Here is a 57,671-nt window from a genome sequence, read left to right as displayed (position 1 = left end):
CGGCCAGCTGCTCCGGGTGCGTCAGCAGGGCCAGCGTGGCGTTGCCGATGAGGTTGACGGTGGTCTCGTGGCCCGCGAAGAGCAGGACGAACGCCGTGCCGCGCAGCTCCTCGTCGCTCAGCCGCCCGCCGTCCTCGTCGGTGACGTGGACGAGCGCGCTGAGGACGTCGTCCCCGGGCGCCCGCCGCTTCTCCGCGACCAGCTCGTCGAGGTACGCGTTCAGCCGCGTGGCGCTCTCGAAGTAGTCGGGCGTCGGGGCGTCCGAGGAGATCAGCTTGTTGGACGCCTCCTGGAAGCGGTCCTGGTCCAGGGCGGGCACCCCGAGGATCTCGCAGATCACGGCGATGGGCAGCGGATAGGCCAGCGCCTCCATGACATCGGCCCGGCCACCCCCCGGCAGGGCGCCGACCAGGTTCGCGGTGAGCTCCTCGATCCTCGGCCGCAGGGCCTCGATCCGGCGCGGGGTGAACGCCTTGGAGACCAGCTTCCGCAGCCGGCTGTGGTCCGGCGGGTCGGCGCTCAGCATGCTCCGGCCGAACAGCTGGGTGGTGTTCTCCTCGCTGCCGGTGCGCATCCTGCGCAGCTCGGGGGCGGCGAAGGACCAGTCCTTGCGCAGCCGCGCGTCGCCGAGCGCGGCCCGCGCCTCCTCGTAGCTGACGACGAGCCACGCCTCCAGGCCGCCGGGCAACCGCACCCGGTGCACGGGGCCTCTCGCCCGCAGCTCCCGATAAATCGGATAGGGATTCTCGGTAAACACTGGACCAAATTCCTCCAGGTCCACTATGTTGCCGCTCACTGAGGCTCCCTTCCGCGAGTTCGCATTTCCGGCCGACCTTTTCTGGGGCAGAGAAAGACAAGAGGCCACCGAGCGGGAAGCTAGCACCTGGTGGATGCATCGTAAATTGAACTTTCGATACATTGCGCGGGGCCGGGGCGTGTGCAGACTGTACTTTTGTCCAGTGTTCGGCCCGGACCGATGCGGGCCGGCCGGGTTTCGTGTTCGACTGGACGGCCATCGCAATGGACTGCCGATTCTTTTGCAACACCACGGCCTGCAGCGGATGCGGAGCGTAATTACACATGGGTGACGGGACGCTGCACGAGCGGATCGCCGAACTCCAGGAGCTGAAGTCCGGGGCACGGGCGGGCCAGGACCCCGCGGCCACCGAACGCCAGCACGCCAAGGGCAAGCTGACCGCCCACGAGCGCATCGACCTGCTGCTCGACAAGGGGTCGTTCACCGAGGTCGAGGGGTTACGCAGACACCGCGCCCGGGGCTTCGGGCTGGAGGACCGGCGGCCGCACTCCGATGGCGTGATCACCGGCTGGGGCACCGTCCACGGCCGTACCGTCTTCGTCTACGCGCATGACTTCCGGATCTTCGGCGGCGCGCTCGGCGAGGCGCACGCCCAGAAGATCCACAAGATCATGGACCTGGCCGCGGCGGCCGGCGCGCCCCTGGTCAGCCTGAACGACGGGGCCGGCGCCCGGATCCAGGAGGGCGTCTCGGCGCTCGCCGGCTACGGCGGCATCTTCCAGCGCAACGTCCGGGCCTCCGGCGTCATCCCGCAGATCAGCGTGATGCTCGGGCCCTGCGCGGGCGGCGCCGCCTACTCCCCCGCCCTCACCGACTTCGTGTTCATGGTGCGGGACATCTCCCAGATGTTCATCACCGGCCCGGACGTCGTCCGCGCCGTCACCGGCGAGGAGATCAGCCAGAACGGCCTCGGCGGCGCCGATGTGCACGCCACGGTCTCCGGGGTGGCCTCGCTCGCCTACGACGACGAGGAGAGCTGCCTGGAGGACGTCCGCTACCTCCTGTCGCTGCTGCCCGCCAACAACCGCGAGCTGCCGCCCCACGAGCTGCCCACCGACCGGGCCGACCGGTCGAACGACGCGCTCCTGGACCTCGTCCCCGCCGACCCCAATCGCTCGTACGACATGCGCGTCGTCGTCGAGGAGATCGTGGACGACGGCGAGGTCTTCGAGGTGCACGCCGGCTGGGCGACCAATGTGCTGTGCGTCCTGGCCCGGCTGGACGGCCACGTCGTCGGCATCGTCGCCAACCAGCCCGCCTCGTACGCCGGCGTGCTGGACATCCACGCCAGCGAGAAGGCCGCCCGCTTCGTCTCCACCTGCGACGCCTTCAACATCCCGCTGGTCACCCTCGTCGACGTGCCCGGCTTCCTGCCCGGCGTCGACCAGGAGCACGGCGGCATCATCCGGCACGGCGCCAAGCTGCTCTACGCCTACTGCAACGCCACGGTGCCCCGGGTCTCGGTCATCCTGCGCAAGGCGTACGGCGGCGCGTACATCGTCATGGACTCCCAGTCGATCGGCGCCGACCTCACCCTCGCCTGGCCGAGCAACGAGATCGCCGTCATGGGCGCCGAGGGCGCGGCCAACGTCATCTTCCGCCGCGAGATCGCCGCCGCCGAGGACCCGGACGCCGTACGGGCGCAGAAGATCGAGGAGTACAAGGCCGATCTGATGCACCCGTACTACGCCGCCGAGCGCGGCCTGGTGGACGACGTGATCGACCCCCGGGAGACCCGCTCCGCCCTGATCGACGGCCTGCGGATGCTGCGCGGCAAGCACGCCGACCTCCCCTCGCGCAAGCACGGCAACCCGCCGCAGTGAGCACCGCCCCACCGTCCCGCCGCCCCCGATGAAGCACCGTCAGGAGACTCCATGAAGTTCGGGTACCACTCCGGCTACTGGTCCGCGAAGCCCCCCACGGGCGTGGAGGGTCTCGTCGCGGAGGCCGAGCGGCTCGGATTCGACTCGCTGTGGACCGCCGAGGCGTACGGCTCGGACGCCGTGGCACCGCTGGCCTGGTGGGGGGCGCGGACCGAGCGGCTGCGGCTCGGCACCGGCATCATGCAGATGTCCGCGCGCACCCCCACCGCGACCGCCATGACGGCGCTCACCCTCGACCACCTCTCCGGCGGCCGGTTCGTCCTCGGCCTCGGCGCCTCCGGCCCCCAGGTGGTGGAGGGCTGGTACGGCCTGCCGTACCCCAAGCCGCTGGCCCGGACCCGGGAGTACGTCGACATCGTCCGCGCCGTCATCGCGCGGGAGCGCCCGGTGGAGTACGCCGGCGAGCACTACCGGCTGCCGTTCCCGGGCGGTACGGGCCTGGGCAAGCCGCTGAAGTCGACGCTGCACCCGCTGCGCCGCGAGATCCCGATCCTGCTGGCGGCCGAGGGGCCGAAGAACGTGGCGCTGGCCGGGGAGATCGCCGACGGCTGGCTGCCGTTCTTCTTCTCGCCGCGCAGCGACGCCTACTACCGGGAGCGGCTGGCGGAGGGCTTCCGGAAGCGGTCCGGCGAGCGCTCCCCGGCGGCGGACTTCGAGGTCCTCGTCAGCGCGCCCATCGTGCTCGACGACGACCTGGAGCGGGGCATCGACAAGCTCCGCCCGCTGATCGCCCTGTACGTCGGCGGCATGGGCGCCAAGGGCGCCAACTTCCACGCCGACGTGGTGGCCCGGATGGGCTACGAGGCCGACGTCGAGAAGATCCAGAACCTCTATCTGGCCGGGCACAAGAAGGACGCCGTCGCGGCGGTCCCGGCCGCCCTGGTGCAGGACGTGGCCCTCGTCGGCGGCAAGGACAAGATCCGTGACGATCTGGCCGCGTGGGACGAGACGGTGGTCACCACCATGCTCGTCCGGGACGAGGACCCGCGCGTCCTGCGCACGATCGCCGAGCTCATGGACTGAGCCCCGCGCACGCGTACGGCGGCGGGTGACCGGACCGGTCACCCGCCGCCGCCGTGTCTCCCGGGAGAGCCGCCCGGAGCGGCTCCCCGGAGCCTCAGCGGCCGAGCTCGGCGATGATGCTCTTGGTCTCCAGGTAGTTCTCCAGCACCGCGTGGCCCAGCTCCCGGCCCCAGCCGGACTGCTTGTAGCCGCCGAAGGGCAGCGCCGCGTCCACGGTGTTCCAGGTGTTCACGAACACCGTGCCCGCCTGCATCGCCGAGGCGGTGTGGAACGCCTTGTCGATGTCGCGGGTGAACACGCCGGCCGCCAGCCCGTACGGGTTGTCCTTCTCGATGGCGACGATCTCGTCGAGGCTGTCGAAGGGCAGCACGACCAGCACCGGGCCGAAGATCTCCTCGGCGACGATCCGCATGTGCGGCTTGGTGTCCGTGAAGATGGTCGGGGCCATGAAATAGCCCTTGTCACCGACGCGCCGGCCACCCGTGCACAGGGTCGCGCCCTCCGCCACACCGGACTCGACGTACTCCATGACGCGGTCGAAGTGCTCGGCGGAGACCAGCGGGCCCATCACGGTGGTCGGCTCGGTGCCGGCCCCCACGGTGATCTGCTCGGCGGCGGCCTTGAGCCCGGCCACCACCTCGTCGTGCACCGAGCGCTCCACATAGAGGCGCGAGCCGGCGAAGCAGGTCTCGCCCTGGTTGAAGAAGATCGCCTCGGCGGACTTGGCGATCGCCTTCTCCAGGTCGGCGTCGGCGTAGACGACGTTGGGGGACTTGCCGCCCAGCTCCAGCGTCACCTTCTTCACATTGTCGGCCGAGGCCCGGATGATCTCCTTGCCGACCTCGGTCGAGCCCGTGAACGCCACCTTGTTCACATCCGGGTGGGCGACCAGCGCGGCGCCGGTCGAGCCGTCACCGGTGATGATGTTGACGACACCGTCCGGGACGCCCGCCTCCTGGATCAGCTCGCCGAGGCGCAGCGCGGTGAGCGGGGTCTGCTCGGCGGGCTTGAGGACGATGGTGCAGCCGGCCGCCAGCGCCGGGGCCAGCTTCCAGGCGGCCATCAGCAGGGGGTAGTTCCAGGGCACGATCTGGGCGACGACGCCGAGCGGCTCGCGCTGGGTGAAGGAGAGGAAGCGGCCCGGCGACGCGGACGACATGGGGATGGTGTTCCCCTCGATCTTCGTCGCCCAGCCGGACATGTAGTGGAAGGTGTCCGCGGCCATCGGGACGTCGGCGAAGCCGGCGAAGGACACGGGCTTGCCGTTGTCCTTCGACTCCAGCAGGGCCAGCTCGTCGCGGTGCTCCAGGATCAGGTCACCGATCTTGTGGATGATCCGGCCGCGCGCCGACGGCGGCATCTTGCGCCACGCCGAGCCGGGCTCGAACGCCTCGCGGGCCGCGCGCACCGCGCGGTCGACGTCGGCGCCCCGGGCCCAGGGCACGGTGGCCAGCACCTTCTCGGTGGCCGGGTCCACGGTCTCGAAGGTCGCGCCGTCCGCGGCCTCGACCCACTGGCCGCCGATCAGCATCCTGCGCTCTTCCGGGCTGTTCGTCATCGCGAAATACCTCCCATGGCACCGGTTTCGGGTCCGGCCCAATAATTTGAAATCCTGGCGGCCGTCGAGTCCCGTACCAGCAAATACGGGCTTTTCAACGGCAATTACCTTCGCTATGTTGTCAACGGTGCGGCGGGCGCCGCCCCTTCACCTATCGAGAAAAGGAGAATCCCATGACCGGGAAACCCGTTTCCGTCGTCACCGGCGCGGCCCATGGAATCGGCCGGGAGACCGCGATCCGGCTGGCCGCGGAAGGCTTTTCCGTGGTCGCCGCGGACCGGGACGAGGCCGTCGCCGAGGTCGCCGAGCTGACCGGCGGCCGGGCCGTCCGGTGCGATGTGACCGACCCGGAGGCCGTGCAGGAGCTGGCCGACGGCCTCGACCGGCTGGATGTCCTGGTCAACAACGCGGGCGTCTGGGAATTCATCCCGCTCGCCGAGACGACCGTCGAGCGCTATCGGCGGGTCATGGACATCAATGTGCTCGGCAGCCTGTTGTGCCTGCAGACCCTGACCCCGGTCATGGCCCGCAGCGGCGGCGGCTCGGTCATCAATCTCACGTCCTTTCTCGCCGAGACCACCCGCGCCGAGTCCGGCATCTATCCCGCGGCGAAGGCGGCCGTCAACGCCCTCACCCGGCAGGCCGCCGTGGAATACGCGGAACTCGGAATACGGGTGAACGCGGTCGGCCCCGGAATGATCCAGACCGAGGGGGCCGGGGACATGTACGGGCCGACGCGGGAGGAGCGGGAGCGGCGTGGCAGCCATATCCCGCTCGGCCGCATCGGCCGCCCCCAGGACATCTCCGGGGTGATCGCGTTCCTCGCCTCGGACGAGGCCCGCTACATCACGGGCCAGGTCCTCTACGCGGACGGCGGCATCGGCCTCGGCACGATGAAGTACCTCCGCCAGGCGTGGGCCGGCTGACCCGGCCCGCCGCCGGCCGCTGCCCCGCGCGGGCAGTGGCCGTGCCACGCTCCCCGACCCCACTCGTCCGGGCCTCGTCCGGGCTCGTCCGGGCCGCTGTCAGCGCACCAGGCCGGCGTGGAACTGCCCGTGGAAGTCGTTGGGGATGTGGTGCGGCACATGGGCGCGCCCCAGCTCCTCGAACGACCGGGCGTCCAGCACGAGCATGAAGGACTTGCCGGTCTTGGCGTCGAGCACGCCCGACAGCAGGACGCCGTCGTCCTCCCCGGTGGCCCCGGGACGCTGGACGAAGACCCCCTCGCTGGGGAAGCAGCCCCGCTCGTACCAGGTCTTGTACGAGCCGTCGACGATGTCGATCTTGGAGAGCCGGTTCATCGCCATCAGGCTCTTGGGCGAAGAGCTGATGCCGTAGGCGTAGCGGTACGTCCGGCCGTTGTTGCCCCGGTAGTTGATCGTCGGCATCTCGATGCCGCGCGGGGAGAGGTGCTCCCAGCCGACCGTGTCGCTCGACCCGGCCATCGGCAGGGTGTAGCGGCGCAGCGCGTACCCGTAGGCGTCCAGGTCGAACTGGCCCTCGGTGGGCGGCAGGCCGAGCACGGACTCGTAGGGGGTGTGGGTGGCGGCGATGTCCACGACGATGTCGTTGCCGATCTCGGCGGCGTTGACGTGGTGGAAGGCGAAGAACGCCTCGCTCTCGAAGGTGCGGGTGACCTTGCCCTCGCGCTTGTCGACGACCAGGAAGCGGGCGGGCCTCTCGGGCTGCCAGCTCATACAGGCGACGAAGGGGTAGCCCGGGTCGCGGAACTTCTCCGTGTCGAGGACGACGGGGAACTCGACGAGGATCACATAGTTCTCGGTCACCGCGAAGCTGTGCATGTAGCACGGGTCGTCGATGTCGACGACGGCCAGCGGCTTCTGCACGGCCTCGTTCTCGGGGATGTAGAACACCTGGTAGGCGTTCCCGTCCGTCATCTTCGTCGTGTAGTTGATGACCGCGCGCTTGTGGAAGTCGAAGTGCGGGTGCGGGGTGGAGACCTCACCGAGGAACTGGTCCTTGAAGGTGTGCTCCCCGTGCGCCTCCAGCTTCAGCGGGTCGAACTCCATCCACATCGGCGACTCGTTGATCGCGTAGAACTTCTCCGCGACCTTCATCAGGTTGACGCTGGGGTTGTCGCTGATGTTGGGCGAGTACGCGGACATGTGGCGGCCGAACAGCTTCTGGCAGGGGTCGAGCTCCAGGCCGTACTGCTTGCCGTGGAACTCGCCCTTGTCCATCCACAGGTCGTACGCCTTGGTGCGCAGGTGCCGGTTGACGTACGAGACCTGGCCGTTGGAAAAGGAGTACGAGTGGAGCATGCCGAGCCCGTTGAACCAGTGCGTGAGGCGGTAGTCGCCGAGTTCGAACTTGGCGGGGCCGTTGCGGATCAGGGTGCCGGTCAGCCACTCCGGGATGCGCCCGGTGATCGGCAGCCGGTCGACGCTGACCTCCTGGTCCAGGCTCCGGTAGCCGGGGAACTCCTTGGGCAGCGGCGCGGGACCGGCCGGGATGGTCATCCTCTGCGGAAGGACCGGCAGATCCGAGCTGGTCTCGGGGCTCATGACTCTCCTTGTGTGCAGCACTGTGTGAGGTGTTCGGTGGCGCGGTCCGCGGGCGCCCAGGCCAGGCCGGTCACCCGGAGCAGGGTGCGGCCGTCCGCCGCGTCCGCGACCCGCCAGTCGCGGCCGTCCGGGCCGCCGTGGAGCCGCACCCGGGCGGCGGTCGCCTCGCCGTCCCGGGCCAGGTCCAGGCGGGCGACGGTCAGCAGGTCCACGGCCGGGGCGTGCCGGGCGGTGTGCCGCCAGATGTTCTCCAGGGCGGCCCACGGGAGCCGGGAGGCCGGTACGGAGGGCGCCGTCCAGAGGTCGCCGGCGACGCTCTCGCGGAGCTCGGCCAGGTGTCCGCCGACGGCGTCCCGGGACCAGCGCGCGAGGGGCAGGACCAGGCCCCGCCAGCGCAGCGGGCCGTTCCCGGGGGCCAGATGGCGGCTGTCCCCGGCCGCCGCGGCGGCCGTCCCCACCGCCGGTCCGGCCTCCTCGGCCCGCTCGGGGTCGTGGACCACCCGCAGCCGGGCCAGTACGTCGCCGGTGCCCGGGCCGCCGGTCGCGCGGTAGCGGACGTCGACGACCCAGCGGCCGTCCTCGTAGCGGCCCGCCGTCTCGCGCCGGACGAGGAAGCCGGGCCCGGCCAGCCGCAGGGCGCCGACGCGTACGGCCAGGTCCTCGACGGACAGCGGGCCGGGCGCGAGGCCCCCGTCGGGCTCCAGCCAGCTCGCCGCCCGTACCGCGTTCTCCAGCATCAGAGAGACGGGCACGGCCTCGTCGCCGCCGACGAGGAAGTCCCCGAGGACCGGGGAGACCGAGCGGTCGAGGGCCACGGTCGCCGTGAGGGAGCGGCCGGGCACCTGGGTGTGCGGCTCGCCCAGGTGGAAGATCCGCGGCAGCAGCTCGGCGAAGCCGGGCAGGTCCGGGGCGGCGGGGTAGCCGCGCGCCTGGAGCGGGCCGAGGGCCCGGCCGAGCGGCCCGACGAAGCCGATCTCCCCGGAGGCGCCGGTGACCAGCTCGGTCTGCCAGCACCGGATGCCCTCGTCGACGTCGAGGGCCGTCATGTAGCGCAGGGTCGCCTCGAAGTTGGCGATCATGCCGACGCGGTCCCAGGTGGGCCAGCAGAGCGTGGTCACCGGGAAGGGGACCTGGTGGCGGGCCCACAGGCCGAGCCGGGCCAGGCCGTCGTTGGCCGCGCCGTAGTCGAGCTGGCCCGTCATCCCGCCCAGCCGGCCGGTGAGCGAGCCGACGTTGCAGAAGAACTTCAGGGGCAGCCCGCGCACCTGCTGGAACAGGGTGACGAAGGAGTCGACCTTGGTGGAGACCGTCCGCAGGAACTCCTCGTCGGTCTTCTTGGGCAGCCGGACCGGGGTGTCGACCCCGGCGTTGTGGATCACGCCGGTGAGCGGCCGGCCGAGCCGGCCGAGGAGGTCGGCGACCTGTCCGGGCGCGGTGAAGTCGCAGCGCTCGTAGACCACGTCGAGCCCGGCGCCGGTCACCTCGGCCATGTTGCGGGCCAGGTCCCGGAGCGAGCGTACGCGCGCGAGGTCGGCCCGTACGTCCGCGAGGCCCTCGTCCGCCGCGCGGTGGACGAGGCGGTCCCGCTCGTAGCCCTTGAACTCCTGGTCGGTCAGCCCCGCCCAGGGCTCGGTGCCCTCGGGCAGCCGCTGCCGGCCGGTGACGACGACGCGGCAGCCGAACTCCTCGGCCAGGGACTTGGCGAACTCGAAGCCGATGCCGCGGCCGCCGCCGGAGACGAGCACCAGGTCCTCGGGGGTGAGCCGGACGGTCCGGGGGCCGGGCTCCTCGCGCTGGGCGAGCAGGCTGTAGCGCCGCCCCGCCCGGTGGCCGACCTCGTACAGGCCCCACCGGTAGAGCTCGCGGGCGAGCAGGGACGGGAGCGCGCCGGTCTCCTCCGGCGCCACGTCCAGGACCCGGGTGTTGCAGTTGGGGAGCTCCCGGTGGAGCGTCTTGGCGAGCCCCGCCCAGATGCCGCCGAGCGGCTGGGCGGGCGCCTCGCCGGCCGGGTCGCCGTAGCCCATGAGGCCGCCGAGGTAGGTGACCGCGACATAGAAGACCCGGTCCGCGTCCTCCGTCGCGGACCAGTGCGGGTAGCAGGCCCGGAGCGCGGCGACCGAGCGCAGCAGGGCGTCCCGGTAGCCGTGGTGCCCGCCGGGGACGAACGGCTCGGCGGTGGTGAGGTCCACCAGGCCGTCCGGCACCCGTCCGCCGACCGTCCAGGAGCCGTCGTCGTCCTTCTCCCCGTGCCCGGCCACGACGGCGGTCGCGCCCGCGGCCCGGAGCTCGCCGGCCACCCGGCCGGCGAGCTCCGGGGTGCCGCCGAGCACCACGATCCTGGCGCCGCGCAGCCGCGCGGACGGCTCCGGCGGCAGCCCGGCCTGGGCCACCGCCCGCCACACCATCCGGCGCACGGGCGCCACCGCCGCCTCGGTCATGCCGCGGCCGCCCGCTGTCCGTCGTTGTGCCTGACGGTCATCAGGACCTGGGGCTGCGGGCGGAGCGAGACCAGCGCGGCCGGGGTGACCGGGTGGCCGGCCACCAGGCTGAGCCGGTAGCGGCGGGTGATCATCGCGACGGCCAGCTGGATCTCCAGGAGCGCGAGGTCCATGCCGATGCACTTGCGCGCGCCGCCGCCGAAGGGGAAGTAGTCGTACCGGTCGCGGCCGCTCTTCTTCCCGGAGACCGGGCAGAACCGCTCCGGGTCGAACGCCTCCGGGTCCTCCCAGCTCTCCTTGTTGTGGTGGGCCGCGTAGGTGGGCACCAGGACCGTGCTGCCGGCCGGGACGTGGTAGCCGTTGACGTTGTCGTCGGCCACCGCGTCCCGGGGGAACAGCCAGATCGGCGGGTACATCCGCAGCGACTCGTCGACGACCTGCCGCAGATAGGTGAGCTGCGGCAGGTCCTCGGCGGTGGGCACCCGGTCGCCGAGCACGGTCTCCAGCTCGGCCTCCAGCTTGCGCCGGACCTCGATGTTCTTGGAGATGGCGTAGAGCGTCCAGGTCAGGGCGCAGCCCGTGGTCTCGTGCCCGGCCAGGAACAGGGTCTTGAGCTCGGCCCTGATCTGCTGCTGGGTGAACGGCTTGCCGGTGACCGCGTGGGTGGCGCCGAGCAGGGCGGCGACGACGCTCTCGTCGCTGCCCCCGCCCCGCCGGTGCAGGTCGATGATCTCGTCCATGACGCCGTTGAGCACGGCCTGGTACCGCTTGAGGTCGCGCTGGTACTTGGTGGGGATCCACTTCGGCAGCATCTGCTTGACCTCGCCGGTGAGGATCATCGCCTTGAGCGAGAACCGGACGGCGGGCATCAGGCGGTCGGCGTAGTCCCGGAGGTCGACGCCGTAGAACATACGGCCGAGGACGCCCATCGCCAGCCACATCATGTCGTCCGTGACGTCGATCTCCTCGCCCGTCTTCGCCGCGCCCTCCCACTTGGCGATGAGCTCGTCGACGGTCGTGGTGATGACGCCGGACTGGTTGCGCAGCTTGGTGCGGTTGAAGAACGGCTGGCTGACCGCGCGCCGCGTCTTCCACTCGGCGCCGTCGGTGGTGAGCATGCCGCGGCCGAAGAAGAGGTTGAAGCCCCGGTAGAACTTGCCGCGGGTGTAGTTGGAGCTGTTGTTCTGGAGCACGTGCTTGACGTGCTCGGGGCTGGTCAGCTGGTGGACGAGGTAGGGGCCCATCTTCATCCGGACGATGCCGCCGTACCGCCGCTGCATCTCCATCAGGAGCTTCAGGGTGTCCTTCTTGAAGCTGCTCAGGGCTCCGAACAGCACGCCGCCTTCGGGGCCGGGCGCCTGCCGGCCGGTTCCGGTCTCGGGCACGGACTTCTCCTTGGTCGTCATTCAACGCACCGCCGTCGCCGGCTCGGTGAGGGGTTCCTTCTCGGGCGAGTAGAACTGCCCGGTCAGGTGGTCGACGTAGCCGATGACCGTCGCCCGGACGTCCTTCATCTGGGCGACGACGCGGCCCTCGGAGGTGGCGGCCACGAACCGGTTGTCCGGGTCGCTGCCCGGCATGTTGAAGCCGGCCGGGGTGGCGTAGAGCTCCAGCGAGCCGTAGCGCTCGACCAGTTCGGCGTCGTTGGCCCGCTCGTAGAGGTCGATCCGGCGGATCGACAGCGGGGCCGCGATCGGCACGAGGTGCCCGTCGACGAGGTTGAGGACGCCGGTCCGGGCGAGCCCGTCGAGGAGGATCGACGGCGCGGTGAAGCGGGACCACACCGGGTCGCCCGCGGGCAGCTCCACCCGGTAGGTGGCCCGCTTGCCCTGGGAGGTCAGCCGGGTGTCGGTGGTGGAGACGAACGGCCCGGTGAGCGTCACCGGCGAGGCCGGCGCGTGGTACGGGTCGATGACCGGCTGGGCGTCGGACTCGTCCCACTTCTCCCAGCGCGGCGGGGTCGGGAACCCGGCCCGCAGCAGCACCCGGGCGGTGAAGTGCGTCTTGTCCTTGATCAGCAGCACCCCGCTGGGCGAGACGACGTCGGTGGAGATGCGCACCTCGACCGTGGTCACCTCTTCCGTGCGGTCGGTCACCCGGGCGGTGATCCGCTTCGGGGCGTCCTTGCGCCCGTCGTAGGCCCGCAGGAAGTGCTGGAACTCCAGGTCCTCGTAGGCGAAGACCTGCATGTCCGGGGCGAGGAAGCGGGCGGCCTCACCCGCGATCTCGGTGACGAAGGTGCCCGGCAGGGTGGGCGCCTCGCGCACCAGGTGGTGGTTCAGGTAGCCGTGCGTCTCCAGGTCGAAGGCGCACTCGAAGACGGCCTCGTCACGGTCGGCGGATATCACCTCCCGCAGGTAGAACCCTCGGTCGGCCGTACCGCCGGCCGCCGGGGACCCGGTGCCGCTGGGGTAGCCGGGGTAGAACCGCTCGACCGTGGCCTCCTCGGCGGTGCCCAGGTGCACCACGGAGGGGTGCCGGTAGGGGGCGTGCAGCTCCCGTACGAAGTGGTGGGTGCCCTCGGCCACCGCCATGTGGCTGTACGAGCCGGCGCGCTGGAAGTACGCCTTGGTCAGCTCGTTGGCGCCCATCCCGGTGCCGTCCCAGAGCGTCCACCCGATGGTGAACTCGCTCTGTCCCGCGCTCCGGGCGCCGTAGGTGGCGGCCGTCGCCAGGAAGTCGTTGCCGGAGGCGTAGTCGGGCTCCCCGACCTGGCCGAAGTAGCCGAGCAGCGAGCCGAAGTTGCACCACATACGGGGCTGGTCGGCCCCGAACGCCCGCTTGAGGTTGTGGTAGCTGCGCAGCTTCAGGTCGCGGATGGCGGTGAACTCCGCGAAGTTCTTGTCCTTGATGGACGCCGAGCGGTTCCGGCCCGCCGCGTTGATCAGCAGGTCCACCCCGGCGCCGTCGGCCAGGACCTTCGCCACGACCGCCTCGACGGCCTTGCCGTCCTGGCCGTCGCAGGCGAAGTAGGTGACCCGGCCGGCGCCGCTGTGCGCCTCCATGTCGGCGATGTTGCGGCGCGCCGCGCGGGCGTCCAGCATCCGGTCGAACTCGCGGTTGGCCTGGGCGACGTTCTTGCCCGCGCCGATGCTCCTGCGGATGTGGGCCTGGCGGGTGGCGGCGAACGTCTCGTCGTCGCCCTCGAAGACCTCGGCCGGGTAGCTGTCGAGCGGGTTGCTGCCGACCAGGTAGATGCGCGGGCCGAAGTGCTCGGCGAGGCTCTTGACGACCTCGGCGGTGATGCCGCGGGCGCCGCCCATGGCCAGCACCACGGAGTCGCGGTTCAGCCGGGCCTCGGTGGGGCCGCTGAGCTCGACCGGCTCGTCGACGAGCGTGTAGCCCTTACGGGTGCCGCCGTCCTCGTAGACGATCGGGAAGGTGCGGGCCAGCCGGGTCTCCGCCTCGGCGAGCAGGGCGCCCTTGCGGGGCCCGTCCTCGGCGGTGAACAGGGCGAACACCAGGGCCTTGGACAGCTCCAGGAAGGCGCCCTTGAACAGGCCGGAGAACAGGCCGGCGAAGGCGTGCGGCACCTCGTCGGCGACGGCGCCCAGCAGCAGGCCGACGACGGAGGAGCCCTCGGTGTCCAGGTCGTCGAAGCGCGCCTGGAGGGTGAGGAACAGCGCGTCGTGCAGCGCGGTCAGCGTGGAGCTGCCGGTGGCCAGCGACCGGGGCAGCGGGGCCGAGCGGTTCAGGTCGGTGACGACCCGGACGTGGCGTACGGGCAGGCCGTGCGCGTCCAGGGCGGCGCGGACCGTCTCCGGGGTGACCTCCGCCAGGTGGGTCCAGCCGGGCCGGGTCACGTCCACCTTGGCGGTGGACAGCACCAGCGAGTCCTTCGGCAGGTGCCGCAGGCTGGCGCCGAGGTCCGGCAGGTCGGTGAGGACCACCACGCCCTGGGGCAGGAACGGGATCCGCTCCCGGGTCTCCGCCGCGGGCAGCTCGGTGAGGACCGGCACCCGGCGGCGCACCTGGAGGGGGCTGCCCGGCGCGTACTCCGCGGAGTCGGCGAACTTCGAGGGGACGAGCGCCGGGGCGGCGTCGGCGGCGGGGGCCGCGGCCGCCGGGGCGTAGGCGCCGGTGACGGTCAGCTGGAGCCGGGTGGTCGCCTCGCCCTGGCCGCAGGTGATGGCCACCCGGCCGGCGGGCCGGTGCAGGGCGTCGAGCAGCGCGAGGCCGCCCGCGGCACCCAGGTAGCGGGACCGGTCGTAGGTCTCCGCGCCGCACTCGATGGTGTCGGCGCCGGCGGCCCGCCCGCCGTCGACGGTCAGCCCGTCCACGTAGCCGAGGATCGGCAGCCCGGCCTCGCGGGCCTTCGTCTCGGTGGCCAGGCCGAAGAGGAACGCGCCCTCGGCGAGGTCCTTGTCCTCCTCGAAGGACGGGCCGAACAGGTCGGCCAGCACCGTGCGGTACTCGCGCAGGCTGTTGCCGTTGATGCCGCCGGCGAGGGCGAAGTCCAGCTCACCGCTGCGCAGGTAGCGGCAGGCGGTCTCGACCGCGGTGAGCGCGGAGGAGAAGCCCGAGTCGAGCGTGATGTTCGGGCCCTTGAGGTCGAAGTAGTTGGCGACCCGGGCGGAGATGACGTTGGGCATCATGCCCGGGAAGGAGTCCTCGTTGGACGGGGGTATCTGGCCGCGCACCCGCTCCCGCAGCCGGTCGATCACCTCGTCCAGCGCGCCCGGGGCCGCCCCGTCCGCCTTCTGCCGGAGGGCGTGGGCGATGTCGTCGAGGTAGCAGCGGTTGGCGTAGAGCATGGCCGCGCGGGTCGGGCCCATGTTGCCGACGAACACACCCGTGGTGCGGCTGTGCTCCTCCCAGAAGTCCGTGAACTGGTCGCGCAGGTCGTGCGCGCACTCCAGGATCATCAGCTGGCAGCGGTCGATGGCGCGCACCGTCTTCGGAGGCAGCCGGACCTTGTTGAACGAAGGCGCCGGGTAGAACTCGCCGAAGCTGCTCTCCGCCGCCGCGCCGCCGTCGGTGAGCCAGCTGCGGACGGACTCGCGCGAGTCCAGCCCGGGGACGTGCGCGGACCAGGCCACGACGGCGATCCGCTCGTCGGTGGGCGGGGTGAGCGGGCCCGCCGCCCGGGCGCCCGGGGCCTCGTCGGCGCGGTGCTCCTGCACGATCAGATGGGCGTTGGTGCCGCCGAAGCCGAAGCCGGAGACCGCGGCGGAGCGGACCTTCCCTTCCTCGGCCGGCCAGGAGACCGACTCGGTGGGGATCTCCAGCTTGGAGTCCTCCAGGTGGAAGTCCGGGTTCGGGGCGTTGAAGCGGTACTGGTGCGGGATGGTCCCGTGCTCCATGCCCAGGATCGCCTCGATGACGGAGACGACGCCCGCCGCCCAGCCGGTGTGCCCGATCAGCGACTTGTTGGAGGTCACATAGCTGGTGCGCTCGGTGCCGAAGTGGCCCCGGAGGGTAGTGAACTCGGCGAGGTCGCCGGCGGGGGTGCCGGTGGCGTGGGCGATGATCCAGTCCACGTCCTGCGCGGAGACGTCGCCGTCCAGCGCCCGCTGCACGGCGAGGTCCTGACCTGCGGCGTTGGGGGCGTAGATGGCCTTGCCCTTGCCGTCCGAGGACGAACCGAACGCCTTGAGCACCGCGAGGACCTGGTCGCCGTCGCGCTGCGCCTGGCGCAGCCGCTTGAGGACGATCACGCTGGCGCCGTCGGCGAAGATCACACCGTCGGCGTCGGCGTCCAGGGAGTGCACGGCGCCGCGCTTGGAGAGGCCCTGGAGCTTGGAGAAGAGCACCGTGCCGCGCGGGGCCAGGGCGAAGGCGCCACCGCACACGGCGATGTCGTGCTTGCCCATCAGCAGGCCCTTGATGCCGATGTCGATGGCGTAGAGGGACGAGGAGCAGGCGGTGTCGACCATCTGGAGCTCGGTGGTGCCCGGCAGGACGCCGTCCATGGCGAGCTGGCCGACCCGGTGCGGCAGGAACCTGGAGGGCGCGTCGCCGCCCCGCCAGTAGCGCTCGTTCAGGGTCTCCTCGATCTGGGCGAGCACCTTGGCGCGGTCGGCCTCGGGGACGTCCAGGTCCTGGACGATCTCCTCGGCGCGCTGCCGGATGCCGGTGATGACGCCGGCCTCCTCCAGGTGCTGGCTGCCGTCGGGGGTGTAGCCGACGAGGAAGGAGTAGCGGTCGTCCGCGTCGTGCTTCACGCCGTCGAGCGCCTGCACCAGGGAGTGGCGCAGCCACATGGTGGTCAGCTCGTGGTCGGCGGCGTCGCCGAGGCCGTCGAGGGAGCCCTCCTCGGGCTCGAAGCCGGTGATGAAGACGCAGGTGTCCTGGTAGGACTTGTCCTCGGCCGCGGTGTCGGGCGAGAAGAAGGGGGCGCGCTCCCAGCGGTCCTCCGGGACGGGGACGAACAGCTCGTCGCCGGTGATGCGCAGCTGCCAGAACTCCGACGGGCTGTTGGCACCGGCGACGGCCATGCCCATGCCGACGACGGCGATGTCGTCCGGGCCCGCGTCGTCGAAGAGCTCTTCGACGGCCTCGGCGACCGCCCGGGCCCGCTCGTCGGCGGCCTCGGCCGGCTCGGCCTCGGGCGCGGCCTCGGGGGCGGTGGCCGGGGCGGCCTCCGGGGAAGTGACCGCCGCGTCGGCAGGATGGGCATCGGCGACCGACGCGGCGGGGTCTGTGAGGGCGGGGGGCGAGAGGAGCGTGGCGCCCAGGGTGAGGCCGCCGTCCGCGAGGACGGTCTGGCCGGTGATCCAGCGCGAGGCGTCGGAGGCGAGGAAGGTGACGACCTCGGCGAAGTCCTCGGCGGTGCCGAGCCGGCCCAGCGGGGTGGCGTCGACGATCGCCCGCTGCATCTCGTCGGCGCGCGGGAAGGCGTCGGCGACCTCGCTGACCAGCATCGCGGCGGAGGCGGTGTTCACCCGGATGTTGAGCGGCGCGAACTCCACGGCGAGATAGCGGGTGACCGCCTCGGCGGCCGCCTTGGCGGGGGCGCAGGCGAGGTAGTTGGCCATCACCATCTGGGAGCTGCCCAGCGCGGAGACCGTGACGATGGAGCCGCCGCCCCGGCGGGCCATCAGCGGCGCGGCCGCCCGGGAGACCCGGAGGCCGCCCTTGTAGTTGGTGTCGATGGCCCGGTCGAGGAGCTCGTCGGTGATCTCGTCCACCGGCACCAGGGCGCCGTTGGCGGCGTTGTTCACCAGGATGTCCAGACCGCCGAAGCGCTCGTCGATCTCGGCGAACATCCGGTCGACCTGCTCCTGGCGGGCGACGGAGGCGCGGATGAGCGTCACCTGACCGCCGGCGGCCTCCAGCTCGGCCTTGGTGCGCTTGGCCTCGTCGGCGGAATGGAAGTAGTTGATGATGACGTGTGCGCCGCGGGCGGCGAGTGCCTTCGACACTGCCTTGCCCACGTTCCTGGCACCACCGGTGACCAGCGCCAGCTTGCCCTTGAGATCTTGCACGAACGTACTCCTCGCCCTTCTACATGGCCTGCCGGGCCCCGGGGCGCCGCTGTGGGCGCCCCGGGCCGGCGGTGGGATGCGTGGTGGTCCGCGGGGTGGCTCAGGCGGCCACGGGGACCGCGCCGGATTCCAGGTTGGCGACGAAGAAGTCGACGACCTTGGCCATGGTGTCGATCTCCACAAGACGGAAACCCGTGTCACGCGGCGGCAGCCCGTAGTGCTCCGACACCCGCGTCAACAACTCCACCTGCTTCACCGAGTCCACACCCAACTCGGCCTCCAACAACACGTCCTCCGTGAAGACCTCTTCCGGGTACTCCAACGCGGCCGCGTAAATGGAACGAATCGCATCAGCGACGTCACCGCGCTCGACACCGGTCTGTTCGGCGGGAAGTTCCGGCACCGCCTTTTCCTCCGGAACGTCGAGTTCCGTGGCTCCGTCACCAAGGTTGGCGACGAAGAAGTCGACGACCTTGGCCATGGTGTCGATCTCCACAAGACGGAAACCCGTGTCACGCGGCGGCAGCCCGTAGTGCTCCGACACCCGCGTCAACAACTCCACCTGCTTCACCGAGTCCACACCCAACTCGGCCTCCAACAACACGTCCTCCGTGAAGACCTCTTCCGGGTACTCCAACGCGGCCGCGTAAATGGAACGAATCGCATCGGCGACGTCACCGCGCTCGACGCCGGCCCGAGGGGCCGCCGTGACCGCGGGCCGGTCCCCGCTCCCGGCGCGCCCGGCCCGGAACTCCGCCAGCCGCTCCTGGCCGAACCCGACGATCCGGCCGCCGAACGCGGCCCAGAACTCGGCGAACTCCGCCTGCCCGGCGTCGGGGGCGAAGACGGCGGCGAGGGTCTTCGCCTTGCCGTCGTCCAGCTTCGCGGGGGTGCCGAGCTCCGCGAGCGCGGTGGTGAGGCCCAGCTTCCCGGCGCCGTCCAGGCTCAGCGTGGACCAGGTGGCCGGCCGGGCGCCGGACCCGAGGACCTTGCCGACCAGCTTGGTCAGCACGGCCTTGCCGCCGACCTCGACGAAGCGCGGCTCGCGGCCCTCCCCGTGCAGGTGGCGCACGGCGGTGCTGAACCGCACGGGCTTGACGAAGTGCTCGGCCAGCAGCTCGCCGAGGGCGTCGTCGGGCTCGTAGTAGCGGCCGAGCACCGGGGAGTAGACCGGCGTCCGCAGCGGGCGCTGGTCGAGCCCGCCGACCAGGCCGGCGAAGACCGGCACGGCCGGCGCGAGGATCGGGGTGTGGAAGGGGAACGGCGAGTTGATGTTCGCCGTGGAGATGCCCAGCTGCTTGGAGACGGCCAGGGCCTTCTCCATGGCCTCCCGCGGGCCGCTCACCACGGTCTGGGTGTCGTGGTTCTCGGTGGCGACGCTCAGCAGCTCGTCGCCGATGAGGTCGATCAGGGCGCGCACCCGGTCGCCGTCGGCGCTCAGCGCGGCCATCCGGCCCGGCGCGAGGCCCTGGCGCTCGATGACCTGCACCCGGTGGGCGACGATGCGGGCGCCGTCCGCCACGGAGAACGCCTGCGCGGCGACGAGGGCCGCGATCTCCCCCAGGCTGTGACCGACCAGGACGTCGGCCTCCGCGCCGCCGTCGGTCAGCACCTGCCAGGCCGCGAGGCTGCTGCCGTAGATCGCGAGCTGCGACACCCAGGCGTCGTCCGCGAGCAGCTTCTCCATCTCCGGCGCGACATCGCCGAAAAGCACCTTGCTGAGGTCCCGGGAGAAGAATTCCCGGCTGACCGTGTCGATCTCCTCGAAAACCCGCTTGATCTGCGGGTGGTCCCGATAGGCGGCGGCAAGTGCCGCGCCGTCGAATGCACCCTGGCCCGGGAAAAGGGCAATAACCTTGGCGCGCTCAACCATCGTACCGTCGCTCCCTCTTGGCTACCATGGTGTATGGCGGAACTGAGTTCCAGGTTTCCGGAGGGCGGCACACGTATCCCACTGGCCGATATCTTGCCGATGGCGAAATGCCGGAGTAATTAAACCCCGCGCCTCGCCAACGCCCCCTCACGCAATCAGCTCGCCCGGGACGGAATACGAACGACCCATCCCGCAGCATCCAAAAACCTAGTCAGGGCGGCCCGGAGCGTCAATTGTCCTTTGGGACACCGCATTACCCCCGGGCGGCGGTGCGGAGGGGCCTCACGCGGGCCCGCCATGGGATCCGACAGTTCGTGACCGATCGAACGTCAGTCAGAAAAACACACTGGCGGACCGGTTTTTTGTTCGGCGAGCGGTGTGTTCCGGAGGCCGGGCCGGAGAACCGGCCGAAGACCTCGGGTGAACCGCCTCGCGGACGAGGTTGAATTTTTGAGGAGTACCCGGAGCCGGACTTGAACCGGCACGGCCCTAGGGCCAGCGAGGTTTAAGCTCGCCGTGTCTGCATTCCACCATCCGGGCAGGACTCTCAAGCGCACAGGCAGGAAGAGGCGCGCGAGCCTCCCTTGTAAGGAGAGCAGGACGAGCCTAGCCCGGGAACGCCCCCCAAACAGCGGAACGAGGACCCGAGGTTGTCTTATTTTATGGGCAGCTGAGGGAACATCAGTACATGTTCGGCGCCAAAGGCACATGCCACGGGCCGATACCGCCCGCTCATGGCCCCACCCCCGCCCCGGTGGGGAATTGTCGCAATCTCGCGCCTTCGGGGCGGCCGGGGCCCCTGGGGGCTCCCCTCATACCAAAGGAGGAGACGCCCGCACCCGGATACCTCCCGGGTCGCCCCCGGGAACGAGCACCAGGTCTGATCCCCGCGCCCTCCTGGCCAGCGACGATGGAAGACGTCCCCTCGAACGTCGTCCCGACAGGAGCGCTCCCCCGTGACCACCACCCCCTTCGGCGTGCAGACCGCCGCCCCCCGCACCACCGCGGTGGCCGCCCGTGCCACGGAGCTCTCCAAGGTCTACGGACAGGGCGAGACCCGGGTGGTCGCCCTGGACGCCGTCTCCGTGGAGTTCCGCCAGGCCGAGTTCACCGCGATCATGGGCCCCTCCGGCTCCGGCAAGTCCACCCTCATGCACTGCATGGCCGGCCTCGACAGCGTCTCCGGCGGCTCCGCCACCATCGGCGACACCGAGCTCACCACCCTGAACGACAAGAAGCTCACCCGGCTGCGCCGCGACAAGATCGGCTTCATCTTCCAGGCGTTCAACCTCCTCCCCACCCTGACCGCCCTGGAGAACATCACCCTGCCGATGGACATCGCCGGCCGGAAGCCCGATAAGAAGTGGCTCGACATGGTCGTCGACACCGTCGGCCTCTCCGGACGCCTCAAGCACCGCCCCAACCAGCTCTCCGGCGGACAGCAGCAGCGCGTCGCCGTCGCCCGCGCCCTCGCCGGCAAGCCCGAGATCATGTTCGCCGACGAACCCACCGGAAACCTCGACTCCCGCTCCGGCGCCGAGGTCCTCGGCTTCCTCCGCAACTCCGTCCGCGAACTCGGCCAGACCGTCGTCATGGTCACCCACGACCCCGTCGCCGCCTCCTACGCCGACCGCGTGATCTTCCTCGCCGACGGCCGCATCGTCGACGAACTCCGCCACCCCACCGCCGACGCCGTCCTCGACCGCATGAAGCGCTTCGACGCCAAGGGCCGTACGAGCTGACCTGCGCGGCCCCGCCCCGGGCCCGCCCCTCCCCCAGACTTCTCCTCGCCCCGCGCTCGGCGGCGCGGGAACCCCACCCAGGACTGACATGTTCCGTACCGCCTTGCGCAATGTGCTCGCGCACAAGGCCAGGCTGCTGATGACCGTCCTCGCCGTCATGCTCGGCGTGGCCTTCGTCTCCGGCACCCTGGTCTTCACCAACACCATCTCGGACGCGTACCAGAAGAGCTCCCAGAAGGGCTTCACCGGCGTCGACGTCGCCGTCCAGCCGCACAAGCAGGACAGCGGCAAGAGCAACCCGGGCGCGGCCGCCAGGCTCCCCCAGAGCCTGCTCGACCAGCTGGGCAAGGTCCCCGGCGCCGCGTCCGCCACCGGCTCGGTCAGCGGCTTCGCCGCCGTCGCCGACAAGAACGGCAAGCTCGCCGGCGAGGGCTTCAACTCCTCCGGCGCCAACTACTACCCCGGCGCCGACGGCAAGGACCCCCGCTACCCGCTCAAGAGCGGCCGCGCGCCGCACGGCGCGGGCGAGGTCGCGCTGGACGCGAAGACCGCCGAGCGCGCCGGGTACAAGGTCGGCGACACCGTCCGGATCTCCGTCGACGGCCCCGTCCTCCCGCAGAAGGTCACCGGCGTCTTCACCACCGAGGACGGCAACGTCGCCGCCGGCGGCAGCCTCGCCCTCTTCGACACCACCACGGCCCAGAAGCTCTACGGCAAGCCCGGCGAGTTCGACGAGATCGACGTCAAGGCCGCGGCCGGCACCTCGCAGGCCGCCCTGAAGTCCGCCGTCGAGAAGGTCCTGCCCAAGGACGCCGAAGCCACCACCGGCCGGCAGCTCGCCGACGACCAGGCCAAGGTCATCACGCAGAGCATGGACGGCATGCGGACCATCCTGCTGGTCTTCGCCGGCATCTCGCTGTTCGTCGGCATCTTCATCATCGCCAACACCTTCACCATGCTGGTGGCCCAGCGCACCAAGGAGCTGGCCCTGATGCGCGCGGTCGGCGCCAGCCGCCGCCAGGTCACCCGCTCCGTGCTCATCGAGGCGTTCGTCGTGGGCTCCGTCGCCGGAGTCACGGGCCTGCTCGCGGGCATCGGCATCGGCGCCGGGCTGCGCGTCCTGATCGGCAACACCGGGGCCACCGTCCCCGACGGCCCGCTCGTCGTCTCCCCCGGCACGATCGTCACCTCGCTGATCGTCGGCGTCGTCGTGACCATGCTCGCCGCCTGGCTGCCCGGCCGCCGCGCCGCGAAGATCCCGCCGGTCGCCGCGATGAACAGCGTGCACGCCGTGGCCACCACCAAGTCCCTGATGGTCCGCAACTCCATCGGCGGCGTCCTCACCGCCCTCGGCGCCGCGGTCGTGCTGACCGCCTCCGGCTCCACCACGATGGGCCTCGGCGCGGCCCTGGTCCTCATCGGCGTGTTCGTCCTGACCCCGCTGCTGTCCCGCCCGGTGATCGCCGCCGCGGCCCCGCTCCTGCGCCCGTTCGGCATGCCCGGCAAGCTGGCCCGGCAGAACGCGGTCCGCAACCCGCGCCGCACCGCCGCCACCGCCTCCGCGCTGATGATCGGCCTCACCCTGATCACCGGCCTGACCGTGATCGCGGGCAGTGTGCAGCAGGCCATCGACAAGATGGCCACGGGCTCCCTGAAGGCCGACTACGTCGTCTCCATGGCCGGCATGACCCCGCTGTCCACCGATGTGGAGAAGAAGCTCGCCGCCCACCCGGACGTCACCGCCACCAGCCCGCTGCGCAGCTCCCCGTCCCGCATCGACGGCGACCACCAGGAGCTCACGGGCGTCGACGGCCGGACCATCGGCAAGCTGACGAACCTCGAGTTCACCGCGGGCTCCTTCGGCGGGCTCACCGGCGACAAGGTCGTCGTCGACGACGCCACCGCCCGGACCAAGCACTGGAAGCCCGGCTCGTCCTTCCCCGTCACCTTCGAGGACGGCAAGCAGGGCAGGCTGACGGTCTCCGGCGTCTACAAGGGCAACGACCTGATGCGCGGCATCATGCTCGACGCGCGGACCCTGACCCCGCATCAGTCCCAGGTCGACGACCGGCAGGTCATGGTCAAGGTCAAGGGCGGCGCGAACGAGAACACCGAGGACTCCCTGCGCAAGGCCCTCGGCGACAACCCCGCCATCCAGATCCAGACCAAGCAGGATATCTCCGACGGCATCTCCAAGGCCATCGGCCTGCTCCTGAACATGCTCTACGGCCTGCTGGCCATGGCCGTGGTCGTCGCCGTCCTCGGCGTGATCAACACCCTGGCGATGTCGGTCTTCGAGCGCCAGCAGGAGATCGGCATGCTGCGCGCCATCGGCCTGGACCGCAAGGGCATCAAGCGGATGGTGCGCCTGGAGTCGCTGATCATCTCGCTCTTCGGCGGTGTGCTGGGCATCGGGCTGGGCGTCTTCTTCGGCTGGGCCGCGGGCGACCTCATCAAGAAGGGCATCAGCACCTACGAGCTGGTGCTCCCCTGGGGCCGGATGGGCGTCTTCCTGCTGCTGGCCGCCCTGGTCGGCGTGCTGGCCGCGCTGTGGCCGGCCCGCCGGGCGGCGAAGCTCAACATGCTCTCCGCGATCAAGGCCGAGTAGCCGGCGCTCCCCCCTCGGTACGGGTCCGGCCCCGCAGCGCGTGCTGCGGGGCCGGACCCTTCTTCCGTACCGGGAGCGGACCGCCGGCGTCAGCGCCAGTCGCGCGGGCGCAGCGGCAGGCCGGACTCCCCCGACACCGGGGTGCGCACCGCGAGGACCTGGTTGACGCCGATCCGGTTGCGCTCGAAGGACAGCGCGGACGCGGCCATGTAGAGCCGCCAGACCCGGGCCCGGCCGGGCGAGGTGAGCCCGGCGGCCTCGTCCCAGTGGGCCTCCAGGTTGGCCACCCAGCGGCGCAGGGTCAGCGCGTAGTGCTCGCGCAGCGCCTCCACGTCGCGGACCTCGAAGCCGGCCTCCTCCAGCTGGGCGGTGGTCCGGCCGACCGGGGCCAGCTCGCCGTCGGGGAAGACGTAGCGGTCGATGAACTCGTCGACCTCGTAGGCCGCCTCGTCCTTCAGCGGGCGGCGGGCGATCTGGTGGTTGAGCAGCCGGCCGCCGGGCTCCAGGAGGGCGTACAGGTCGGCGGCGTACTCGGCGTAGCGGGCGGAGCCGACGTGCTCGGCCATGCCGATCGAGGAGATGGCGTCGAAGGGCCCGTCGGCGATCTCGCGGTAGTCCTGGACCCGGATCTCGACACGGTCCGTCAGACCGGCCTCGGCGACGCGCTTACGGGCGTAGGCGGCCTGTTCCTCGGAGAGGGTGATACCGACGGCGCTGACGCCGTACTCGCGGGCCGCGTGGAGCACCATCGAGCCCCAGCCGCAGCCGACGTCCAGCAGCCGCCGGCCGGGTTCCAGCGCCAGCTTGCGGCAGACGAGGTCGAGCTTGGCGCGCTGGGCGTCCTCAAGAGTGCGCACGCCGTCCTCGGGGGTCCCCCAGTAGGCGCAGGAGTAGACCATCGACGGGCCGAGGACGCGCTCGTAGAAGGGGTTGCCGACGTCGTAGTGGTGGCTGATGGACGCCTTGTCGCGGCGCAGGGTGTGCAGCCGTCCGCCGGTCCTGCGGGCCTCTTCGCGCGGGGGCCGGGGGCGGAGTCCGGGCCCGGCCAGCTTGACCAGCTCGCGGGCCGCGCCGCGCAGCCGCGGGTCGCGCGCGGCGGTCAGCAGGGCCGCGAGGCCCGTGGGCCCTCCGGGGTCCTCGCCGCGCTCCCAGAGCGAGCCGGCGAGCAGGTCGAGCGCCTCGTAGAGGTCGCCCTCGACATCGAGGTCCCCCGCCACCCAGGCGCGGGCCAGGCCGAGTTCGCCGGGCTTCCACAGCAGCCGGCGCAGGGCACGACGGCGGCGGACGACCAGGACGGGTGTGCCCGGAGGGCCGTACTCGCTGCGGTCCCAGGCGCGGAGCCGGATCGGGAGCGGGGCTCCCAGCACCTGTTCCGCGAGCGCGGTGAGCCGTCGAGCGGCGTCGGCCATGTCGCACACCTCCATGATGCAAGGTCAGGAGAAACGTTCAACTGACACCTAAACACCCGGAGTCCGTCCGGTAGTCCCGTTCCGTGAGACTAGATCAACTCTGCGCTCTCCGAACACGCCGAAAGGCGCCCACCCCACGGATTGGTGGACGCCTTTCGGCTACGACGACCGCGGTAGTGCGAACTCCGCGGATCGGACCAGCTGATTCAGGAAGCCTTGGCCTTCTGCGAGGGCGCCGAGGCGTCCTGCGGCTTGGGGGCCGGCTTGGCCGCCTCGTAGAACTCGTCGCGCGGGTTCTCCATGGCGCCGAGCGAGACGACCTCGCGCTTGAGGAATATGCCGAGGGTCCAGTCCGCGAAGATGCGGATCTTGCGGTTCCAGGTCGGCATGGCCAGACCGTGGTAGCCACGGTGCATGTACCAGGCGAGACGGCCCTTGAGCTTGATCTTCATCTTGCCCATGACGATCATCGCGACGCCCTTGTGGAGGCCGAGGCCCGCCACCGCACCCTTGTTGGCGTGCTCGTACGTCTTCTGCGGGAAGCCGCGCATGCCCGAGATGACGTTGTCGCCGAGGACCTTGGCCTGCCGCAGCGCGTGCTGGGCGTTCGGCGGGCACCAGGCGTTGGGGTTGCCGGCCTTGCGGCCGACCATGTCCGGGACCTGGGCGTTGTCGCCCGCGGCCCAGATGTAGTCGGTGCCCTGGACCTGGAGGGTCTCGGAGGTGTCGACGTGGCCGCGCGGGCCCAGCGGCAGGCCGAAGCGGGCCAGCGCCGGGTTGGGCTTGACGCCCGCGGTCCACACGATCGTGTTGGAGTCGACCTCAAGGCCGTTCTTCAGCACGACGTGGCCGTCGATGCAGGAGTCCATCGAGGTGGAGAGGTGGATCTCGACCCCACGGCTCTCCAGGTGCTCCTTGCCGTACGTGCCGAGCTTCGGCCCGACCTCGGGAAGGATCTTGTCCGCGGCGTCGACCAGGACGAAGCGCATGTCCTCGCGCTTGACGTTCGGGTAGTACTTCGCGGCGTCGCGGGCCATGTCCTCGACCTCGCCGACCGTCTCGGCGCCGGCGAAGCCGCCACCGATGAAGACGAAGGTGAGCGCCTTGCGGCGGATCTCCTCGTCGGTCGTGGAGTCGGCCTTGTCGAGCTGCTCCAGGACGTGGTTGCGCAGGCCGATGGCCTCCTCGATGCCCTTCATGCCGATGCCGTTCTCGGCCAGGCCGGGGATCGGGAAGGTGCGGGAGACCGCGCCGAGCGCGATGACCAGGTAGTCGAAGGGCAGCTCGTAAGCCTCGCCGACGAGCGGCGCGACCGTGGCGACCTTGCGGTCCTGATCGATGGTGGTGACGCGGCCGGTGAGGACCTCCGCCTTGGGGAGCACGCGTCGCAGCGGCACCACGACGTGGCGGGGGGAGATGCTGCCGGCAGCTGCTTCGGGCAGGAAGGGCTGGTAGGTCATGTACGAGCGCGGGTCGACGACTGTGACGGTCGCCTCCGCGTACCGCATCTTCTTCAGGATGCGGCGCGCCGCGTACAGGCCGACGTACCCGCCGCCTACTACGAGGATCCGTGGACGCTCCGTGGTGCTCATGTTTCGAGTATCCAGCACTCCCGACAGGGGTGCTCGTGAGCCCCTTCACAAGGTATGGGGACCCGTCTGCTACACTCCGCCGCCCCCGTGACCCATGTCATGCCGCACAAAGGGAACCACTGCGTCCGGGCGCGCGTTGTGCACCCCCACTGAACTGGACTTGTGGCGCGTGAGACGACTGGACCACTGGTCCGCGACCGCCTGCATAAACGTTCCTTTATCCCGCCCGAAACCGGACCGTTTCCGACCGTGACGGCCCCCGGGACGGACAAAGGGGACCCAAAGGTCCCCTGCCGTGGCCCGCGGGCCATTTTTTCATGTGAAGGATTTCACGAACCTTTTTCCCCGGGGCCCGTCAGGCGACGCTCCAGGCGATCCCGTCGAGGATGTCGTGCTCGCTCACGACGACCTCCCGGGCCCCCGTCCGCTCCATGACGGCGCGCAGGACGAGCGCCCCGGCGGCGATCACGTCAACCCGGCCGGGGTGCATCACGGGGATCGCCGCACGCTGCTCATGGGTGGACGTCAGCAGCTCGTCGGTGATCTCTTGCACCCGTTCCAGCGAGATCCGGGAGTGGTGGATGACCGACCAGTCGTACTCCCGGAGGCCGAGGGCGATCGCCGCGACCGTGGTGACCGAGCCCGCCAGCCCCACGAGCGTCTTCGCCTCAGCCAGCGGAACGGTCTCCTCCGCGAGATCCAGCGCCGCCTCGATGTCGGCCTTCATGGCGGCGACCCGGTCGGCCGCCGGCGGGTCGGACACCTCGCCGTCCACCACCAGATGACGCTCCGTCATCCGGACACAGCCCACGTCCACGCTGCGCGCGGCCCGCACCCGGTCGTCGCCCACGACGAACTCCGTGGAGCCGCCGCCGATGTCGACCACCAGATACGGCTTCGCCAGGTCGTCGCGGCCGGTCAGCTCCTTGGTCGCGCCGGTGAAGGAGAACTCCGCCTCCTGGTCACCGCTGATCACCTCGGGCTCCACGCCCAGGATCTCCACGACCCCGCGCACGAAGTCCGCGCGGTTCTCCGCGTCCCGGGAGGCGGAGGTCGCCACGAAGCGGGTGCGCTCGGCCTTCAGGTCGCGGATGACCTCCGCGTACTCCCGGCAGGCGGCGAAGGTCCGCTCCAGGGCCTCGTCGGCCAGCCGCCCGGTGCGGTCCACGCCCTGGCCGAGCCGGACGATCGTCATCCGGCGGTCCAGCTCGGTGAGCTCCCCGGTGGCCGGGTCCAGGTCGGCGACCAGCAGCCGGATGGAGTTCGTGCCGCAGTCGACCGCGGCGACGCGGGTCACTTCTCGTCACCTCCGCAGGGGCTCACGCACGGGCCCTTCGCCCACCACTCGGGCAGCATCGCGATCGCCTCGTCGCCCAGCGGGTTCACACCCGGGCCCGCGGCCAGGGAGTGACCGACGAGGACGTGCAGGCACTTCACACGGTCCGGCATGCCGCCCGCGCTCGGGAAGCCCTCCAGCACCTCGATCGCGTCGCGCCGGGTGACGTAGTCGTCGTGCGCCGCCTGATAGGCGGCGGCCAGCTCCGGGTCGGTCTTGAGGCGCGCCGTCATCTCCTTCATGACGCCGTCCGCCTCCAGCGTGCCGATCGCGGACGCCGCGCGCGGGCACGTCAGGTAATAGAGCGTCGGGAACGGCGTACCGTCCTCCAGGCGCGGCTGGGTCTCGACGACATCGGGGTTGCCGCAGGGGCAGCGGTGGGCGATGGTCCGCAGCCCGCGCGGCGGGCGGCCCAGCTGCTCCTTGAACGCGGCGATGTCCGCCTCGGTGGGCTCGGTGGGCTCGGTCTTCGGAGGAGGGGTGTCCATGTGCTCGCTCGTGCTCGCTCGTGCTCGGTCTCGGATCGGGGTCGGGGGTGCGGCTCAGGGCGTGTCGGCGTCGGCGGTGTCCACGCCGTCCCAGAGATTGCTGTACCAGGGGCGGTCCGCGGCCCCCTGGTCCTCGGGCCGCTTGGCGTCGCCGCTGCCGTCGACCACGCTGAAGCCGGTCTCGCCCTCGCGCACGTAGTGCAGGTGTTCGCGCGCCTGCTGCTCCACGTAGGCCGGGTCCTCCAGGCGCGCCTTGCGGTCCAGCAGCCGCTGGACCTGCTCGCGCGCCTGCTCGGACTGGCGCCGCTGGTCGGCGATGTCCGAGCGCTGGGTCACCCACTGGCGCATGGGGTAGGCGAGGGCGACGACCAGGGAGCAGACGACGAGCGCGAGGAGCGCCGCGCGGCCGGTCAGCCGGCTGCGGCGGGGCGGCTTGGTGCGGTGGACCCGGGCCGAGGGCCCGTTGACGAGCACCGTGCCGAGCGCCTTGAGCTTGGTCGCGGTGGAGAACCGGTCAGCCACCACATCGCCTCCCCGTTACGAACGTACGTCCCCGGCCACGGTACGGGACCGTGGCCGGGGACGTAGTGAGGCTGTCGACTCTCCCGGGGGAGTTTTCTCAGCCCTTGCCGCCGTTCACTCAGTTCGCAGAGCGAAACCGCGGGAAGGCGCTGCGGCCCGCGTACACCGCGGCGTCGTCGAGGATCTCCTCGATGCGCAGCAGCTGGTTGTACTTGGCGACGCGCTCGGAGCGGGCCGGGGCGCCGGTCTTGATCTGGCCGCAGTTGGTAGCGACGGCCAGGTCGGCGATGGTGACGTCCTCGGTCTCGCCGGAGCGGTGCGACATCATGCACTTGAAGCCGCTGCGCTGGGCCAGCTCGACGGCGTCCAGGGTCTCGGTCAGCGAGCCGATCTGGTTGACCTTGACCAGCAGGGCGTTGGCGGCGCCCTCCTCGATGCCGCGGCCGAGGCGCTCCGGGTTGGTGACGAACAGGTCGTCGCCGACGATCTGCACCTTGTCGCCGAGGCGCTCGGTGAGGGTCTGCCAGCCGGCCCAGTCGTCCTCGAACAGCGGGTCCTCGATGGAGACCAGCGGGTACGCGGCGACGAGCTCCGCGTAGTAGTCGGTCATCTCGGCGGCCGAGCGGGACTGGCCCTCGAACTGGTAGGCGCCGTCCTTGTAGAACTCGGAGGCGGCGACGTCGAGCGCGAGCGCCACGTCCTGGCCGGGGGTGTAACCGGCCTCCTTGATGGCCTCGAGGATGAGGTCGAGGGCCTCGCGGTTGGAGCCCAGGTTCGGGGCGAAGCCGCCCTCGTCGCCGAGGCCGGTGGACAGGCCCTTGCGCTTCAGGACGGCCTTGAGGGTGTGGTAGACCTCGGTGCCCCAGCGCAGCGCCTCGGAGAAGGACTCCGCGCCGATCGGCGCGATCATGAACTCCTGGATGTCGACGTTGGAGTCGGCGTGCGACCCACCGTTGAGGATGTTCATCATCGGAACGGGCAGCAGGTGCGCGTTCGGGCCGCCGAGGTAGCGGAAGAGCGGCAGGTCGGAAGCCTCGGACGCGGCGTGCGCGACGGCGAGGGAGACGCCGAGGATGGCGTTGGCGCCGAGCGAGCCCTTGTTGTCGGTGGCGTCCAGGTCGAACATGGCCTGGTCGATCAGGCGCTGCTCGGTGGCGTCGTAACCGACGAGCTCCGGGCCGATCTGCTCGATGACGGCCAGGACGGCCTTCTCGACGCCCTTGCCCATGTAACGGTTCTTGTCACCGTCACGGAGCTCGATGGCCTCGAAGGCACCGGTCGAGGCACCGGACGGCACGGCGGCACGGCCCGTGGAGCCGTCGTCGAGGCCGACCTCGACCTCGACCGTGGGGTTGCCTCGCGAGTCGAGGATCTCGCGAGCTACGACGACGTCGATGGACGGCACGAGGGTCTCCTTCGTGTGTGTCTGGAGTTCTGCAGCACGAGCCTAACGGGCCGTGGAGGCTCCCCCTGCCGTTGGACCGCTTTCCCGGGCCGGGAAGCCGGAAAAAACAACACAAACGCCGAGATCAGCGGACGAATGTCAAGGGTGTTCGCTCAGCGGGGAAGGCGGCGGGGAACCCTCGGGGCGAGGCCGGGGACACCGTGAAGGGGGCGGGGCGCCATGGAGGGGGCGGGGCGGCGGCGCGCCGGGAAACGGCGGAAGCCCCGCTCCGGTACGCGCCCGGGGGCGCGTCGGAGCGGGGCGACCGCTGTGACGGTTGTGCGACCGCTCTCCGGCAGGCGTGCGACCGGCGGGGCGGTGGGGTGACCGACGGGTCAGCGGAGGTGCAGCTGCTGACCGACGTAGATCAGGTCGGCGTTCTCGACGACGTCCTTGTTCAGCTCGTGCAGCTTCTGCCAGCCGCCCTTGACCTTCTGGGTCTCGGCGATCTTGGCGAGGGTGTCGCCTTCCTTGACCTGGTACTCGCCGTCGCCCTTCTTGTAGGACTGCGGGGCGGTCTGCGGGGCGGCGTGCTTCGGCGCGGCCGGCTTCGGCGCGGGGGCCTCGTCCTCGTCGTCGGCCTGCGGGGCGGCGTGCTTCGGGGCGCTCTGCTTCGGGGCGGCCTGGCGCTCGCTGCGGTCGGCGTGCGACTTGGTGGAGGTGCCGCGGGAGGACTTGGCGGTGGAGCCGGAGTCGGACGTGTCCACGTCGGCCTTGGCGCCACCGGCGGTCAGGCCGCCCGCGCCGGCGCAGCCCCAGGCACCCGGGCCCTGCATGGCGAGCAGCTTCTCGGCGACGGCGATCTGCTGGCTCTTGGTGGCCTGGTGCGGGTACGAGGCGTACTGGCCGCCACCCGCGGCGTCCCAGGAGGACTTCGAGAACTGCAGGCCGCCGTAGTAGCCGTTGCCGGTGTTGATGGACCAGTTGCCGCTGGACTCGCACTGGGCGACCTTGTCCCAGGTGGAGACGGAGGCGGCGTTCGCGGAGGTGGCGATCATCAGCGGGGCCGCGACGGCCGCGCCGGTGACACCGGCGAGCGTGACGATGCGGACGGCCTTGGACGGACGACGGTGCTTGCCCTTGGACATGAGTCGTTTCCTCACCGACGCCTACGAGGTGAGCTGTCGGGTTCGGGCTAGTGAGTTCGCCCGGCCGGTCGTGCGAGCACTCCCGGCTTCACCCCAAGCCGTTCCGGTTCCCTCCGGTCGTCGACCGTCGGAATCCGTTCCGGCGCCTACCTTGGTTCCCCCGCTCCTGCCTACGGCGCTTAACGCGACGACTCCGCCGGCCGCCGGCAGGATTCGGCGTGGCGACCGTGGTGCTCGCGGTGGCGAGCGGTCACGACGGTAAACACAGTCGGCCGGAGGGTTCAAACCCCTCTTTCCAGCCACAGTTGCCTCTAGTTACCCATGGGAACCCGACATTTCCGCAGGTGAGAGCGGGTGCGGAAACGTCGGGAGGAAGCCGTTCCACCGAAAAGCAACGAGACCCATGTCTCACTTTCGATTGGGAACGGACATTCCCCCCGAACTGCCGCGCTATTTGCCCATCTCAAGCCTCTGACCAGGAAGGATCAGGTCCGGATCCTTGCCGACCACCTTCTCGTTGCGCTCGTAGAGCGAGTGCCAGCCACCCGTAACGGAGTGCTTCTCCGCTATCGCTGACAGATTGTCACCGGGGCGGACGGTGTAGTCGCCGGCCGCCGGCACTCCCGGGCGCGCCTCGTCGCCGCCCCGGGAGGGGTGCTGCCCGTCGTCCGAACGCGGGGGTTCCGCGCGGTGCTTGCCCGTGCCTTCCCCGGCGGGCGTCCCGGGGTCCGTGGCGCCGGGGGCCGTGCCGGGGGTGCCCGCCGGCGGGTCGGCGGGGGCCGTGGGGATCTCGGTGGGGTCGCCCGTGGGGGTGCCGCCGTGTCCGGCGTCCGGCCGCCCGTGCGCGGGATCCGAGGGCGTCTGCGGCGGGGAGCCGCCGTCCTTGCCGGGCTTCGCGGAGCCGGACGGGGTGCCGCCCGGGGCGGGGGCCGACGGCGAGGCGGGCGATGACGGGGACGCCGAGGAGGAGGGCGCGGAGGGCGCGGTGGACGGCGTGGACTTCGCGGGCTCCGACCGGTCCTTCGAGGGGTCCTTCGGTGCGTCCTTCGACGGGGAGGACGGCGAGTGCTCCGGCGTGCCCGGGGCGGAGGGCTCCTGCTTCGAGGGGTCCTTGGTGCTCCCGGGGTTCACCTCCGGAGCCCGGCCGCCCTTCGAGAGCCCGGCGGACGGGCCGCAGCTCTGCCAGGCGCCCGGCCCGCTGCCGTTGAGGATCGTCTCGGCCACGGCTATCTGCTGGGACCGGCTCGCGAGGTCGGGGCGCGGGGCGTACGTCCGGCCGCCGTTCTGCTCCCAGAGCTCCTGGGTGAGCTGCAGTCCGCCGTACGAGCCGTTGCCGGAGTTGGCGCTCCACATGCCCCCGCTCTCGCACTGCGCGACGCGGTCCCAGGTGGGGGCGTCGGCGGCGTGGGCGCCGGTGGCGGCGAGCAGCGGCATGGCGATCGCCGAGCCCGTCACCCCCGCGGCGACCACGATGGCGGGTGCCTGGCGGGGTCTGCGATGTCGACCGTTCCCGGAGCGCATGCGGTGGCCTCTCGTGTGGCGGCGGATATGGTCGTCGAAGATAGCGACGGCCCCCGGGAGTCACAAGCCGGTGTAGCGCAGGTCACGCGCAGATTACGTGTGGGGCGCGTGGTATGACATGGGGTCATTTTTCGTGCGCCGTGAACTCCACCGGCAGCGTGCGCAGTCCACGCATGATGAGCCCCCCGCGCCAGCGCAGATCCTCCGGTTCGGCGGCCAGCCGCAGGTCCGGGAGACGGCGCAGCAGCGTCGCGAGCGCCGCCTGTCCCTCCAGCCGTGCGAGCGGCGCGCCCAGGCAGTAGTGGATGCCGTGGCCGTAGCCCAGGTGCTGGTTGTCCCGGCGGGCGAGGTCGAGGGTGTCCGGGTCGGCGAACCGCTCGGGGTCGCGGTCGGCGGCGGCCAGGACGACGAGCACGGGGTCACCCTCGGCGATGCGCTGCCCGCCGATCGTCAGGTCCTGGGTGGCGAACCGCCAGGTGGCGAGCTCCACCGGCCCGTCGTAGCGGAGCAGCTCCTCGACACCGGTGGCGAGCAGACTCTCGTCGCCCTCCGCGAGGGCCCGCTGGAGGCGCGCGCGCTGCTCCGGATGGCGCAGCAGCGCGTAGGTTCCGTTACCGATCAGGTTCACAGTTGTTTCAAAACCGGCGAAGAGCAGGATGAAGGCCATGGCCGCGGCCTCGTTCTCCGTCAGGTGCTCGCCATGGTCGCTCGCCCGGATAAGACCGGAGATGAGGTCTTCTCCCGGGTTCTCCCGCTTACGGTGGATCAGTTCCGCGAGATAGGTGCGCATCCGCTTGACCGCGCGGGCGACGCCGCCGCGCGGCCCGCCGCCGTGGCGGATCATCATGCCCGCCCAGTCGCGGAAGTCGTCCTGGTCCTCGCGCGGCACACCGAGCAGGTCGCAGATCGCGTAGATGGGGAGGGGGAAGGCGAACTCGTGGATGAGGTCGGCCTCCCCCTTCGCCACGAAGCCGTCGATGAGCTGGTCGGTCAGCTCCTGCACGCGGGGCGCGAACTCCGCGACCCGGCGCGGGGTGAACGCCTTGGACACCAGCCGGCGCAGCCGGGTGTGGTCCGGCGGGTCGATGTTGAGCAGGTGCGTCATCAGATTGGCGCTGCGCTCGCCCGGGATGCCGACCTTGCCCTTGCCGTGCGCGGACTCGGAGTGGTGCACGGGGTTCTTCGAGAGCCGCTGGTCGGCGAGGGCCTGGCGGGCGTCGGCGTACCGGGTGACCAGCCATGCCTCGACACCGCTGGGCAGGGCGGTGCGGTGCACGGGGGCGTGCTCGCGCAGCCAGGCGTACGCGGGGTACGGGTCGGCGGCGAACTCCCAGGTGAAGAGGGGAGGGGCGGGCGAGGCGTTCTTGTCGTGCACGCTCCGACGCTACTAGGGAGCGCGGGCGGCGGCCCTTCCCGCCCTCGGGGCTCCGCCCGCGACCGCCCTCCGGAGCGGGGAGGGCCGGGAGGGGAGCGCGGGCCGGGGCGGGGCCCCGGCGGTGGCCTCAGTGGTGGCCGGGGCCGCCGCTGCCGAAGCCGCCGCTGCTGCCCGGGTTCCACTTCTTCCGTTCTTCCGACAGTTCCTCCGGATGGCTCCCCGGGTTCTGCACCTCATGCGGAAGCACCCGCTCCCCTTCCGCCTCCGGCTGCACCTTGTGCGACTCGCGGTGCTCGGTGACATAGCCGATCACACCCTCGTCGTCGTTGTGCCCCGGCCCGTGATCGGGCGACGTCGGTCCCGTCTCGTGCTCCTGCCGGGTCTGCCAGGCCCCCATCCTGCGCTGCGGCGCGGACGGCGGCGGGGGTTCCTGGTCCCGCTTCCGGAAGCCCTTGACGACGGCCATGATCAGCAGCGCGACCACGATGATGCCGACGATGAACTGGATGATGCCCCCCGCCCAGTGCGGGGCGGCGAGGACTGAGTACTCGATGCGCATGGGACTCGGGTACCCGGAGGCCGCCCGGACAAGTCGGTACCTAGGCCGAACGGGTGCCCGACCGGAGGCGACCCGACCCCGAGGCCATACTTACGTTCGATATTCGGGTCATTTGATGATCTCGGCGCCCGGCCCGCCTCCGGCCCGGCCGCCGGATCCGTTTCACTAAGGAAAAACCGTGCACGTTCACCCCCGCCGGATCGCGGTCGCCGCCCTGGCCGCCTCGACGCTGCTGCTGGCCACCGCCTGCGACAGCGGCTCCGGCAGCGGCTCCGGTTCCGGCACCGGCGCCACGTCGAGCCCCGGGAGCAAGGCGAAGCCGAGCAGCACCCCGGCCCCGCTCACCCCCGCCCGGGCGAAGGACGCCCTCCTCGCGGCCACGGACCTGCCCACCGGCTGGAAGCTGGAGGAGAACGCGGTCATCGACAAGACCATGGGCGCCGTCGACGAGATGCTCGACAAGGCCCGCGCCCAGTGCACACCCCTGGTGACCCTCCTCAACACCGGCCGCCCGGAGGCGGACTACAAGTCCAACCTCCAGCAGGTCTTCGTCAAGCAGGGCGACGAGACCAACATCAGCCAGGACGTCAGCGGCTACACCCGCGAGCAGGCCGAGAAGGCCATGGCCACGCTGCGCACGGCCGTCGGGAACTGCTCCTCCTTCACCGCCACCATGAACGGCAAGAAGGCCACCGTGACGGTGAAGAAGCTCGACGTGGCGAAGGCCGGCGACGACTCGTTGGGCTTCACGGTCACCATCCTCGTCGGCGAGTACGCCATGGACTTCGACTTCGGCACCGTGCGCAGCCGCGGCGCCGTCACGACGGTCCGCAACAACTGGGGCGCCCACGGCGACCGCGGCAAGGCGGCCTTCACCAAGGGCCTCGCCAAGGCCGCCGAGAAGCTGACGGCCGCCGCGGCCGGGACGGCCTGACCTCAGCCGGCGGCGCCGCCCCGCGCCGTCTCCGCGGCCACGATCGCGTCGCGGTAGGCACGGGCGGCGGCGCGCAGGGCGGTCTCCGGCTCGACGCCGGACGCCTCGGCCCGCGCCGCCAGGGCCAGCAGCTCGTAGCCGATGCCGGAGCCGTCCGGAAGGGCCACGTCCAGGCCCTCCGTACGGGCCCGGGAGGCCAGCTTCGCCGCGAGGGCGAGCGCCGGCTGGCCCAGCGGGACGCCCTCGGTCACCGAGGCGCGGCCCTTCTCGGCCGCCTTGGCCCGCAGCCAGTGCGCCTTGACCTCCTCCGGCGTGTCGGCGGTCTCCTCGCCGAAGACGTGCGGGTGGCGGTGGATGAGCTTGTCGACGATCGTGCCCGCCACGTCGTCGATCGCGAACGGCTCGTCCGGGTCTTCCTGGGCGATCCGGGCGTGGAAGACGACCTGGAGCAGTACGTCGCCGAGCTCCTCGCGCAGCTCCTCCCGGTCCCCGGTCTCAATGGCCTCGAGCATCTCGTACATCTCTTCGAGGCCGTACTTCGCCAGGTCCTCGTGGGTGCGGATGGCGCTCCACGGGCAGGCGCGGCGGATCCGGTCCATCACCTGCACAAGGTCCAGCAGCCGGGCGCCGGGCAGGTCGTACGAGCCGGGGAGCAGCTCCAGGGCGGGCATCGCCTCCCGGCCGGAGCCGGCCAGCCGGGCCAGCCCGTCGGTGAGGGCCGACTCGCCCTCGGCGGAGGTGAGCACGACCGCGCCACGGCCGGTCAGGCAGAAGTCGACCAGCTCGCGGGCGCTGGCCGAACCCTGCTCGACCTCGATCCCGGCCTCCCGCAGATACGGCAGCTGCGGGTGGTGGGGGTCGGCGCACAGCACCCGGTCGGCGGCGCGCAGCGCCTCCCAGGCGGGCCAGGACAGCAGGCCCGGGGCGACCCGGTGGCTGGTGGTGAGCAGGACGATGCGGCCAGGTACGGACTCGTTCACACGACCGAGCCTAAGGCGTGGCGGGCGGTTCCTTCCCCTTGCCACCGGGCCCCGTCAGCCTGTCCGGCGCTTGAGGACACCGCGCGGAGCGCGGAAAAGGGGGCCCGGGGCGAAGCCCCCGCCACGCGGCGGAGCCGCACATCGGATGCAGCGGGAAGGGGCGGGGTGGGGAGAAAGCCGCCCGCAGGGCACCCCCACGCTCAGGACAGCCGCTCCCCGACCGGCCCGGCGGCCCGGAGCCACGGCTCCCGGGCGGCCTGCGCCGTACCCCGCTTGGAGTCCCAGGTGCCGTAGCGGGGGTTGACGTCCACGCGCAGGGCGTCGGAGGTGCGCATCAGGAGCTGATTGGTCCGCTCGGTGCCGAACCGGGCGTCGAGCTTGGAGCGGACGAGCTCCACGGTCAGGGCCCGCTCGATCTGGTCCGGCGCGATCCCCAGCGCGAGGAACCTCTCGCGCACCGCCTCGGCGCCGCCGTTGGAGCGCTCGACCTGGGCGCGCTGCTCCTGGAGCTCGCGACGGGAGACGTCGACGCCGTTGTCCTTGCCGGCCTGCTCGACGATCCGGGACTGGATGAGCCGCACGAGGGTGTCCTGGCCGAGCCGGGCGCTGTTGGCCACCGCCTGCTGCCCCTGCGGGGAGGACCGCTGCGCCTCCCGGACCTCGGCCACCCGCGCCTGGAGCTGGGAGACGGTGATCCGCTCCTTGCCCACGACGGCCGCGGCGCCCGGATGGGCGGTGGAGCCGCAGGCGGTGAGGGCCGGTGCCGCGGCCAGCAGGGCGACGGCGGAGACGGAGAGCGCGGTCCTTCGGCGGATCATGAAGCCTCCCGGCAAAGATCGTGCGACGGTTCCTCGATGTTAGGGAGTCGGTGTGACGCGGGCCACCGATTCGACCAACGATTCGCGATTCGCCGGGACGCGCGGTTCCGCCGACGACCCGTCAGCGACTTCGGCGACGGACCGTCAGGAGGCTTTCAGGACAGGCCCGGCAGGACGTTCGGGACGCTTCCCGGGCAGGCCCGCGAGAACCTTCGGAACGCTTCGGGAGCACGCCCCGGAAGCGCTCGCGCCGGACCTTCATCCTCGCGCCCGGACCGTCACTCCCGGACCGTCACGCCTGCACCTGGCCGAGCCACTGGAGGGTGTGCCGGACCTCGGCGGGCAGCGGGTGGTGCGGGCCGTGCAGCCGCTCGGCGTCGTGGAGCAGCGCGACGAGCGTGTCGTGGGCGGCCTGCCGGTCGCCGAGGGACAGCAGCAGATGGCCGATGCGGCGGCGGATGTCCAGGGGCGTGGTGGGGTCGTCCGGGTGGTTCTCGAAGTGCGGGAGCAGGGCGCGGTACTCGGCGAGCGCCGCGACCGCCTCCCCGAGCTGCTCCAGGCACTGCGCGGCGTCGTACTGGAAGCGCAGCACCCGGCGGGCGGCCTGCGGGCCGCTCTCGGTGGCGTAGTCGTCGGCGAGGCGGCGCAGTTCGGGCAGCGCCCGCCGGTACTGGCCGTCGTCCATCAGGGTGGCCGCGTACTGCCTGCGGAGGGTGCGCACCACCGTGGACCGCTCGCCGTGCTCGGCGGCGGCCGCAGGGAGGATCGAGCCGAGGAGGTCCACGGCCTGGGTGATGCCGCCCTGGTCGAGGAGGCGCTTGACCTCTTCCACCGCCTCGGCCACATCGGGGCCGCTGGGGGCCTCCGGCGGCGGGCCGAGCAGCGCCGTCGCGGGGACGGGAGCGGGCTGGGCGGCGGTGGCGGCGCGGTCGGGCCAGGGGGCGTGCGGCAGAAGGAAGGGACGCGTGGGGTCCATGGGCCCCAGGGCCGGTCCGGCGGCGCCGCCCAGGGACGCGCCGGGGAGCGGCAGCAGGGGCGCCAGCGCCCGGTACGCCTCCTGGGCGTCGGCGAGGCGGTGCAGCGGATCCTTGGCCATCAGGCGCAGGACGAGGTCCTCCAGGGGCTGGGGCACCTCGGGCCGCAGCCGGCGGACGGGGACGGGCGGCTCGTAGAGATGGCGGTGGAGCACGCCCAGCGCCGTCGACCCGGCGAACGGGACCTCCCCGACGAGCAGTTCGTGGAGCAGCACGCCCAGGGCGTAGAGGTCGGTGTACGGGCCGACCGCGCCGCCCATCGCCTGCTCCGGCGCCATATAGGCGGGGCTGCCTATGGGGGAACCGGTGCGGGTGAGCCGGGTGGTGTCGGTGTCCAGGACGGAGGCCACACCGAGGTCGAGGACGAGCACGGAGCCGTCCGGGCGGACCATGACGTTCCGCGGCTTGAGGTCGCGGTGGACGATCGGCACGGCGTGCACGGCGGAGAGCACGGAGCACAGCTGCGCCGCCACGGAGACGGCCCAGGGCCAGGGGTAGGGGTCGTTCTCGGCGAGGTGGTCGGCGAGGTCGGCGCCCTCCACGTACTGCATGACGAGGTACAGCTCCTCGCCGTCGCTGCCCGCGTCATGGACGGTGACCAGGCCGCGGTGGTCGACCTGGGCGGTGACCCGGCACTCACGGACGAAGCGGCGGCGCATCTCCTCGGCGCCCTCGGTGCCGGCCATCCGGTCGGGACGCAGCAGCTTCACGGCGACGCGGCGGTCCAGGCGGCGGTCGTAGGCGGTCCACACCTGGCCCATGCCGCCTTGGCCGATGACCGTGGCGAGCTCATAGCGGTCGGCGATGACGCGGCCGTTCACAGGCCCCGCTCCCTACGGTCCCGGGGCTCCCTGCGCAGCAGGTCGCTCAACTCGTCCAGCTCCGCGCGCACTTCGTCGATGCGCTGCGGCTGGTAAGGGGCCGCGGCCTGCGGACGGCGGTGCCGGCCCGGACTCTGCGGCTGGACCGGAGCCTGGGGCGGGGCGGGGGCGGAGTGCTGCTGCGGAGCGGAGTGCTGCTGCGGGACGGGCGGCCGCGGCGAGGCGGGCGGCTGGACGGGCGGGGACACCCGCTGGGGCTGCCGGGGCGCGGCCTGCCCGGGGAAGACCGTCTGCGCCTGGGAGACGTCCCGGGCGCCGTGGCCCGCCTGGGCGCCCGGCCACGGCGGAGGCGTGGGAGCCGGCGGGGGCTGGGGTATGTAGCCGTACGAAGGGGTCGGCGGCACCTGCCCGGCGTGCGGCGGCCGGGGGTGGGACGGCTGGGGATGGGACGGCTGGGCGGGGAACGGGGTCCGGAAGGGCTGGGTCTCCGCGAAGGCGTGGGCGGAGCGGACGTCCCCGGCGCCGGGCGCCGCGGGCGGCCCCGGCTGTCCGTACGCCTGGGCGGCGTTGCCCGCGTAGGCGTCGTACGCGTCGTAGGTGCCATAGGCCCCGGCCTGGGGAGCCTGGGGAGCCTGCGGGAACGCGGGGGCGAGCCGGGCGGCGAGATCCTTCTGGTGCTTGATGTCGCCCCAGATATAGGAGGTGAGGGTGTAGCCGCCCATCGCGAGCAGCACGATGATCGCCACATTGGGCCAGACCGTGTCGGCGAGCGACGTCCGGAAGAGGGAGATCAGATAGAGGGAGAAGACCAGCACTCCCCAGAACCGCGCCCAGTCCTGGCCCCGCCGGCGGACGATGGCGAGCCTCAGCATCGGCACCCAGCACAGGAGGCCGATAGAGCACACGGTGATGACGATGACGACCGCCCTGGTGGCGATCACCATCGATCTGCCGGGTCGGCTGTTCTGCGGCGGTGCGAGGCCGGGGCCGTTCATTCCTGCTCCTGGAGTGCGGTTGTGCCTGAGCCTATCTACCGACCCGGACAACGCCGCCCCAGTTGTACGGATCAGACGGTGTAACAGATCACTCCGGCCGAACCGTCCCGTCGGTCAGCCCGTCGTACAGCCCCTGGACGAGACGCCCGCCCAGCCGCTCGGTGAGCCGCAGCGCCTCCTCGAAGGCGGCGAGTTCACGGAAGCGGGTGCCGTAGCGCCGCTGGTCGGCCAGGGGCAGCCGGGGCACCTGGAGCCGGCGCACGTCGAGCCGGGTGGCGGTGGAGGCGTAGCTGCTGGCCTGGCGCTGGTTGGCGCTGCCGCGCAGGAAGCCGGCGAGGAACCAGGCGTCGAGCGCGGCCGGGTCGGGCCTCAGGAGGAACAGGCCGCGGCCGAGGGCGGCCCCGGCGGTGGCCTCGTCGACCACGCGGGCGGCGGTGACGTCCCCGAGGACCGGCACCACCACATCGCCGGCCTCCACGAGAACGGCCTCCTCGGCCGGGCCCTCGGGCAAGGCGCCGGAAGGGGCGCCGCCCGCCTTGACGTCGTAGTCGGTGAGGACGGGCGGGGCACCGGCGCCGGGCTCGGGGACCGCTCCGGGGCCGCCGGCCCGCAGCACCAGGGCTCCGGCGCGGGCGAGTTCACCGACGGTGGTGGCCGGCCAGCGGGCGGGGTCGGCGGGCTCCGGGGGCAGGGCCGGGGCCAGGTCGCCGGCCCTGCGCAGGGCGAGGGTGAGCCGGTCGTGGACATCGGCGAGCTCGGCGGTGCCGCCACCGGCGGCGGGCGGCGGGAGGTGGCGGGCCGGGGCGAGGTCCACGTCGTCGTCGAGGAGGTCGATGACGGGCAGTGAACGGCACCGGCCGGGCTGCTCGGCGACCGTGCCGTGCCGGTCGAAGTCCTCCCATGCCTCGAGGGCGGCGGCGCGCACGGCCTGCCAGGGGAGTTTGTCGCGGCCGGCGGGGGCGGGGCCGGTGGCACCGGCGGTGTCGACGAGCAGGACGTGCGGGGTGGGTGACTGCTGGGCGCCGGGCCGGCGCAGCACCCACAGATGGAGGGGGATGCCGTAGGGCGGTGCGGCCCCGGCGGGCAGGGCGATCACGGCGCGCAGGGCGCCGCGGCGCAGGAGGTCGGCGCGGATCCGGCGGCCGGAGCGGCGGGAGGCGACGGCCGGCGGCATCAGCAGGACGGCGGTGCCGCCGGGGCGCAGGCGGGCGAGGGCGTGCTGGACCCAGGCGAGCTCGGATTCGGTGCGGGCGGGGAAGCCGTATTCCCAGCGCGGGTCGTAGGCCAGCTCCTCGTGGCCCCAGTTGCGTTCGTTGAACGGGGGGTGGCACAGCACGGCGTCGGCCGTGGAGTCCGCGAAGGCGTCGGCACGCAGGCTGTCGCCCGCGCGCACCCGCACCCGGCCGTCGCCGTGCAGGGCGAGGCGGAGGGCGGTGAGGGCGGCGAGCTCGGGGTCGGCCTCCTGGCCGTGGATCTCGGCCGGGGCCGGGGCGCCCGTGGTGACGGCGGCGTGCAGCAGGCCGCCGGTGCCGCACGCGGGGTCGAGGACGGTGTGCGGCCGCTTCCGGTCGGCGGGGTCCTGGGCCCCCTGGGAGAGGCCGAGGGCGAGGGCGGCCATCAGCTCGGCGGGGCCGGCCGGGGTCAGGGTGTACTGCCGGGGATTGGCGTCGAGGTGCCTGCCCAGGAGGAATTCATAGACCTGGGCGGCGCTCCGGCCCGCGGCGAGCTCGGCCGCGCCGCGGAGGAAGGCGGAGGAGACGGCCAGCTCGGCGGGGCCGGGCACGGTGACGGGGTGGCCCTCGCCGAGCCGGGCGGCGAGCACGGCCTCCAGGGCCGTGGGCAGTTCCTCGGCCAGCTTGAGGTCGGTGAGGGCGGCGAGCTCCAGCCACGTCGTCGGACGGTCGTGGACGAGCAGGAGGACCGAGCCCGCGGCGCGCAGGGCGGCCACGGCGCCGGCCGGATCGCCGCTGAGCTGCTGCCAGACCCGCTCGCGCAGCGGCACCTCGGCGAGCTTGCCCTGATGGCGCAGCCAGGTCTCGACGTCGCCGAGGGCGAAGGTCGGGCTCGTCTCGGTGCCCCCTATGGGCTGGGGGAAGTCGGAGTGGCGCCGGCGCCAGTTACTGACCGCCGCGCGGCCCACCCCGGCCAGCCGGGCGATCCCGGCCGCGGTCACTTCCGCTGCGCTCTCCGGCACCGGGCTCCCCTCTCACTCGCCTGCTCGCTGGCCTGCGTCGTCTCGCTGTGGTGCCGAGCATACCCGCGCACACCGGCCCGACCCCTTCACAGCCGTGAACTCACCCTTTCTCGTGAACCGTGTTGACTCGGTTCACAGCGTCTGTTGTTATTGCCCAATCGGTTCACGATTTTCCCCACGCCGAAAGGTGTCAGCCATGTCTCACCACGCCAACCCCCACAAGCAGCGGAGCTGGTTCGCACGGCACAAGGTCCTCACCGGGGCCGGCGCGCTCGTCGTGGTCGTCGCGATCGGCGCCGCGGTCGGCGGCGGTGGCGACGACGGCAAGCCCACCGCCTCGTCGTCCTCGGACCGGGCGGGCGCGGGCAAGGGCACGGAGAAGGGAGATGCCAAGGAGGGCCAGGGCAGCAAGGACAAGGCCGGGAAGAAGGCCGACGTCTCCGGGAACGGCACGTTCCAGGTCGGCTCGGACATCAAGCCGGGCACGTACCGCTCCACGGGCAACAAGCTCGGGTGTTACTGGGAGCGGGCCAAGGACTCCAGCGGCGGGCTGGACGGCATCCTCGCCAACGACAACGTGGTCGGGTCGAGCTATGTGACGGTCAAGGCGGACGACAAGATCTTCAAGACGCGCGGCTGCAAGGGCTGGCACCGCGTCTCCGAGGACAAGACAGGCGCCGCCCCGCAGGCCCAGGTGTCCGGGAACGGCATGTACCGCGTGGGCGTCGACATAGCCCCGGGCACCTACAAGGCCGAGGGCAACAAGTCGGGCTGCTACTGGGAGCGCGACAAGGACGCCCTCCACGAGATGGACTCCATCGAAGCCAACGAGAACGTCACCGGCAGCGGCATCGTGACGCTCGCCCCCGAGGACGGCTACTTCAAGACCAACGGCTGCGCGGACTGGAAGAAGGCGGGCTGAGCCGCCCCCGACGAGGCCGAGGCGGTCCGGACCAGACTGAACCGGTCCGGGCGACGGCCCGTCTCCTGAAGGGGGGCCGGACGCCGAGGGGCTCCGCGTATCTTTTCCGACAGTCGTCCCGTCCGCCCGGACGGTCGTCCCACGCGTCCCCCGCAGCCCCAGAGAAAAGGACTCCCCCATGGACCCGGCCCCAGCCGCCACCGCTCCGGCACCGGACCGGACCGCGGCAGAGGCAGCGGCGGCACCCGGGGGCCGGCTCCGCGCCCACGCCCTGCGCGCGCCCCGGCTCGATCCCTACTGGGTGGCGGGCGCCCTCTTCGTCCTCTTCACCACGCTGTCGGTCTGCCGGCACCGGCGGATGCTCACCATGTCCTGGGACCTCGGCATCTTCGAGCAGGCCATACGCGGCTACGCCCACCTCCGGGCACCGGTCGCCGACCTCAAGGGCCCGGGCACCAACATCCTCGGCGACCACTTCAGCCCCGTCACAGCACTCCTCGCCCCGCTCTACCGGCTCTTCCCGGGCCCCGTCGTCCTGCTCGTCGCCCAGGCCGCCCTCTTCGCCCTGTCCGCCGCGCCCGTCACCCGGCTCGCCGCCGGACTGCTCGGCCGCAAGCGCGGCCTGGCGATCGGCATCGCCTACGGCCTGTCCTGGGGCGTCCAGCGCGCCGTCGACTTCGACTTCCACGAGATCGCCTTCGCGATGCCGCTGCTCGCCTTCTCCCTGGAGGCGGTGGTCCGCCGGCGCTGGCGGGCCGCGACGGCATGGGCCCTGCCCCTCGTCCTCGTCAAGGAGGACCTAGGGATCACCGTGGCCGCCATCGGCCTGGTCATCCTGATACGCCTGCGCGGCACCCGGCGCGAGCCGAAGCCCGCCGCGTTCGCCATCGGGCTCGTCGCCTTCGGGCTCGCCTCCGCCGCCCTCGCCTTCGGCGTGATCATCCCCGGCTTCAACAACGACGGCTCCTACGACTACTGGACCAAGATCGCCGCCGATGGCGGCCCCGCCCCGACCATCCCCGCCGACACCGCGATCCGCACCCTGCTGTGGCTGCTGCTGCCCACCACCGGGCTCCTCGCCCTGCGCTCCCCGCTGCTGATCGTCGCGCTGCCCACCCTCGCCTGGCGGTTCGCCTCCCACGACGACCACTACTGGGGCACCGACTGGCACTACAGCGCCGTGCTGATGCCCGTCGTCTTCATCGCCCTCACCGACGCCCTCACCCGGGCCCGTGAGAGCCGCCGCCCCTGGCTGCGCTCCTACGCGGACCACCTGCCCGGCGCCGCGCTCGCGGCGGCCCTGGCCCTGACCGCCTCCCTGCCGCTCTACGGCCTGACCGAAGCCGCCACCTACCGGATACCGGAGAACGTCCGCGCCGCCGAGCGGCTCCTCGACCGCATACCCGACGACGCCACGGTCGAGACCGACGTCGGGCCCATAAGCCGGCTGGCGGGGCGCTGCCGGGTGCTGTGGATCGGTGACACGCGGGGGCTGATACCCGGGTACGTGGCGATGCGGATACCGGACGGCAAGGGGGTGCCCGACGTCGTGGAGGACGTCCGGCGGCTGCATCCCGGTACGGAGTATTCGGTGCTGGGCAGTGAGGGCGGGTACGTGGTCCTGCGGAAGGCCGGGGCCTGACCGGGGGATCTTTCCCCTACCCGCCCCTTCCCGGAACCGGGGCTGGCGCCCCGGGCCCCCGTTCCGCGCTGACGCGCGGTGTCCTCAAGCGCCGGACAGGCTGATTTTCAGCCCGTCCGGGGGCACCCCCAGCGGTAGCAGCGGTAGCTGGGGAGCTTGAGGACCGGGGTCCGGGGCGGGAAAAGCCTCACGACCCCAGGATCGTCGTCAGGAACTCCCCCGTCCATGCCAGCAGCTCCCGCCCCACCAGCGGCTTGCCGCCGATCGGGCGGGTGGCCGGACGGGGCACCAGGATCTGCTGCGTCGCCGGCTTCATGACCGTGCGGGGGTATAGCCGCTTGAGGCGCAGTTCCTGGGACTCCCTCAGCTCGACCGGGCCGAAGCGGACGTTCTGGCCCTGGAGCGTGATGTCGGCGACGCCGCACGCCCGCGCCAGCATCCGCAGGCCCGCGACCAGCAGCAGGTTCTCCACCGGCTCCGGGAGCTTGCCGTAGCGGTCGGTGAGCTCCTCCCGGACGGCCCGGATGTCCTCCTCGCTGTTGGCCGAGGCGATCGCCCGGTACGCCGCCAGGCGCAGCCGCTCGCCCGGCGCGTAGTCGTGCGGGACGTGCGCGTCGACCGGCAGCTCGATCTTCACCTCCAGCGGCGCCTCCGCCTCCTCCTCACCGCCCTCGACCGAGGCCCGGTAGTCGGCCACGGCCTCGCCGACCATGCGGATATAGAGGTCGAAGCCCACGCCGGCGATGTGCCCGGACTGCTCGCCGCCGAGCAGATTGCCCGCGCCGCGGATCTCCAGGTCCTTCATCGCCACATACATGCCCGCGCCCATCTCGGTGTGCTGGGCGATCGTGGCCAGCCGCTCGTGCGCGGTCTCGGTCAGCGGCTTCTCCGGCGGGTAGAGGAAGTAGGCGTAGCCCCGCTCGCGGCTGCGGCCCACCCGGCCGCGCAGCTGGTGCAGCTGCGACAGACCGAAGTTGTCGCCGCGCTCGACGATCAGGGTGTTGGCGTTGGAGATGTCGATGCCCGACTCCACGATCGTCGTCGAGACCAGCACATCGAACTTCTTCTCCCAGAAGTCGACGACGACCTGCTCCAGCGCGCTCTCGCCCATCTGCCCGTGCGCCGTCCGGATCCGCGCCTCCGGCACGATCTCGCGCAGCCGCGCCGCGGCCCGGTCGATGGACTCCACCCGGTTGTGGATGTAGAAGACCTGACCCTCGCGCAGCAGCTCACGGCGGATGGCCGCGCCGATCTGCTTCTGGTCGTAGGGCCCCACGAAGGTCAGCACCGGGTGGCGCTCCTCCGGCGGCGTGGTGATCGTCGACATCTCGCGGATGCCCGTCACCGCCATCTCCAGGGTGCGCGGGATCGGGGTGGCGGACATCGTCAGCACGTCGACATTGGCGCGCAGCTTCTTCAGCTGCTCCTTGTGCTCCACGCCGAAGCGCTGCTCCTCGTCCACGATGACCAGGCCCAGGTCCTTGAACTTGGTCTCGGACGAGAAGAGCCGGTGGGTGCCGATGACGATGTCGACCGAACCCTCGCGCAGCCCCTCCAGGACTGCCTTCGCCTCGGTGTCGGTCTGGAACCGCGACAGCGCCTTCACGACCACGGGGAACTGGGCGTACCGCTCGGAGAACGTCCCGAAGTGCTGCTGCACCAGCAGCGTGGTGGGCACCAGCACGGCGACCTGCTTGCCGTCCTGCACCGCCTTGAACGCGGCGCGGACCGCGATCTCCGTCTTGCCGTAGCCGACGTCGCCGCAGACCAGGCGGTCCATGGGGACGGACTTCTCCATGTCCTCCTTGACCTCGGCGATGGTGGTGAGCTGGTCGGGCGTCTCCGCGTACGGGAAGGCGTCCTCCAGCTCCCGCTGCCAGGGGGTGTCCGCGCCGAAGGAGTGCCCGGGGGCCGCCATCCGCGCCGAGTACAGCTTGATCAGGTCGGCGGCGATCTCCTTGACGGCCTTCTTGGCGCGCGCCTTCGTCTTCGTCCAGTCCGCGCCGCCGAGGCGGTGCAGCGTGGGCGCCTCCCCGCCGACGTACTTGGTGACCTGCTCCAGCTGGTCGGTGGGGATGTAGAGCCGGTCACCGGGCTGGCCGCGCTTGGCGGGCGCGTACTCCACCAGCAGGTATTCCCGGGTCGCGCCCTGGACGGTGCGCTGCACCATCTCGATGTAGCGGCCGACGCCGTGCTGTTCGTGGACGATGTAGTCGCCCGCCTGGAGGGTGAGCGGGTCGATGGTCTTGCGGCGGCGGACCGGCATCCGGCCCAGGTCCTTGCTGGCGGACTTCTGCCCCGACAGGTCGGTCTCGGTGAGCACCGCGAGCTTCAGGCCCGGGTCGACGAAGCCGTTGTCGAGGCTCGCGCAGGAGACGTGGACGACGGACGGCGACAGCTCGGCCACGTCCGCGTCCAGCCGGGCGGCGATGCCCTCGCCGCCGAGGACCTCGGCCGTACGGGCGGCGGGGCCGTGGCCCTCGGTGACGAAGACGGCGCGCCAGCCGTCCGCGAGCCAGCCCTTGGTGTCGGCCAGGGCGCGGGCGGTGTCGCCGCGGTAGGTCTCGGGGGCGTGCATGCCGAGCTTGAGGGTGTCGCCGTCACCCGCCGCGCCGGCGGCGAATGTGAGCGTCTCGTCGGCGGCGAAGGGGCTGACGGACCACCACATCATGCCGAGCTCGCGGGCCCGGTCGCGGACGTCCGCGATGCCCCACAGCGAGGCCGCGTCGACGTCGATGGGCGCCTCGCCGCCGCCGGCCGTGGCCGCCCAGGACGCCTGGAGGAACTCCTGGCTGGTGGCGACGAGGTCGGCGGCGCGGGTCCGCACCCGCTCGGGGTCGCAGACGACCGCCATGGCGTCGGCCGGGAGGACGTCGAGGAGCAGCTCCATGTCGTCCACCAGGGCGGGGGCGAGGGACTCCATGCCCTCCACCGCGATGCCCTCGGCGATCTTGCCGAGCAGCTCGCCCAGCTCCGGGTGCTCCTCCGCGAGCTCGGCGGCCCGCGCCCGCACGGCGTCGGTCAGCAGCAGCTCACGGCAGGGCGGCGCCCACAGACCGTGCTCGGCGGCCTCCAGCGACCGCTGGTCGGCGACCTTGAAGTAGCGGATCTCCTCGATGTCGTCGCCCCAGAACTCCACCCGCAGCGGGTGCTCCTCGGTCGGCGGGAAGACGTCGAGGATGCCGCCGCGGACGGCGAACTCGCCCCGCTTCTCGACCAGCTCGACCCGGGCGTACGCGGCGGCGGCCAGCGCCTCCGTGACGTCCCCGAGGTCGGCGCTCTCCCCCGTGCGCAGGCTGACGGGCTCCAGGTCGCCGAGCCCCTTGACCTGCGGCTGGAGCACGGAACGCACGGGCGCCACGACCACGCTCACGGGCCCCGCCGCCGGGTCGTCCGCGCGCGGGTGGGCGAGCCGGCGCAGCACGGCGAGGCGCCGGCCGACGGTGTCGGAGCGCGGCGAGAGCCGCTCGTGCGGCAACGTCTCCCAGGCGGGGTAGTCCACGACGCCGTCGGGCGGCAGCAGCGAGCGCAGCGCCGCCGCCAGGTCCTCGGCCTCCCGGCCGGTGGCGGTGACGGCGAGCACGGGGCGCCCGGCGGAGCGGGCGAGGGCGGCGATGGCGAAGGGCCGCGCGGCGGGCGGTCCGACGAGGTCGACGTGCGGGCGGTTGCCGTCGGCCGCGGCCTTGACCGCTTCGGCGAGCGCCGGATCGTTGACGACGGCGTCGAGCAGACCGTGCAGGCTCATGAAGGGCTTCCGATCCCGGTTGGACGTGAGGGACAACGCGAATCGCCCGACACGTACGTACGGGCCGGGGTGCCCCCAGCCTACGACGGTGGGCCGACGGACACCGCTGGAACGATTCGCCCGGGCCGGTCCGCGCGGCGGACGGCACGAAAAGCCAAGGAAGGACAGGAACGGAAGGACGGGAAAGGAAACGGCCCGGCCCGGACGCGCACCCCCGTGGCGCGTCCGGGCCGGGCCGGGTCCGGCGGACCCCCGGTTGAGGGATCAGTCGGTGGCGATGGCCTTCAGGACGTTCATCCGGCCCGCGCGGAACGCCGGGACCAGCGCGGCCAGCAGGCCCACGACGGCCGAGCCCAGGAAGACCGTGGTGATCGTCGGCCAGGGGATGTCCAGGACGCCGAGGCCCTGGAGGGCCAGCAGCTTCTGGGCCGTGGTGCCCCACGCCATGCCGAGGCCGAGGCCGAGCAGGGCGCCGAAGAGGGCGATGACGACCGACTCCAGGCGGATCATCCGGCGCATCTGGCGGCGGGAGAGACCGATGGCCCGCAGCAGGCCGATCTCCCGGGTGCGCTCGACGACCGACAGCGCCAGGGTGTTTACGACGCCCAGCACCGCGACGACGATCGCCAGGCCCAGCAGACCGTAGATCATGTTGAGCAGCCGGCCGACCTGGTCCTTGATCAGCTTCTTGTAGTCGGCCTGGTCACGGACCTTGATCTGCGGGTAGTCCGCCACCGCCGCCTTGAGCGACTCGGCGGCCTCCTTGGCCTTGCCGTCGGCGGCCTTGGCGAACACCAGCATGTCCAGCGGCATCTTGTCCGCCGGCAGGTACTGCCGGGCGGTGTCCAGGGCGAGGAACATCCCGCCCTTGTTGATGCTGGTGTCGTCCGAGGTGATGGCCTTCACCCGGAGCCCGGCCGTGCGTCCCTCGACCATGGCGACGGTCAGCTTGTCCCCGAGCTTGATGCCGTGGTCCTTGGCGAAGCCCTCCGGCACGGACATGGCGTCCTTGCCCCAGACCTCCGCGAACCTGCCCTGCACCGTCTCCGTGGCCAGGTCCTCGCCGTAGGTGGCCACCGAGGCGTTGAGACCCTGCTTGACGGTCTTGCCGTCGGGGAGGGTGAGCTTGGCGTTGACGGTCGTGATCGGGGTGAGGTGCGCGACGTCGCCCGCCGACCGGATGGCCTTGCTCTGGGCGGGGCTGAGCGGCTGCTCGTTCTCGTTCTGGATGATGAAGTCGGCGCCCACCGACTTGTCGAGCTGCTCGGTGGCCGAGGCCACCATCGAGGAGCCCACCACCGACAGCGCCGCGACCAGCGCGAGCCCGATCATCAGCGCCGAGGCGGTGGCGCCCGTACGGCGCGGGTTGCGCAGCGCGTTCCGCTCGGCGAGGCGGCCGACGGGCCCGAAGACCCGCAGCACGACCGCGCTGATCACCCGCACCACCAGGCCGGCCAGCAGCGGCCCGACGACGACGAAGCCGACGAGGGTGAGGAGGACACCGAGGCCGAGCATCCCCGAGCCCGCGGCCGCGGTGTCGGCCTTGGCGGCGGCGACCAGCGCCAGCCCGCCCGCGGCGGTCAGCACCAGGCCGATCACCGTGCGCACCTTGCCGGCCTTGCCGTCGGCCGGGGTGCCCGCGTCACGCAGGGCGGCCATCGGGGAGATCTTGGTGGCCTTGAAGGCCGGCAGGCAGGAGGCGAGCAGGGTGACGAACACCCCGATGACCAGGCCCACGACCGGCGTCGTGGCCTTGATCGTCAGCTCCGAGGTGTCGAGCTTCATGCCCATGGAGCCCATGAGCTCCATCAGCCCGACGGCCAGCGCCACACCGCCGCCGATACCCAGCACCGAGCCGACGACACCGAGCAGTACGGCCTCCACCAGCACCGAGCGCATGATCTGCGGGCGGCTGGAGCCGATGGCCCGCATCAGGCCGATCTCCCGGGTGCGCTGGGCGACCAGCATCGAGAAGGTGTTGACGATGAGGAAGACACCCACGAGGACGGCGATGCCGGCGAAGCCGAGCAGCGCGTACTTCATGACGTCCAGGAAGGAACCGACGTCCTTCTTGTTCTCCTCCTTGCTCTCGGCGGCGGTCCGCAGGGCGTAGTCGCCGGCGGAGGAGCCGAGGGCGGCGGAGACCCGCTCCTTGAGCTGCTCGTCGCTGACACCGGAGGCGGCGGTCAGCCCGTAGCCGCTGAACGCGTCCGTGCTGCCGAGGAGCTTCGCCTGGGCGGTCGGGGTGTCGAAGTAGAGGACGGCCGCGCCGGGGTTCGTGGTCTTGTACGTGGCGATGCCGACGACCTTGACGGTGAAGTCGCCCGGGGCGGCGATCACCCGGAGCGTGTCGCCCGTCCGCACGCCGTGCTTGTCGGCGGTGTCGGAGTCGAGGACGGCCTCGGCCGGGCCGTGCGGCTCGTGGCCGCTGGTGATCTCGACGGACTTCTTCTGGCTCTCGTCCCAGTTGGTGCCCACGGTGGGGGCGCCGGAGGTGGGGCTGAGGTTCTTCTTCCGCCCGTCGACGACGGTCAGCTGCCGGCTGTTGGCCGACGGCTCGACCTTGGCGACGCCGTCGACCTTGGCGAGCTTCTCCCGCAAGGAGGCCGGGACCGTCGCCGGCCTGCCGGTCGCCTGCGCGTCGTCGTTCTTCTCCGGGCCGACGGACACGTCCGAGGCGGTGTTGGCGAAGAGCTTGTCGAACGTGGCGTTCATGGTGTCGGTGAAGACGAGCGTGCCGCACACGAACGCCACCGAGAGCAGGACCGCGACGGCGGAGAGCGCCATGCGGCCCTTGTGCGCGAGGAAATTGCGCAGGGAGGTCTTGAGGACGGTCACGACACCCGTCCACGCGCGTCGAAGTTCTTCATGCGCTCGAGCACCGCGTCGGCGGTCGGGGAGTGCATCTCGTCGACGATCCGGCCGTCGGCGAGGTACAGCACACGGTCGGCGTACGAGGCGGCCACCGGGTCATGGGTGACCATGACGATGGTCTGGCCCAGCTCGTCCACGGAGCGCCGCAGGAAGCCCAGCACCTCGGCGCCGGCCCGCGAGTCGAGGTTGCCGGTCGGCTCGTCACCGAAGATGATCTCCGGCCGGGCGGCGAGGGCGCGGGCCACGGCGACGCGCTGCTGCTGACCACCGGAGAGCTGGTTCGGGCGGTGCTTGAGCCGCCCCGCGAGGCCGACGGTCTCCACGACCCGGTCCAGCCACTCCTTGTCCGGCTTACGGCCGGCGATGTCCATGGGGAGCGTGATGTTCTCAAGGGCGCTGAGCGTCGGCAGCAGGTTGAACGCCTGGAAGATAAAGCCGATCCGGTCCCGGCGCAGCCGGGTGAGCTTCTTGTCCTTGAGACCGGTTATCTCGGTCGAGTCGATGAAGATCTGGCCGGAGGTGACGGTGTCGAGCCCCGCCAGGCAGTGCATCAGCGTCGACTTGCCGGAACCCGAGGGTCCCATGATGGCGGTGAACTGCCCACGGGCGATGTCCACGTCCACCCGGTCGAGGGCGGTGACCCGGGTCTCCCCGGATCCGTACGCCTTCACGACCTGACGGGCGCTCGCCGCGACAGCCGTATGCCCTCCACTGCCCCCGGTCCTGGGAATCGATACAGCGGTAGTCACGTGGGTCTCCTCTTGCCTGTTCCGCCCGGTGCGTCCGTGCCACCGGGCCATGTACTCAGCCTGCGGGAATGCGGGTACCGGCCGCGATGGTGCTGCTCCGTGTATCCGAGGTGGGGCTGACCCCACCCCCGCACTCCGGCCGTCCGTAAGAAGGCTAGGTAGGCCCTGGGTCCCCCTCCTCCTGCTTCGGGACGAGCCGCGGGGAGGAGATTGCGGGGAACACCCCCTAGGGGATGCGACGTTCTCCGCGCCCCCGTCTCAGGGTCGCGCCGGTCGCGCGACCGTACGCCCCGGCACCGGCGGTGCGCCCCCATGGACGGCGCCCGCGCGGGGAACGAAGAGCGAAGAATGCGTGAAGCCGGTCCCCGGACAAGACAATTGGGTCCGGAGAGAATTAGTGTTCGGGTTCATGGCCGAGGGGGGCACTGTGCGACCCCCTTCGCACCGGCCGACGGCCTCCGGAGGAAGCAGCCAGTGAAGATACTCCGTACCCGCGCTGCCAGCGTTTCCCGGCAGGGTCTGTGCACGGCCCTGCTCGTCGCCAGCCTCACCGCCGCCGTCGGCGTCAGCCCGCCGCACAACATCGCCGACGCCGACGACACCAAGCCCGGCCCCGACAACCCCCAGGGCCTGCCGCACGGCACGCCCAACCTCACCCTGCCGGACCTCAAGCCCCGCTCCCCGGGCCCGCTGCCCCCGCCCGACAAGAGGCTCGACGGGTCGGACGCCGCCACGGGCATCCCCGCGACCGCCCTGGACGCCTACCGCAAGGCGGCCCAGGCCATGCGGACCGACCGGCCGGACTGCCACATCCCCTGGGAGCTCATCGCCGGCATCGGCATGGTGGAGTCGCACCACGGCACCCTGGAGGGCAGACAGCTGCTGCCCGACGGCCGCAGCGACCGGAAGATCCTCGGCCCCCGCCTGACGGGCGGGCAGTTCGCCGTGGTCCGGGACACCGACGGCGGCCGCTACGACGACGACCCCGTCTTCGACCGGGCCGTCGGCCCCACCCAGTTCATCCCCTCCACCTGGGAGAGCTTCGCCTCCGACGGCAACGGCGACGGCGTCAAGGACCCCAACAACATCTACGACGCCGCCCTCGGCACCGCGCGCTACCTCTGCGCCGACGGCCGGGACATGAACAAGCCGGAGGACCTCGACAAGGCCATCCTCCGCTACAACCCGTCCCGCGAGTACGTCACCGCCGTCCTCGCCTGGATGCGGAAGTACCAGTCCGGCGACGTCGCCGAGCTGCCGGCCCTGCCGGGCGGCGGCAGCCCCGCGCCCTCCACCCCGGGCACCACGCCGGTCCCGCCGGACCGGAAGCCGGGGAACACCCCGGGCGGCTCGACGGGCGGCTCCACGGGCGGCTCGACGAGCCCGGCGAAGCCGACGCCTCAGAAGCCCGGCCCGCAGAAGCCCACGCCTCAGAAGCCGACCCCGGAAAAGCCCACGCCGGAGAAGCCGACCCCGGAAAAGCCGACTCCCGGGAAGCCCGCGCCCGTCGCCCACCTCGACCGTAAGGACGTCGCCGAGAGGTGGCAGACCACCGAGGGCACGGCCTTCGACGAGCGGGCCCGCGTACGCGCCACGGACCGCACCGGCAAGCCGGTCGCGGGCGTCCAGGTGACCTTCGAGATCATCGGCGACACCGACGCCTACTTCCGGAGCGGTGCCAAGGCGACCAAGGTCACCAAGGTCACGGCCACCACCGACAAGAACGGCGTCGCCTCCGCATCACAGGCCGTCGTCGCGGGCGACCGGTCCGGCGACTTCTCCGTACGGGCCACCGTCGACGTTCGGGGCGTCAAGCCCGTCGACTTCTACGCCAAGGTCGTGGCCCCGCAAGCCGACACCCTCAAGCAGGTCGGCAACGACACGTTCATGGCCGCCCCGGACAGCGCCTTTGCCAAGCGCCTTACGGTCATCGCCACGAAGAACGGCAAGCCCGTCGCCAACCTCGGTCTGACCGCCACGGTGACCGCCACGAACGGCGAGAAGGACGCGACCTCCGGCCCCTACTTCAAGGACGACCAGGGGAGGCCGGTCCGCACGCTCACCCTCGAGCGGACCAACGGGGAGGGCAAGCTCATGCTGCCCGAGCTGTTCGCGGACAAGAACACGGGGGGCTACGCGCTACGGGTGACGACGGCCGACGGGAAGACCCTGGTCGTCCAGCTGCTCGTGCGACAGCAGGATCAGAAGCCGGCCCAGGACCAGGACCAGGACCAGGGCGGGAAGGAGACCGGCTCGCCAGCCACGCCGTCCACGCCCCCCTCGACCGCACCCGCGAAGAAGGCCGGCGCCACGTCGTAACCGGGGCTCCGCACCGGACCCCGGCCCCCGGTCGCCGGGCGGGCTCAGCGGCCGCCCGGCGGCCGGGGACGCCGCGCCGCCGCGGGGGGCGCGGGGGAGCTCACAGCTCCCCCGCGCCCAGGTCCTCCGCGACCGGCTTCCCCGTCAGCGCGGCGAGGCTGTGCCGTACGTGCGCCATGTGCGCCCGCAGCTCCTCCCGCCGCTCGTCGTGCTCCCGCAGCACCCGCTCCGTGTCCCGGGCCACCCGCTCCTCGCGCACCCGCGCGTGCGAGATCAGCGCCACGCCCTGCGCCTCCGCGTCCTCCTGGCCGTGCCGCGCGGCCTCCTCGGCCTCCGCGTAGCGCCGCTGCGCCTCGGCCAGCGCGTTGCGCGCGTACTCCTCCATGGCGGCGATCCGCACGTCCAGCGCCGCCTCGCGCTCGGCGATCTCGCGGCCGGCCGTCTCCCAGCGCTCCGCGTGGCCCTTCTCCTGGTCCGCGAGGACCGCTGCCGTGCGCTGCCGCATCTCCTTCAGTGCCGCGAGGGACTCCTCACGGCGCTCCTTCACCTCGCGGCGGGCCACGGCGCCCACGTCCTCGGCGACGGCCTCGGCCGCCTCCAGGGCCCGGCGCCCCCAGTCCTCCGCCTCCGCGCGCACGGCCACCGCGTGCTCGTGCGCGGAGTCCCGCACCGCGCGCGCATGGCCCTCCGCCGTGTCCATCAGCTCGACCGACGCCGCCTCCGCGCGCTCGCGCAGCCCCGCCGCCTCGGCCTGCGCCGTGAACAGCAGCCCCTGGGCCCGGTGGCCCAGCTGCTCGTAGGTCTGCGGCGGAAGCTGGGCCACGACCTGCGCGAGGCGCGCGACCTCGTCCTCCATCTCGCGCGCCAGCACGGTCAGCCGGGCGGCGCGCTCCCACGCGTCGTCGCGCCGGCGCGCGTACTCGGCGAGAGCGCGCTCCACCTGATCAGGACGGTAACCACGGCCCCGTACCACGGAGAAACCGTCAGGAGATACCGATGCACTCATCCTTGAAGCCCCTTTTATCCCGGATATCCGGTATGTGACGCGGTCCGGCGCACATCATTCCTGGACGACGGAACCGCCCGAAACACGACACTCCGCCCGCTTCCTCTGTCAAGAATGCGCCGACCGACGACAGCAGGGCGTCCGACCCTCCTCAAGGGTCGAACGCCCTGCGCCCTCAACACGCCGGTCGGCCCCCTAGAAGAGACCGTCCCACATCTGCTCGACCAGCACGGCCCACCAGTTCTCCGCGGATGCCAGCGCCGCCGGGTCCAGCGCCAGCAACTGCTCCTGGAAGTCCACGGTCCAGCGCCCGGCCTGCTCCGGCGTCAGCCCGTAGCGCCAGCGCCACATCTTCCCGAGCAGAGCCAAAGAGCGTACGAACTGAGGAAGGCTCGTGTTGACGAACTGCGGTGGCACCGGCCCGCCGTCCGGTCCCGCCTCCATCGGCACCGCCACGATGTGCGCCGTGCCGTACTGCACGCACAGCTGCCGCCCGTAGTCGCTGCCCATCACCAGATACGAACCGGCGTCCGGGGCCGCCCGCACCCCGCGCTCCGCCGCCAGCTCCCCCAGCGTCGGCACCGGCCGGCCCGGCTGCGCCTGACCCCAGAAGAACGGGCCGAAATCCACCGGCAGCCCCGCCCACACCAGCGTCTGCGCCACGATGTCCGGCACGCCCTGCCGCGACACCGCGCGCTGGTCGAACCGGAACACGCCCTGCGGGCCGAACGACTCCGCCAGCTCCCGGGCGACGCCCTCCGGACCCACCGGAGGCACCTGCCGCACCTGCTGCGGGTGCGGCAGCGGCACCCGGTTCGGCGCCGGCCGCGCCGGGCCGTCCGCCACCTGGTGCAGCTCGCCCTGGTGCTCCACCAGGTGCCGCACGCCCTGCTGCCGGGTCGCGTGGTCACGCCCGTACGCGGCCGTGTGGCTCACCCGCACCTGCGGCCAGGTCTCACGCACCATACGGGCGCAGTAACCGCCCGGCAGGTCGCACGACTCCAGCTCCGTGTGCAGCTCCAGCACCTGCTGCGGCGGCACGTTCATCGCCCGCAGCTCGTGCAGGATCTGCCACTCAGGGTGCGGCGTACCCGGCGCGCTGCGCCGGATGAGCTGCTGCTCGGAACCGTCGGGCGCGCGATAGCGCAGTACGGCCATGTAGCCGGGCCCGACCGTCGGCAGCCCGGAGGGGGCTTGCGGATAGCCGTACGCGCCGGGCGCACCGGGCGGCACGGGAGCGGCGGGGGCGTGCGGGGCCGCCGGTGCGCCGGGTGCGCCCGGCGGCGTCGGGCGCCGGGCGCACCCGGACCGGCGAGCATCGTCGCCGCGGCGTGCACCCCTCCGGGCCCTGCGGACCGCCGGGGGCGCCCGGAGGCACGGGCCGCCCGTGGCGGGCCGGCCCGGGGCCCC

At 71.9% G+C, this 57,671-nt stretch carries 35 protein-coding genes, 1 tRNA gene, 1 pseudogene and 1 riboswitch (1 of these 38 running past the window's edge); of the genes and pseudogenes, 9 read left to right on the top strand and 28 right to left on the bottom strand.

Annotated features, from left to right (window positions below; genetic code table 11):
• On the bottom strand, positions 1 to 757 hold the 5' portion of the coding sequence (locus tag AF335_RS21840; protein WP_244927120.1) for a cytochrome P450 family protein. The gene continues 479 nt to the left of window position 1, outside the view; 757 of the gene's 1,236 nt are visible here — the first part of the coding sequence; it begins with the start codon at positions 755 to 757; its stop codon lies off the left edge, out of view.
• A gap of 323 nt (positions 758 to 1,080) precedes the next feature.
• On the opposite strand from AF335_RS21840, the gene AF335_RS21835 reads away from it, so the two are divergent.
• Complete coding sequence (locus AF335_RS21835) at positions 1,081 to 2,640, top strand: acyl-CoA carboxylase subunit beta (protein ID WP_102920165.1); 1,560 nt, start codon at positions 1,081 to 1,083, stop codon at positions 2,638 to 2,640.
• 51 nt (positions 2,641 to 2,691) lie between these two features.
• The gene (locus tag AF335_RS21830; RefSeq protein ID WP_102920164.1) at positions 2,692 to 3,723 is read left to right on the top strand and encodes an LLM class F420-dependent oxidoreductase; all 1,032 of its coding nucleotides are present in this window, start codon (positions 2,692 to 2,694) and stop codon (positions 3,721 to 3,723) included.
• A gap of 94 nt (positions 3,724 to 3,817) precedes the next feature.
• Here AF335_RS21830 and AF335_RS21825 read toward each other — a convergent pair whose 3' ends face one another.
• Positions 3,818 to 5,281 carry an aldehyde dehydrogenase family protein gene (locus AF335_RS21825; RefSeq protein WP_102920163.1) on the bottom strand — a complete coding sequence of 488 codons (1,464 nt, stop codon included), beginning with the start codon at positions 5,279 to 5,281 and terminating at the stop codon, positions 3,818 to 3,820.
• A gap of 173 nt (positions 5,282 to 5,454) precedes the next feature.
• Here AF335_RS21825 and AF335_RS21820 point away from each other — a divergent pair, with 173 nt between their 5' ends.
• Complete coding sequence (locus tag AF335_RS21820) at positions 5,455 to 6,207, top strand: SDR family NAD(P)-dependent oxidoreductase (protein WP_102920162.1); 753 nt, start codon at positions 5,455 to 5,457, stop codon at positions 6,205 to 6,207.
• 99 nt (positions 6,208 to 6,306) lie between these two features.
• On the opposite strand, the gene AF335_RS21815 is transcribed toward AF335_RS21820, so the two are convergent.
• From AF335_RS21815 to AF335_RS21790, 6 genes are all read right to left on the bottom strand, one after another.
• Positions 6,307 to 7,806 (bottom strand): carotenoid oxygenase family protein, encoded by a 1,500-nt coding sequence (locus AF335_RS21815; protein WP_102920161.1) that lies wholly within the window; start codon positions 7,804 to 7,806, stop codon positions 6,307 to 6,309.
• Positions 7,803 to 10,244 carry a KR domain-containing protein gene (locus AF335_RS21810; RefSeq protein ID WP_102920160.1) on the bottom strand — a complete coding sequence of 814 codons (2,442 nt, stop codon included), beginning with the start codon at positions 10,242 to 10,244 and terminating at the stop codon, positions 7,803 to 7,805. The genes AF335_RS21815 and AF335_RS21810 overlap by 4 nt, the downstream gene beginning before the upstream one ends.
• The gene (locus AF335_RS21805) at positions 10,241 to 11,650 is read right to left on the bottom strand and encodes a cytochrome P450 (protein ID WP_102920159.1); all 1,410 of its coding nucleotides are present in this window, start codon (positions 11,648 to 11,650) and stop codon (positions 10,241 to 10,243) included. The genes AF335_RS21810 and AF335_RS21805 overlap by 4 nt, the downstream gene beginning before the upstream one ends.
• On the bottom strand, positions 11,651 to 17,671 hold the full coding sequence (locus AF335_RS21800; RefSeq protein WP_170127780.1) for an SDR family oxidoreductase: 6,021 nt from the start codon (positions 17,669 to 17,671) through the stop codon (positions 11,651 to 11,653).
• Between the two features lie 100 nt (positions 17,672 to 17,771).
• A complete protein-coding gene (locus AF335_RS35165) occupies positions 17,772 to 19,544 on the bottom strand; it encodes an acyltransferase domain-containing protein (RefSeq protein WP_102920157.1) in 1,773 nt (590 codons plus the stop codon).
• Between the two features lie 458 nt (positions 19,545 to 20,002).
• Positions 20,003 to 20,084: transfer RNA gene (locus AF335_RS21790), tRNA-Leu, on the bottom strand.
• Positions 20,085 to 20,500: 416 nt separating this feature from the next.
• Here AF335_RS21790 and AF335_RS21785 point away from each other — a divergent pair.
• Positions 20,501 to 21,286, top strand: a complete 786-nt coding sequence (locus AF335_RS21785) for an ABC transporter ATP-binding protein (RefSeq protein ID WP_102920156.1) — start codon at positions 20,501 to 20,503, stop codon at positions 21,284 to 21,286.
• Positions 21,287 to 21,374: 88 nt separating this feature from the next.
• Positions 21,375 to 23,894 (top strand): ABC transporter permease, encoded by a 2,520-nt coding sequence (locus tag AF335_RS21780; protein ID WP_102920155.1) that lies wholly within the window; start codon positions 21,375 to 21,377, stop codon positions 23,892 to 23,894.
• An 89-nt stretch (positions 23,895 to 23,983) separates the two neighbouring features.
• Here AF335_RS21780 and AF335_RS21775 read toward each other — a convergent pair whose 3' ends face one another.
• From AF335_RS21775 to AF335_RS21730, 10 genes are all read right to left on the bottom strand, one after another.
• Positions 23,984 to 25,303: a class I SAM-dependent methyltransferase gene (locus AF335_RS21775; protein WP_102920154.1), complete on the bottom strand. Its 1,320-nt coding sequence runs from the start codon at positions 25,301 to 25,303 to the stop codon at positions 23,984 to 23,986.
• A gap of 206 nt (positions 25,304 to 25,509) precedes the next feature.
• Positions 25,510 to 26,895: an NAD(P)/FAD-dependent oxidoreductase gene (locus AF335_RS21770; protein ID WP_102920153.1), complete on the bottom strand. Its 1,386-nt coding sequence runs from the start codon at positions 26,893 to 26,895 to the stop codon at positions 25,510 to 25,512.
• A 355-nt stretch (positions 26,896 to 27,250) separates the two neighbouring features.
• Positions 27,251 to 28,192, bottom strand: a complete 942-nt coding sequence (locus AF335_RS21765) for a Ppx/GppA phosphatase family protein (protein WP_102920152.1) — start codon at positions 28,190 to 28,192, stop codon at positions 27,251 to 27,253.
• Positions 28,189 to 28,719 carry a DUF501 domain-containing protein gene (locus AF335_RS21760; RefSeq protein ID WP_102920151.1) on the bottom strand — a complete coding sequence of 177 codons (531 nt, stop codon included), beginning with the start codon at positions 28,717 to 28,719 and terminating at the stop codon, positions 28,189 to 28,191. The genes AF335_RS21765 and AF335_RS21760 overlap by 4 nt, the downstream gene beginning before the upstream one ends.
• A 54-nt stretch (positions 28,720 to 28,773) precedes the next feature.
• Positions 28,774 to 29,244: an FtsB family cell division protein gene (locus tag AF335_RS21755; protein ID WP_102920150.1), complete on the bottom strand. Its 471-nt coding sequence runs from the start codon at positions 29,242 to 29,244 to the stop codon at positions 28,774 to 28,776.
• 115 nt (positions 29,245 to 29,359) lie between these two features.
• Positions 29,360 to 30,646: a phosphopyruvate hydratase gene (gene eno, locus AF335_RS21750; RefSeq protein ID WP_102920149.1), complete on the bottom strand. Its 1,287-nt coding sequence runs from the start codon at positions 30,644 to 30,646 to the stop codon at positions 29,360 to 29,362.
• Between the two features lie 374 nt (positions 30,647 to 31,020).
• Positions 31,021 to 31,773, bottom strand: coding sequence for a LysM peptidoglycan-binding domain-containing protein (locus AF335_RS21745; RefSeq protein ID WP_102920148.1), 753 nt, complete (start codon positions 31,771 to 31,773; stop codon positions 31,021 to 31,023).
• A 3-nt stretch (positions 31,774 to 31,776) separates the two neighbouring features.
• A riboswitch (cyclic di-AMP (ydaO/yuaA leader) is annotated at positions 31,777 to 31,961 on the bottom strand.
• Positions 31,962 to 32,223: 262 nt separating this feature from the next.
• Complete coding sequence (locus AF335_RS21740; protein WP_102920147.1) at positions 32,224 to 33,294, bottom strand: LysM peptidoglycan-binding domain-containing protein; 1,071 nt, start codon at positions 33,292 to 33,294, stop codon at positions 32,224 to 32,226.
• Between the two features lie 124 nt (positions 33,295 to 33,418).
• Positions 33,419 to 34,669, bottom strand: a complete 1,251-nt coding sequence (locus AF335_RS21735; RefSeq protein WP_102920146.1) for a cytochrome P450 family protein — start codon at positions 34,667 to 34,669, stop codon at positions 33,419 to 33,421.
• 127 nt (positions 34,670 to 34,796) lie between these two features.
• Positions 34,797 to 35,228, bottom strand: coding sequence for a DUF6479 family protein (locus AF335_RS21730; RefSeq protein WP_102920145.1), 432 nt, complete (start codon positions 35,226 to 35,228; stop codon positions 34,797 to 34,799).
• A gap of 178 nt (positions 35,229 to 35,406) precedes the next feature.
• Here AF335_RS21730 and AF335_RS21725 point away from each other — a divergent pair, with 178 nt between their 5' ends.
• Positions 35,407 to 36,162: a hypothetical protein gene (locus tag AF335_RS21725; protein WP_102920144.1), complete on the top strand. Its 756-nt coding sequence runs from the start codon at positions 35,407 to 35,409 to the stop codon at positions 36,160 to 36,162.
• 2 nt (positions 36,163 to 36,164) lie between these two features.
• On the opposite strand, the gene AF335_RS21720 is transcribed toward AF335_RS21725, so the two are convergent.
• The 5 genes from AF335_RS21720 to AF335_RS21700 all read right to left on the bottom strand — a co-directional run bounded on the left by AF335_RS21720 (position 36,165) and on the right by AF335_RS21700 (position 43,004).
• Entirely contained in the window at positions 36,165 to 37,142 is a 978-nt protein-coding gene (locus tag AF335_RS21720) for a nucleoside triphosphate pyrophosphohydrolase (RefSeq protein ID WP_102920143.1), read from the bottom strand.
• A 200-nt stretch (positions 37,143 to 37,342) separates the two neighbouring features.
• On the bottom strand, positions 37,343 to 37,960 hold the full coding sequence (locus AF335_RS21715) for a SurA N-terminal domain-containing protein (RefSeq protein ID WP_102920142.1): 618 nt from the start codon (positions 37,958 to 37,960) through the stop codon (positions 37,343 to 37,345).
• A 292-nt stretch (positions 37,961 to 38,252) separates the two neighbouring features.
• Complete coding sequence (locus AF335_RS21710; protein WP_102920141.1) at positions 38,253 to 39,815, bottom strand: serine/threonine-protein kinase; 1,563 nt, start codon at positions 39,813 to 39,815, stop codon at positions 38,253 to 38,255.
• The gene (locus AF335_RS21705) at positions 39,812 to 40,810 is read right to left on the bottom strand and encodes a hypothetical protein (RefSeq protein ID WP_102920140.1); all 999 of its coding nucleotides are present in this window, start codon (positions 40,808 to 40,810) and stop codon (positions 39,812 to 39,814) included. Before AF335_RS21705 ends, AF335_RS21710 begins: the two co-directional genes overlap by 4 nt.
• Before the next feature lie 88 nt (positions 40,811 to 40,898).
• Positions 40,899 to 43,004: an N-6 DNA methylase gene (locus AF335_RS21700; RefSeq protein WP_184743499.1), complete on the bottom strand. Its 2,106-nt coding sequence runs from the start codon at positions 43,002 to 43,004 to the stop codon at positions 40,899 to 40,901.
• Between the two features lie 196 nt (positions 43,005 to 43,200).
• On the opposite strand from AF335_RS21700, the gene AF335_RS21695 reads away from it, so the two are divergent.
• Positions 43,201 to 43,926: an Rv1352/Rv1906c domain-containing protein gene (locus tag AF335_RS21695; RefSeq protein WP_102920138.1), complete on the top strand. Its 726-nt coding sequence runs from the start codon at positions 43,201 to 43,203 to the stop codon at positions 43,924 to 43,926.
• A gap of 178 nt (positions 43,927 to 44,104) precedes the next feature.
• A complete protein-coding gene (locus tag AF335_RS21690; protein ID WP_102920137.1) occupies positions 44,105 to 45,568 on the top strand; it encodes a DUF2079 domain-containing protein in 1,464 nt (487 codons plus the stop codon).
• A 187-nt stretch (positions 45,569 to 45,755) separates the two neighbouring features.
• Here AF335_RS21690 and mfd read toward each other — a convergent pair whose 3' ends face one another.
• The 3 genes from mfd to AF335_RS21675 form a co-directional block, all read right to left on the bottom strand.
• Positions 45,756 to 49,313 (bottom strand): transcription-repair coupling factor, encoded by a 3,558-nt coding sequence (gene mfd / locus AF335_RS21685; protein ID WP_102920136.1) that lies wholly within the window; start codon positions 49,311 to 49,313, stop codon positions 45,756 to 45,758.
• 264 nt (positions 49,314 to 49,577) lie between these two features.
• Positions 49,578 to 52,151 carry an ABC transporter permease gene (locus tag AF335_RS21680; RefSeq protein ID WP_102920135.1) on the bottom strand — a complete coding sequence of 858 codons (2,574 nt, stop codon included), beginning with the start codon at positions 52,149 to 52,151 and terminating at the stop codon, positions 49,578 to 49,580.
• Complete coding sequence (locus AF335_RS21675; RefSeq protein ID WP_102920134.1) at positions 52,148 to 52,936, bottom strand: ABC transporter ATP-binding protein; 789 nt, start codon at positions 52,934 to 52,936, stop codon at positions 52,148 to 52,150. The genes AF335_RS21680 and AF335_RS21675 overlap by 4 nt, the downstream gene beginning before the upstream one ends.
• A gap of 474 nt (positions 52,937 to 53,410) precedes the next feature.
• On the opposite strand from AF335_RS21675, the gene AF335_RS36265 reads away from it, so the two are divergent.
• Complete coding sequence (locus AF335_RS36265; protein ID WP_170127779.1) at positions 53,411 to 55,255, top strand: lytic transglycosylase domain-containing protein; 1,845 nt, start codon at positions 53,411 to 53,413, stop codon at positions 55,253 to 55,255.
• Between the two features lie 100 nt (positions 55,256 to 55,355).
• Here the strand turns inward: AF335_RS36265 and AF335_RS21665 are convergent, their stop codons facing one another.
• A complete protein-coding gene (locus tag AF335_RS21665; protein ID WP_311775594.1) occupies positions 55,356 to 56,195 on the bottom strand; it encodes a coiled-coil domain-containing protein in 840 nt (279 codons plus the stop codon).
• A gap of 261 nt (positions 56,196 to 56,456) precedes the next feature.
• Positions 56,457 to 57,671, bottom strand: a pseudogene (locus tag AF335_RS21660) (SUKH-4 family immunity protein); the annotation flags it as partial.

Source organism: Streptomyces eurocidicus, assembly GCF_002891295.1.
GTDB classification, from domain to species: Bacteria; Actinomycetota; Actinomycetes; order Streptomycetales; family Streptomycetaceae; genus Streptomyces; species Streptomyces eurocidicus.
The sequence above is the reverse complement of the archived record's forward strand: the minus strand, read 5'-3'. Positions and strand labels throughout refer to the sequence as shown.

Excerpts from the sequence above, each read along its gene's own strand:
- AF335_RS21835 (WP_102920165.1), top strand. The coding sequence starts at position 1,081 with ATGGGTGACGGGACGCTGCACGAGCGGATCGCCGAACTCCAGGAGCTG.
- AF335_RS21830 (WP_102920164.1), top strand. The coding sequence starts at position 2,692 with ATGAAGTTCGGGTACCACTCCGGCTACTGGTCCGCGAAGCCCCCCACG.
- AF335_RS21825 (WP_102920163.1), bottom strand. The coding sequence starts at position 5,281 with ATGACGAACAGCCCGGAAGAGCGCAGGATGCTGATCGGCGGCCAGTGG.
- AF335_RS21820 (WP_102920162.1), top strand. The coding sequence starts at position 5,455 with ATGACCGGGAAACCCGTTTCCGTCGTCACCGGCGCGGCCCATGGAATC.
- AF335_RS21815 (WP_102920161.1), bottom strand. The coding sequence starts at position 7,806 with ATGAGCCCCGAGACCAGCTCGGATCTGCCGGTCCTTCCGCAGAGGATG.
- AF335_RS21810 (WP_102920160.1), bottom strand. The coding sequence starts at position 10,244 with ATGACCGAGGCGGCGGTGGCGCCCGTGCGCCGGATGGTGTGGCGGGCG.
- AF335_RS21805 (WP_102920159.1), bottom strand. The coding sequence starts at position 11,650 with ATGACGACCAAGGAGAAGTCCGTGCCCGAGACCGGAACCGGCCGGCAG.
- AF335_RS35165 (WP_102920157.1), bottom strand. The coding sequence starts at position 19,544 with ATGGTTGAGCGCGCCAAGGTTATTGCCCTTTTCCCGGGCCAGGGTGCA.
- AF335_RS21780 (WP_102920155.1), top strand. The coding sequence starts at position 21,375 with ATGTTCCGTACCGCCTTGCGCAATGTGCTCGCGCACAAGGCCAGGCTG.
- AF335_RS21775 (WP_102920154.1), bottom strand. The coding sequence starts at position 25,303 with ATGGCCGACGCCGCTCGACGGCTCACCGCGCTCGCGGAACAGGTGCTG.
- AF335_RS21770 (WP_102920153.1), bottom strand. The coding sequence starts at position 26,895 with ATGAGCACCACGGAGCGTCCACGGATCCTCGTAGTAGGCGGCGGGTAC.
- AF335_RS21760 (WP_102920151.1), bottom strand. The coding sequence starts at position 28,719 with ATGGACACCCCTCCTCCGAAGACCGAGCCCACCGAGCCCACCGAGGCG.
- AF335_RS21745 (WP_102920148.1), bottom strand. The coding sequence starts at position 31,773 with ATGTCCAAGGGCAAGCACCGTCGTCCGTCCAAGGCCGTCCGCATCGTC.
- AF335_RS21740 (WP_102920147.1), bottom strand. The coding sequence starts at position 33,294 with ATGCGCTCCGGGAACGGTCGACATCGCAGACCCCGCCAGGCACCCGCC.
- AF335_RS21730 (WP_102920145.1), bottom strand. The coding sequence starts at position 35,228 with ATGCGCATCGAGTACTCAGTCCTCGCCGCCCCGCACTGGGCGGGGGGC.
- AF335_RS21715 (WP_102920142.1), bottom strand. The coding sequence starts at position 37,960 with ATGATCCGCCGAAGGACCGCGCTCTCCGTCTCCGCCGTCGCCCTGCTG.
- AF335_RS21705 (WP_102920140.1), bottom strand. The coding sequence starts at position 40,810 with ATGAACGGCCCCGGCCTCGCACCGCCGCAGAACAGCCGACCCGGCAGA.
- AF335_RS21695 (WP_102920138.1), top strand. The coding sequence starts at position 43,201 with ATGTCTCACCACGCCAACCCCCACAAGCAGCGGAGCTGGTTCGCACGG.
- AF335_RS21690 (WP_102920137.1), top strand. The coding sequence starts at position 44,105 with ATGGACCCGGCCCCAGCCGCCACCGCTCCGGCACCGGACCGGACCGCG.
- mfd (WP_102920136.1), bottom strand. The coding sequence starts at position 49,313 with ATGAGCCTGCACGGTCTGCTCGACGCCGTCGTCAACGATCCGGCGCTC.